Below are 56677 nucleotides of genomic sequence, written 5' to 3'. Positions count from 1 at the left end.
GCGCAGGTTTTCAGCCAGTTTGTCGGCGTCGAACGACACCTTGCCGATACCAGCGTGAACCACACCGGCTTTTTCGGCTTTGAACTGGACTTCACCACCTTTGGCAGCTTTCACGGCATTGGCCACGTCCACGGTCACCGTGCCGACTTTCGGGTTCGGCATCAGGTTGCGCGGGCCAAGGATTTTGCCCAGACGGCCGACCAGCGGCATCATGTCCGGGGTCGCGATGCAGCGATCGAATTCGATCTTGCCCGACTGGATGGTCTCCATCAGGTCTTCCGCACCAACGATATCCGCACCAGCTTCCTTGGCTTCGTCAGCCTTCGGACCACGGGCGAACACAGCGACGCGAACGTCCTTGCCGGTCCCTGCGGGCAGGGTGACAACGCCACGGACCATCTGGTCGGCGTGGCGCGGATCGACGCCCAGGTTCAGCGCGATCTCGACGGTTTCGTCGAACTTGGCCGAGGCAGCGCCTTTGACCAGGTTGACCGCATCTTCAACGCTCAGGTTCGACTTGCCGTCAAAGGCGGCGCGGGCCGTAGCTTTCTTTTTCGAAATCTTTGCCATGGCTTAGCCTTTCACCTCGATACCGATCGACTTGGCCGAGCCCATGATGATTTTCATGGCCTGATCAACGTCATTCGCCGACAGGTCAGCCATTTTGGCTTCGGCAATCTCGCGAACCTGTTTGACGGTCACGGAACCGGCAACCGCACGGCCCGGCTTTTCCGACCCTTTGGCGCGGTTACGCTTGCCGACCGGCTTCAGGCCAGCGGCCTTTTTCAACAGGAACGAGGCAGGCGCCGTCTTCGTGTCGAAGGTGAAGGATTTATCGGCGTAATAGGTGATCACGACCGGAACAGGCGAACCCTGTTCCATTTCCTGCGTCTTGGCGTTGAACGCCTTGCAGAATTCCATGATGTTGATACCGCGCTGACCCAGTGCGGGGCCAACGGGGGGCGACGGGTTCGCCTGACCCGCCTTGATTTGCAGCTTAAGCTGCCCGACGACTTTCTTGGCCATCTGGCCTTCTCCTTATCATCACGCCCCGCCCGTCATTGGGCTTCATGGGGCAGACTTAGCGGTGCGGCCCGATCCCAAAGGACCGGCACCTCCCGCGACCCATCACGCGGACTTGGCGACCTGCGTGAATTCCAGTTCGACCGGCGTGGGCCGGCCAAAGATCGAGACGGTGACCTTGATCCGGGCCGACACTTCGTCAACCTCTTCGACCATGCCCGAGAAGCCCTCGAACGGGCCGTCGGTCACATTCACCTTTTCGCCGATATCGAAGCGGATCAGGTTGCGTGGCGCTGCGGCCTCGCCCGAACCGCCACGGTTCAGCATCGCATTCACTTCATCGTCGCGCATCGGCATCGGCTTGCCCTGCGCGCCCAGAAACCCGGTGACCCGGTTGATCGAGTTCACCAGATGGTAGGTCCGGTCCGACATCTCCATCCGCACCAGCACATAGCCGGGCATGAAACGACGCTCGGAAGTCACCTTCTTGCCGCGGCGGATCTCGATCACTTCCTCGGTCGGGACCAGCACCTCGTCGATCTGGTCTTCCAGACCTTTTTCGGCGACGGCCTGACGAATCGCCTCGGCGACCTTCTTTTCGAAGTTCGACAGGACGCTGACAGAATACCAACGCTTTGCCATGTTTCCGATCGACCCCTGTTCGTCCTGAGAGAATCACACGTCTTGCATGCAACCCTCGGAAATTCAAATGCGTCCGGGCAAATTGAAATCGGCGCGCATGCGCAGTGGATGCACGCCGTTCGCCGGACAGTCAGGCGCGAATAACGCCCCCTGCTCGCGAATGCAAGCCCCGATCAGCCGCTGATCAGGCGCAGGCCTTCGGTGATTCCAAAGCGGATCGCCAGATCCACGAGGAAAAAGAACACGCTGAACAGCGCGGCAAGAATGAACACCATGATCGTCGTCGTGATCACTTCGCGGCGCGTCGGCCAGACGATCTTGGCGCCCTCGGCGCGGACCTGATTGATGAACTGGACGGGATTGGCCACGGGCGGCTCCTTCAGAATTGCCTTGCCCATCTATCCCGCAGGTCAGTGCATTTCAACCCTGCCCCGCGTGTCGGCGGCAATGAAAGCGTCGTGAGGGGCCGTTTACATCATTCCATATTGTGAAATGATTTATGTATTATTGTCGATTATTTTTCCTGTCTCGTCATATTTTTCGATTTTTCACTTGCAATAGCTGATGAATTTGCACGTCATGCAGCAGGAAGCGACAAAATCTGCGTCCATATGGTGGATGCAGATCGGGGAAGAGGAGCCCCGCTGTCGCGAGGAGGAATGAATGCAGCTTACCGACACGCCCCCCGAAGGCGAAATCGCCCTTGGCGGAATTGAATCCATGGCCGAGCCGAAGCGGGCCGAACCCTGGATGCGGCCTGTCGAGATCGCCGCCGCCACATTGCTGATGGTGATGATCATCGTCGTTCTGGCGAATGTGTTCTTCCGCTACGTGCTGGCCAAGCCGCTGATCTGGGGGGATGAGGTCGCCTCGATCAGCTTCATCTGGATGGCGATGCTGGGCGCGGCGCTGGCCGTGGATCGGCACGAACATATGAAGCTGACCGTCTTTCTGCCGCTGCTGCCCGAGAGGGTGGCGAAAGTGGCCGAAATCGCCGGGCAGGTTCTGGTCTGCCTGCTGCTGCTGCGGTTGCTGCCGGTGGCGGTCGAATATGCTTATGAGGAAAGTTTCGTCGTCTCGCCGGCGCTGCAATTGCCGATGTCGTGGCGGGCCTCGGCGCTGCCAATCGGAATCGGGCTGATGACGCTGCTGTCGGTGGTCTCGCTTCTGAGGACGCGAGAGTGGCGTATCATCGGCAGTGTGCTGATCGTGGCCGCCGCGCTAATCGCCTTGTGCTGGTTCGCCAAGCCCGCGCTGCTGGGCATCGGCAACTGGAACCTGCCGATCTGGCTGGGGCTGCTGGTCGCCGTGCTGCTGTGTATCGGGGTGCCGATTGCGTTCTGCTTTGCGCTTGGGACGCTGGCCTATCTGACCTTTGCCAGCCATGCGCCGATCTTCGTGATGATGGGGCGGATCGATGAGGGGATGTCCTCGCTGATCCTGCTGTCAGTGCCGGTCTTTGTGCTGCTGGGCTGCATTCTGGATGCGACCGGCATGGGCAAGGCTATCGTCAACTTCCTTGCCTCGATGCTGGGCCATGTGAAGGCGGGGATGTCTTATGTACTCTTGGGCTCGATGTTCCTCGTCTCGGGGATTTCGGGGTCGAAAGTGTCGGACATGGCCACCGTCGCCCCGGCGCTGTTCCCCGAGATGCGCCGCCGGGGTCATTCCCCGTCCGAGATGACCGCTTTGCTGGCCACCGGGGCCGCGATGGCCGATACGGTGCCCCCGTCGATCGTGCTGATCGTGCTGGGCTCGGTCGCCGGGGTGTCGATTGCCGGGTTGTTCACATCGGGCTTTGCCATCGCCTTCGTGCTGCTGGTGGTGCTGGCGGTTCTTGCGCGCTGGAAGGCGCGGAACGAGGATATGTCGGGCGTGCGCGTCGCCAGCGCTCAGTTCATCCTGAAGGCGATGCTGATCGCCACGCCCGCGCTGGTCCTGCCCTTCATGATCCGCAGCCTTGTCGGCGGCGGCGTCGCCACCGCGACCGAGGTGTCCACCATCGCCGTCGTCTATGCCTTCTTCATCGGCATCGTCCTTTATGGCGGGATTCCGGTGCGCCGGATGGGCACGATGCTGGTCGAGACCGCCGCCATGTCCGGGGCGATCCTGCTGATCCTTGGTGCGGCCAGCGCCATGGCTTGGGCGCTGACGCAATCGGGCTTTGCTCGTGATCTGATGAATATCGTCACCGGCCTGCCGGGCGGCTGGATCGTGTTCATGCTGGCCTCGATCCTGATCTTCCTGATCCTGGGTTGCGTGCTGGAGGGGCTGCCTGCCATCGTTCTGCTGGCCCCGATCATGTTCCCGATCGCGCGCGGCCTTGGCATTCATGACATCCATTATGCCATGGTCATCGTTACCGCGATGAATATCGGGCTGATGGCCCCGCCCATCGGCATCGGCTTCTACATCGCCTGCAAGATCGCCAATGTTCCGGCCGATCAGGTGATGCGCAAGATCTGGTCCTATCTGGCGGCGCTGCTGATCGGGCTGTTGCTGATCGCCGCCGTGCCGTGGTTCTCGACCGCTTTGCTTTGACAACTGAACCTTCTGGGGAGGAGGAAACCCATGACGATCAAACGCCGCACGATCCTGCTGGGCGCAGCCGCCGGGGCGCTTGCCGCGCCGTTCATCCGGCCACGCGCCGCGATGGCTGCCGAATTCAACTACAAGATCGCCAATAACCAGCCGCTGGAGCATCCAAGCAATATCCGGCTGGCCGAGGCGGTGAAGGCAATCCTTGATGAGACCGGAGGCGCGGTCGATATCCAGATCTTCCCGTCGAACCAGCTTGGCGCGGATACCGATGTGCTGGGCCAGCTGCGCTCGGGCGGGGTGGAGTTCTTCCAGCTTTCGCCGATCATCCTGTCAACGCTGGTGCCCAATGCCTCAATCAACGGCGTGGGCTTTGCCTTCCCGGATTACGACACGGTCTGGGCGGCGATGGACGGCGATCTTGGCGCCTATGAGCGCGGCCAGATCGAGAATGCCGGTTTGGTGGTGATGGAAAAGATCTGGGACAACGGTTTCCGCCAGACCACATCTTCGTCAAAGCCCATCGTGACCCCCGCCGATTACGAGGGCTTCAAGATCCGCGTCCCGGTCAGCCCGCTTTGGACCTCGCTGTTCACGGCCTTCGGCGCGGCCCCGGCATCGATCAACTTCGCCGAGGTTTATACCGCTTTGCAGACCGGCATCGTTGACGGGCAGGAAAACCCGCTGGCGATCATGAAGGTCGCGAAGATGTGGGAGGTGCAGAAATATCTGTCGATGACCAACCACATGTGGGACGGCTTCTGGCTGCTGGGCAACCGTCGCGCATGGCAGGCTTTGCCCGAGAACCATCAGGAAGTGGTCGCCCGTCATTTCAACGAAGGCGCGATGAACCAGCGCAAAGATGTGATGGAGCTGAACGCCAGTCTGCGCAGCGATCTGGAAAGCGAGGGCTTCGTCTTCAACGATGTGGACCCCAAGCCCTTCGAGGACAAGCTGCGCGAACAGGGCTTCTATGCCGAATGGAAGAAGACCTATGGCGACGAGGCCTGGGCCATTCTGGAAGCTGCGGTCGGCAGGTCGCTGGCGTGATGTCAAAGGCGGTCGCCCTTCAGTCCGAATTGCCCGGAAGGTTGGGCGTCCGCCCGGAATCAAGGTGCGGAATGCGCATCCGGTCGAGACTCTTCCCTTTGACCTCGCCCCATGAAGCAGAGGGCAGTGCCCGTCCGCGGTCGGGCACCGCAACGATTCCGACAAAGTGCTTTATGGTGCCTTCCCGCCGTCCAGGTCTGGCCCGCAAGACGGCAACAAAGTGCCCGTCCGGGGGGCGGACGGGCACTGCCCGGCGGTGCCTTGCAGGCACCTTTGTTCCGGGCAGGCGCCCTGTCTTCGAGGTGCATCATGCCTGCCCCCGCTAACGGCTCGCAAGCGGTCAACCGCGCCCTTGCGCTGCTGTCGCTGGTCGGACGCGGCGGCAGCGCGGGGCTTGGGCTTGCGCAACTGGCCGACTCGGCTGGCCTTGCCCGCCCGACCGCGCGCCGCCTGCTGCTGGCGCTGTCCTCGGCGCGCATGGTCGAACAGGACCGCCAGACCCGCCGCTATCACCTTGGCCCCGAAGCCTATCTGCTGGCCACCTTCGCCACCGACCGCCACGGCCTCTTGAACCACGCCCGCGAATCCATGCTGCGGCTGGCGCGCGAGACGGCGGATACGATCCTGCTGACCATCCCGCAGGACGACCACACCCTTTGTATAGAGCGGATCGAGGGCGATTTCCCGGTCCGCACCCATGCCCTGATGCGCGGCGACCGCAAGCCCGCAGGGGTCGGTGCGGGCGCGCTGGCGATCCTTGCCGTCCTGCCCCGCGCCGAAGCCGACCGTCTGCTGACCCGCGCCGCAGCGCAGATCGGCGATCTTGCCCCGGCCATCGCCGAGGATCTGGCCGCCGCCCGCAACAGCGGTCATGCGCTGAACCCCGGTCGGGTCATCGCCGGATCATGGGGGCTTGGCGTCGCTATCCTGTGGCCCGATGGCCGCCCGGCAGGCGCGCTGTCCATCGCCGCCATCGAAAACCGCATGCGCCCGGAGCGGCAGGCCGAACTGGTCGCCCTGCTGAACCGCGAAGCCCGTTTGATCGAGGCGCGGCTGACCGCGCTTGACACCCAACCCGAACCGCGAAGGAGCACCGCATGACCGATCCCCTTATCGTCGGCTGGGCGCATACGAAATTCGGCAAGTCCGACGCGCCCGACACCATGGCCCTGATGGCCGAGGTCGCCCTGCCCGCGCTGGATCATGCGGGCCTTACCCCGGATGCCGTCGATGGCATCTTCACCGGCGTCTATAATAACGGCTTCTCGCGGCAGGATTTTCAGGGCGCGCTGGTCGCGATGGGCACGCCGGAACTGGCGGGCGTCCCCTTCATGCGGACCGAGAATGCCTGCGCCACCGGCTCTGCCGCGCTTTACGCCGCCGCCGATTTCATCGCCTCGGGGCGCGGTCATGTGGCGCTGGTCATCGGCGCCGAAAAGATGAGCGCGACACCCGGCGATCAGGTCGGCGATATTCTTCTGTCGGCCAGCTATGTGCCGGAAGAAGGTGATATTCCCGGCGGCTTCGCGGGCGTCTTTGGCCGGATCACCGAAAGCTATTTTCAGCGCCACGGCGACCGCTCGGAAGAGCTGGCGATGATCGCGGCCAAGAACCACGAAAACGGCATGCGCAACCCCTATGCCCATATGCAGAAGCCGTTCGATCTGGCCTTCTGCAACACCATCTCGGACAAGAACCCCCGCGTTGCCGGGCCGCTGCGGCGGACCGATTGTTCGCTGGTCTCGGACGGAGCGGCGGCGATCGTGCTGGCCTCGGCCGAGGTGGCGGCGGATTTGCAGCGCGCCATCGCCTTTCGCGCACGGGCGCAGGCGGGCGATCTGCTGGCGCTGTCCCGCCGCGATCCGATTGCCTTCGAGGGGCCGCACCGGGCATGGGCGGCAGCACTGGATCAGGCGGGGCTTCAGATCATGGACCTGTCGCTGGTCGAGACGCATGATTGTTTCACCACCGCCGAGATGATCGAATACGAGGCGATGGGCCTTGCCCCGCGTGGTCAGGGCTGGCGGGCGATCCGCGATGGCGTGACCCGCTTTGACGGCGCGCTGCCGGTCAACCCCTCGGGCGGGCTGAAATCGCGCGGCCATCCGATTGGCGCGACCGGCGTCTCGCAGCATGTGATGGTGGCAATGCAGCTTGCCGGGGATGCGGGCGCGATGCAGGTGGCAGATGCGCGGCTGGGCGGTGTCTTCAACATGGGCGGGGCGGCGGTCGCCAGCTATTGCTCGATCCTGGAGCGGGTGAAATGAGCGATCCCGCCGGCGGGCAAAGCCCGGTCTCGACCCGCGTGATGAACCTGGCCACGCTGCTGTCGCAATCGGCGCGGCGCGATCCTGACGGGATTGCGTTGGTCATGGGCGAGACGCGCTGGACATGGGCCGAGTTCGAGGCCCGCACCAATGCGCTGGCCCATGCCTTGCAGACCCGTTTCGGGCTGGCGAAGGGCGCCCGGGTGATGTGCCAGTCGCAGAATTGTCTGGAGATGATGCAGGCGATGTTTGCCGTCTGGCGCGCGGGCGGTGTCTGGGTGCCCGCCAATTTCCGCCAGACGCCCGAGGAAGTCGCCTATCTGACCAAGGCATCGGGCGCGCGGCTGATGCTGTGCAACGCGGCCTTTCCCGATCACGCGGCGGCGGTTCCCGGCACGACCATGATCGCGATCGGCGAGGCTGGTTTCGGGCCGTCGCTGCAAGCGATCACCGAAGATCATATGGGCCAGCGCCCCGAAGTCGCGGCGGTTGATCGCGACGATCCGTGCTGGTTTTTCTTCACCTCGGGCACGACCGGGCGGCCCAAGGCTTCGGTTCTGACCCACGGTCAGATGGCCTTCGTGGTGACGAACCATCTTGCCGATCTGATGCCGGGGCTGACCGGGGCGGATGCCTCGCTGGTGGTGGCGCCTTTGTCGCATGGCGCAGGCGTGCATCAACTGACCCAGATCGCGCGGGGGGTAAAGACGGTGCTGCTGCCGTCCGAGCGCTTCGATGTGGCGCAGGTCTGGGAACTGGTGCGGGAGTGGCGGGTCTCGACCATGTTCACCGTGCCGACGATCCTGAAGATGCTGGTCGAACATCCCTCGACCGCCGATGCCGATACCTCGTCCTTGCGCTACGTGATCTATGCAGGCGCGCCGATGTATCGGGTGGATCAGCAGAAGGCGTTGAACACGCTTGGAAAGGTTCTGGTCCAGTATTTCGGCTTGGGCGAAGTGACCGGCAACATCACCGTCCTGCCCGCCCATCTGCACCAGACCGAAGACGGCCCCACCACCCGCATCGGCACCTGCGGCCATCCCCGCACCGGCATCGAGATACAGGTGCAGGACGAAACAGGCCAAGAGCTTCCGCCCGGTCAGACCGGCGAGATCTGTGTCATCGGCCCCGCCGTTTTCGCAGGCTATTACCAGAACCCGGCGGCCAATGCGAAATCCTTCCGCAACGGCTGGTTCCGCACCGGCGATCTGGGCCACATGGATGAGGCCGGGTTTCTGTATATCACCGGGCGCGAATCCGACATGTTCATCTCGGGCGGCTCGAACGTCTATCCGCGCGAGATCGAAGAGAAGATCCTGACCCATCCGGCGATCTCCGAAGTCGCGGTGCTGGGCGTTCCCGACCCGATGTGGGGCGAGGTCGGCTGGGCGATCTGCGTCGCCAGCGCCCCGGTGACCGAGGAAGATCTGATGGCTTTCATCGGCCCGAAACTGTCGCGCTACAAGCTGCCGAAACGGTTCCTGTTCTGGGACAGCCTGCCGAAATCCGCCTATGGCAAGATCACCAAGAAGATGATCCGCGAGGAACTGGACGCGCGCGGCCTGCTGGAACAGGCTCCGGCGTGAGGCAAAGGATGATCCATCCCGGCCCCCGTACGGCTGATCGCGTGCAATCGCGCCGCGCCACATTGCGCCCGGTCGCGGGCGTGCTGCCTGCCGGGCAGACGGTGATGCAAGCGGTCGGCGATCTTTTCGCGACACATGGTTGCAAGGGCGGCGTGGTCTGGCTGAACGGCGTGACCTGCGACCCGATCCGCTACGTCCTGCCCGCGCCTTCAACCGACGGCCTGCATGCAGCATGGTATTCCGACACGCATGCCCCCGCCGGGCGCTGGACGATCCACAGCGCAACCGCCTCGGTCGGGCTGAAGGACGGCGCGCCGTTCCTGCATTGCCACGGCATCTGGTCGGATGGCGGCACCCCGCAGATGGGCCATCTGCTGCCGTTCGACTCGATCATTGCCACGGATATCCGCGTCACCGGACTGGGTGCCGCCTCGACATGGTTCGAGGCGCTGCCGGATACTGAGACCGCCTTCACGCTATTCACCCCCGAGGGCGGTGACGACGGCCCTGCCCTCTTCGCGCGGCTGTTGCCGGGTGAGGACGTCGTGACCGCCATCGAGACACTGGCCGCCCGCCACGGCATCGGCAATGCCCGCCTGCACGCGGTCGGCAGCATCGACCATATCCACTTCGCCAACGGCCAGCGCGTCCATTGCCACGCGACCGAATTGCGCTTCGACGGCGCCACCCTTGCCGACGGCACGGCCACCATTCCCATCGAGGTCGTCGATATCGACGGCCTCATCCATCGCGGCACACTTACGCGGGGGGCAAACCCTGTGGGTGTGACGCTGGAACTCATCATCGAACCGACAGAGGACAAGACATGAGCAAGGTTGCCATCGTCACCGGAGGCGCCCGTGGCATCGGGCTGGCCGCGACCGAGATTTTTCTGGAACAGGGTTGGCGCGTGGCCGTCGTGGATCGCGATGCCGAGGAACTGCACCGCGCGCTGGACCGCATTCAGGGCGTCCTGCCGATCGAGGCGGATATTTCGGATCCGCAAAGCGTCGATGGCGTGATCCGCAAGGTGGTCGAGCAGTTCGGCCATGTCGATGCGCTGGTCAACAATGCCGGGGTGGCGCTGTTTTCACCCGCAAGCCAGACCAGTTTCGAGGCCTGGCGCGAGGTGATGGGCACCAATCTGGACGGGGTGTTTCTTTGCACGCAGGCGGCGGTGCCGGAACTGGCGAAGACGCGCGGCAGCATCGTCAATATCGCCTCGATCTCGGGGCTGCGGGCCTCGACGCTGCGGGTGGCCTATGGCACCTCAAAGGCAGCGGTGATCCACCTGACCAAGCAATTCGCGGCAGAGTTGGGGGAATTGGGCATCCGGGTGAATTGCGTGGCCCCCGGCCCGGTCAGGACCAAACTGGCGATGGCCGTCCATGCCCCCGAAATCATCGCCGCCTATTACGATGCGATCCCGCTGAACCGCTATGGCGAAGCGCGCGAGATTGCCGAGGCGATCGTGTTCCTCTGCTCGGACAAGGCCAGCTTTGTAAGCGGACAGACACTGGCCGTCGATGGCGGTTTCGATGCAACCGGCGTTGGATTGCCCGCGCTGCGGCGGGTGAACGAAGAGGCTTAGGTCCGAGCCTCAACCGCCCGCCATATGATTGCTGGGGCGGTAATGGTGGTCGAGGCGAAACTGACAGTAAACCTTTCGCGTCGCGTGGTGGCAAAGCGTCTTCCGTCCTTGCGGCGACGGAAGGCCAACCCCAAACTAGGCCGCCGCATGAGGCCGGTTCGCGGCTCGGCACCACGGCCGAAGCCTCCGATCATCCGGGCCAGCCCTAGGACCGATACGAGGCGGCCCTTCATTATCACCATTCGGTCGGGCGAGGTCAGCAACTTGGCCCTTGAGGGGCGATAGCTGGTGGTTTCGCCTTCAAGGTTCGTCATCCGCTCTCACGAGCGCTTGGGAATAATCTCCCTTCCAGTCCGTAAACCCTGTGAGGCGCCCAAGAAGGGTCGCCCGTCACAAGGAGACGAACATGAAACAATTTCGTGTGTTACCGCTCGCCACGCTGATCGGCGCGCTTGCCCTTCCCGCCATGGCCTCTGCCGACGATCCGTTCGACCGGCTCTTCCGCAGCGTTCTGACCGGCAATTTCGACCGCCAAGGCTGGGCCGGGCACCGCGCCCACCGGAATGACGACGATGATGACGGTCGCCGTCGCGGCACCAGTTTCTCTCGCAACGACGACGATGATGATGGCCGTCGCGGCGGTCGTCGCGGCACCAACTTCTCGCGCGACGATGATGACGATGACGGACGTCGCGGCGGTGGTCGCCGTGCCGGAGGACGTGACGACGACGACGATAACGGTCGCGGCAGGGGTGGTCGCGGTGGCGGCGGTGGCCGCAACGACAATGACGACGACGACTGATCCAGCCTGACCGGACCACAAAACACAGCACCGGATCGCGCCCCTTCCCCACCCGGACCGGGCGCGCTCCTTTCTCCATAAGCGGTCCCGCCCAGCGCCCACCCTACGCAAGCGGCGTATGCGCTGTGCGACCCAATCCCCGGCATTTGCCAACCGGGCGCATCCCTGCGGTTTCTTCGTTGCATAAGTACCGATAGCAACACCCGCCATGTTGCGCATCGCCCGCCGGGGCATTCAGCCGATCGGCCTGCGCCCCATCACCCTCAGCGTCAGATTGCGCATCGCGCGCATGAGCGGATAAAACAGCGCCGCCCGCCGGGGCGAGCGCATCAGCGCCAGCATCACCCCGCCCTTCTGTGACAGAACCGACAGAATCCGCACCGCCTCGGCCCCGTGATAGAGCCTGTCGCCATGGCGTACCGCCATCCCCTCGTCGAAATCCAGCCCCTGAGCCCGCAGCTCGGCAACCCTCGGATCGCCCGAGCGCGCGTCGATCAACTCGACCGGCCCGACATTTTCCCGCAGCCGCAGCAGCCCGACATAATGGCTGCAGAACGGACATTCGCCGTCGTAATAGATCTCCATCGCCATCACGCACCCTTTCCGGGATTTATTCGATCATCCGGGGAATAACGCAGCCGGTCCAGCGTAATTCCATCACAAACCCGGATATGCAAGGATTTGCGTGATGGCCACCATGACCACTTTGTCCCGCCTCGAAGACCGCCTGTCGCGCCCCGTCGCGGCATATTCGCTGGCGGTTTTCCGCATCCTCTTCGGCGCGCTTCTGGTGTGGGATTGCTGGCGGTTCATCCACTACGACCGCATCTGGCGCTACTGGGTCCAACCGGATTTCCACTTCTCTTATCCCGGCTTTGGCTGGGTCGCTGCTCTGCCCGAGCCGTGGATCCATCTCGCATGGCTCACCATGGGTCTTGCCGCGCTTTTCGTGATGCTGGGCCTGTTCTATCGCGTCGCGATCCTGACGCTGACCCTGCTTTTCACCTATTTTTTCCTGATCGACGCGGCGGAGTATCTGAACCATTTCTATCTGGTCCTGCTTTACGCTGCCCTGCTCTGCGCGCTTCCTGCCGCTCAGGTCTGGTCCCTCGACGCCCGCCGGAAACCCCGGCCCGCCACGGTCCCCTATGCCGCCGTCTTCGCCCTTCGGGTTCAGACCGAGATCGTGCTGCTTTATGCGGGTCTCGTGAAAATCACCCCCGACTGGCTGCGCGGTGAACCCCTTGGCCTCTGGCTCCGCGACCGCATGGAGGACACATGGCTGGAGCCAGTCTTCCAGCAGGACTGGCTGATCATCGCCGCCTGCTGGGCTGTGATCGCGCTGCATGTGCTGGGCGCACCGCTGCTGATGATCGCGCGAACCCGGCTGCCCGTCTTCCTGATCTACTGCTTCTTCCACAGCGCCAACGCTTATTTCTTCAACATTGGCATCTTTCCGTGGCTGACCATCGCCGCCTCGACAATCTTCTTCGCCCCCGACTGGCCAAACCGCTTTGCCGCCCGCATCGCCGGGACCAGCGCCCCGACCCTTACGCCCCTTACGCCACTGCCCCCTCGCCACCTGCCACGACTGGTGCTTGGCGTACTGGCGTTATGGATTGCGGTGCAGATCGTCCTGCCTGTGCGCGGTGTGATCTTCGACAGCGAAACCCGCTGGAGCGGTGACGGGCACCGCTTCTCTTGGCGGATGCGGATTTACGACCGGCAGGCCGAGGGCGTTTTTATCGTCACGGACCGGGACAGCGGCGAGGAATGGATCGTCGATCCCTACGAGATGCTGACCACCCGCCAAGCCGACAAGATGCTGGTCCGCGCCGACATGGTTCATCAGTTCGCCAATCATCTGGGCGTACTTTGGCGGACCCGTGGCCGGGACGTGGCCGTCAGAGCCGAAATCTGCAAATCGCTTAATGGCCGCCCGTGCCAGTCATTCATCGACCCGAACACCGATCTGACACAGGTTCGCGTGAACCGCTTCACCGCAGATGACTGGGTCTTGCCGATGACGCGAGCTCATTGGGGCGTCAGCGACAATCGGGTTCAGATCGCAGCGGATTGAGGCAGGCGGACAGTCGGAAAACCAGACCCATAAGTTCAGTCGCAACAATTTTGTGCGATGGGCAAATCTACGCTTAGTTTTTAGGCGTTCCGCTTCCTCGTCACAGGCAGTCGCAAAGAGCACGCCTCAATGAACAGGCGAATGATATCCTTTAGTCACAACTACAGCATATGCAGGGGAAATAGGATGTGAAGCGCCGTCCCGGCCAATCTTCGGTCGCCGCGGGCAGAGCAGATATCACATGTCGTTGAGGCCGGCGGACCTGCGCCGAAGGTGCCAGATGAGGAATTGACCGTTGCGGAGCATGGAGATAGTCGTCCACGAACAGCAGAATTTGACGCCTGACAGTTACCATCGGGCTACCTCCCACTCGTTCAATGCTGTTGGATCAGGCTCTTTTGACCCGGTCTTCAGTTTCACCAATACGGTCCGTTTAAGCCGTTGCGACACGGCATCAAAGTCCATGCTCAGTTGTCGGTTCAGCGTGTTGAAAATGGAAAAAACACACGGTAAGCGTGCAACCGAATCCCTCGCCGGCGCTTTCCCGATCATTGCGCGGCGGGATAAATCCAAAGGGACATTCGCATGAACTTCCTCTTTCTGACCAACCCCGGCGTTGACATGGGGCGACCAGATTTTCGGCTCGGAACCTATAAGACCTACCTGTTCCCCCTCCGCGACCGGATCATGGCAGATGTCAAAAAGGCTGTTTGCCGCTTCATGGCAGGCGACAATGTCCGCAATATCATGGCACGAGATCCGGAGTTCCTGAAGCGCGGCTTCGATGAATTCGTCTCTTTCCCGACCATGAGCGTCTTCGAAGACCGCGTCTTCGGTGAAAGTGCCGTGTCGGACGTTTACAACGGCACGCTGAGCGAGGCCGATGAGGCGCGGTTGAGGCAGGCTTATCTTGATGCGCTGGACGGTTTCGTCCCGGACACAATCGTTTGCTGGGAGTTCCCCACCACCACCTTGCGCGCGATCTTCCCGGACGCGGTCGTGATCGACCTGATGCCCGGCACGTTCATGCGGCCGCCATACGGCAAGATGGTCGCCTTCGATCCAGCGGGGATCTACAAGGATTCCGCGCTCAAAGTGCTTTTGGGCGGTGAGATCCGGCCGACCCTTGACGAGGTGGATACCTGGCGCACGGTCTCGAACGAGTTTGCCGGATTCTTCGACAGGATCGAGGCACGCCGCAAGGTCTTGGATCTTGTTGGTTCGACAAAGAAATTCAAGCAGTATGCGCTGCTGCCGCTGCAGGTCGGCTCTTATTTCGGGTATCGCGATAACTGCTCATTCACGTCGCAATACGACCTGCTGCATGCCGTCATGAGAAAGACGCCCCCGACGACAGGGGTCATCGTTACGCAATACATCAGCAATTTCTTTGCCGACAATGTCTTGAACAAGGACAACGTCGAGTTTCTGAAAACTGCTTATCCGAACCTGCTTTATTCGCCGACGCTGAACAGCCTCGACAATATTTCCCAGTTCATCGCCCCCTGGGCCGACGAAACGATCTCGATTTCCAGCACCGTTGCGCTGCAGGCGCATTTCTTCGGTCGCAAGGTGTCGTCGCCCTCCACGTCGCATCTGCCTTATGTGGAGCGGTCAATCGATCTTCTGGGCGCCCAGGACAGCGCCGCGTTGGTCATGTCGCGGTATTCTTTGCCATGGACCAATATCGTCAGCACACCGAAATATTTCGTTGAGCTGGTGGAGCATTTCAGAGCCTATAAAAAGGAAGGCTTGCTTGAAGCCTATCGCAATTGGCCCCTGCAACCGGACAGCCGGATCTACTTTGCCGAAGCCAATTTCGAACGCGCCCAAGAGATGCTTTCTCGCACCGAGGACCCAACGGAGCGTGTCGCGAACGCGAAAGTCAGAAGCATGCTGTCGGCGATTGAAACCGCCGATGTCGTCTCGTTCGACGTTTTCGACACCCTCTTGCAGCGCCGCGTGTTCCACCCCTCGGATGTGTTCTTACTGACGCCGCAAGAGCGGTTCGTGAATATCGGCGGGCAGAATGATCGTCACCTGACGCCGGCGATCTACAGCTCTCTGCGGCAGTCCACCGAACGCGCTGTGCGTCTGGAACGCGACGAAATCTGGCAAGATGATCTGTCGGTCACCGAAGAGATCACCACCGAAGAAATCTTTGCGCGGCTGGCCAATATTCTGACGCTGGATGAAAGCGTCGATACCGACCTGATGGCGCAGAACCTGATGAACCTCGAACAGGACGTCGAGTCGGCATTGCTTGAACCGACTGTGCTTGGCAGTTTCTTGTTCAAACATGCGAAAAAGCTGAAAAAGCCGATCATTATTGTTTCGGATTTCTGCCACAGCACCAACTTTGTTGACCAGCGGCTGAGAGCGGCTGGATATGAAGGCTACACGCTCTTTGTGTCGTCCGAGCATGGTCACAAGAAGCATTCGGGCAACCTGTTCCCGCATGTCGAAAAGCTGATGGACATCAAGGGAAAGCGGATCGTTCATTTCGGCGACAATCTTCATGGCGATATCGAGGGCGCGAAAAAGCAGGGCTGGCAGCCGGTTCTGATTGAACTGCCCAAGGTCCAGTTGCAGAACCTGTTGACCGCGCGAGGCGTGGATTTTGGTTCGTTCGCAAGCTCTCTCGCCTTCCGCACGGCGCTTAATCTGTTCGCGAACAGGTTCGTCAGCGCCGATCTGACACCGAAACTGAACAACCGGGTTCCGTCGCTGATCCAAAGTCGGCAAGAGCTTGGACACCTGGTCCTGGGACCGCTGATCACAGCGTTTGCGCGCTGGATCAAGGAACAGGCCCAACAGGCCGGGGCAAAGCAGATCCTGCTTTTCGCACGCGACTGTATCCTGCCCTATAAGGTGCTCAAGGTGATGGAGCGGCAGGGCCTGTTGGACGGGATTTCCTGCTTCTACGTCCCGGCTTCGCGCATGGCGACCAAGGCGCTTGATCTGCTGCATCCGCTTGACGTGTTCAAGGTCAACATCACCGGATTCGCGGGCTCCGCAACGGTCGGCGAACTGCTGTGGCGCCGGTTCATGCTTCAGGCGGAACAGATCGACGAAAGCGTCTGGCGAGAGGCTGGCATCCGGGACAAGGAACAGCAGATTCGTCAGGTATCGCTCGCCGCGATTTACCGGCTTGTATATCTGCACGTCTCGCAAAACTGGGAGACTGTTTCGGCCGATATTCTCAGCCGGCGTTCGGCCTATGCCGCTCACCTTGAAAAACTTGGTATCGACACGACCCAGCCCTCCGCTTTGGTGGATATCGGCTACATGGGCACGATCACCAAGATCGTCAGCACCTTCTTTACCGCGCCGGTCCTGCCGCTATTCATGGTCACCTATCCCGACGAGGTTGGCGACGATCCGGTTGAAAACGGCCGCGCTTTCCTTGACGAGCGCATGGCACCAACCCGGCACGACACGTTCCGCAGGTTCAACCTCATCATTGAGACCCTGTTGAATGAACCGGTCGGTAGTGTGGCTGTCGTGAACAACACCATCAGCCCCACGACAGACGTCATTCTTCAGGCAGCGCCGTCCGAAGCTCATGTGACGACCATCTCTCGGGTCCATCGCGGCGTCGTCCGCTTTGCCGAGGACTGGTATGGAACGTTCCGCGGGGCGATCAAAGAACCCCGCTTCGAAACGAACAAGCTGCTGGAATTGTTGGGTCACATTCTGGCAACCCCGACGGTGGAAGAGGCGACGCTTCTTGTCGATCTGGAATTCGACAACGATTTCGCAGGTCACAAACCTCGGCTGTTCATCCCCAAAGGCCGCGCCTCCGGCAACGCTCTTTGGAAAGAGGGCGGCGCAGCGCTGGCCCATCCTCTGTCGCCGCTCATGCAGCGGAGGCAGTTGATCGCAGAGGGAGCCTTCTGCTCGCACGATTATGACGCGGCTTTTGATGTCAACGATGACTTCGTCGGTCGTGTCCTGTTTGGGGCACGCCAACGCAAACTGGCGCTCATCAACGGCGTTTCATATAATCATTGCTGGATTCACGAGGACGTTTCGGCGTTTCAGGCGAGTTCCGATGTGCTCGAAGTGCGTCCGATGACGTTGACCTTCATTTATGAAGGCCATGTTGACGTGAGCAAGTTCGAGGTGATGCAGAACGGCGTCAAACTCGACTACAAGATCGACAGGCTGGACAGTCGTATCCATTCGCTCTGCTTCGACGCACGCCCCGCTTTCCCGGTGGTTATCTATCAGCCGTCCTTCCGGCTGTCGCGACATCCCGACAAGGACTCGCAGCGCTATTACTGGCGTTTCATTTCCCTTGATTTTGCCGCGACGGAATCGAACGCACGCATTGTGAATGAGCCTGCTGTCAAGAAAAAGGCAGCCGCGCCAAAAGCGGCGCCCACTCCACCACAGCCGCAGCCGCAGCCGCAGCCTACTCCGGCGCCCGTTGCTGCATCTGCTCCGGCGGCCGCAAAAAGCCAGCCTGCTGCGAAACCACAGCCTGCCAAGGCCAAGGCGGTAGCTGGAGAGGCTCCTCCGAAGATGCCCGCCGCGAAAGTCGCGACCAAACCGGCCGAACCCGTGCAACAGACTGCCGGTGTTCGACGGGTTGCAAAGTGGCTGAAGGGGCTATGACCTGAGGCGAGATTAATCCGGAAACATCCTCTCCATGTCGATGTCACATCTGATGACATCGACATGAAGAAGGCGCGGCAAACCACTGGTTTTCTGCGACTCAAGGAAGGTCAGGAACATTGGCAAACAAAGCTACGTTGGCAAGAGGCGCTTCGGTAGAGATCGAAGGGCAGGTCGTTTCTCCACTAACATCTGCTTTCGTGGGAAAGGTCTTCGTCGGAGCATTCTCGTATTTCGGGGATGACTGCGTCATCGGAAGCTGCCGGATTGGGCGCTTCTGCTCCTTTGCCAGTTCGGTCAAGGTTGGCTTGGGGGAACATCCGGTTGATACGCTGTCGTCACATCCGATCTTCTACGGTGCGTCGAACGGCTTTCGGATACCCGACAAGATCGGAGTCGCCCGAGATTTCAGCGCGGCGCGACATACCCCACCGATCATCGGACACGATGTCTGGATCGGCGCGAACGCGGTCATCACGCGGGGCGTCAAAGTCGGCACCGGAGCCGTGATCGGAGCGGGCGCGATCGTCACGAAAGATGTTCCGCCCTACGCCATCGTCGGCGGTGTTCCCGCGAAACTACTGCGCATGCGGTTTGATGAGGAAACCGTTGCGAAGCTGCTTGCTTCGGAATGGTGGGACCTTCCTCTCGAAGCCTTTGTCGGGATGCCGATCAACGATATCGAAAGCACTTTGGACCAAATAAATGCGCTTCGCGCCGAGGGGATTGAGCGCGCCGTTTATCAGAAGCAGGTCACTCGACCGTGACACGCCGGATTTTTGCCAGGTGAGGTTTTAGGTCTCGTTTTTACCCTCGAGCAGATCGCGGAGGGTCCACCCTGGCTGTTCGGTCCGTTCTTTTGACGCTGCGATCCTCTCGCCGCAACGGAAAGAGGTGCTACGCGACAGGTTCGTCATAGCGCGCGATGTCCACGAAATCCGTCAAAGCAGCAATTATGAGATCAGCCCAAGGGCTGGTCATAATCGCTCGCGGCGTTGCGGGCGCGAACTGGGTATCGACCCGAAAGCTGTGGCGAAAGCGTCATCCGGTCCAGTCGATGCCGAAACTGAAAATCTAATTTCATCGCGCCGCAATGAAGCCAGACTTCATCGCAGAATTACGGCCTCTGGACGCGGTCTGCTCAAACAATTATCTATGATCTCATGCAGAACGCCCCCGCCGAACCCCTTGCCCTGCGGATCAGCCGCGAACTCGCGCAGCGCATCGTGTCGGGCACGCTGGCGCCGGGCGCGCGACTGCGGCAGGACCATATCGCCGCCGAATTCGGCGCCAGCCATGTCCCCGTCCGCGAGGCCTTCCGGCAGCTTGAATCGCAAGGCCTCGCCGTCAGCGAACCACGCCGGGGCGTCCGCGTCGCCAGTTTCTCGCTGGCCGAGTTGCAAGAGGTCTGCGAAATGCGCGCCGTTCTTGAAACCCTTGCTTTGCGCAAGGCGGCGCCGCATCTGACCCGCGCGATCCTCGATCAGGCGGAAGAGGCGACCCGGGCCGGGGACCGCGCCAAGGATGTGCAAAGCTGGGACGAAGCCAACCGGCATTTCCACCGCCTGATCCTGACCCCCTGCGGCATGCCGCGCCTGCTGAAGGCCATCGACGATCTACAGGTCGCCAGCGCGCGGTTCCTGTTCTCGGGCTGGCGGGCGGAATGGGAAGCGCCAACCGACCGCGACCACCGCGCCATCCTTGCCGCGCTGCGCTCGGGCCAGACCGAGACCGCAGCCGCCGTGCTTGCCCGCCATGTCCAATGGACCGGCAAGAACCCCCGCAAAGCGGGCTGATCCCTCACAAAATCGCCGATTTCTAACCTCTCTTGCCCCTTCGGGCAATCTATGTCCTATTTTTAGTGATTGATTCTATAAATAATCTATAATTCAGAAGGGACGAGATCATGACGACACTCACGAACGCGGCCTATGGCCCGCTTGACCTTCAGAACCGTCCGCTTGCGTTGCAGGTCGCGGCGGTGCTGTTGGGGACTGTGCTGCTGACGCTTTCCTCGCAGATCGCGGTGCCTATGGTGCCCGTGCCGATCACCATGCAGACCTATGCGGTCACGCTGATTGGTGCGCTTTATGGCTGGCGACTGGGCGGGGTGACGCTGCTGGTCTGGCTGGCCGAAGGCGCGGCGGGTCTGCCGGTCTTCTCGATGGGCCGCTCCGGGCTGGAGACTTTCATCGGACCGTCGGGCGGCTACCTGGTGGCCTTCCCGCTGGCGGCGGCCTTGTCGGGCTGGCTGGTCGAGCGTGGCTGGAACGGCAGCAGACTGGTGCTGGCTTTCGCTGCCATGCTAGCGGGGAATGTGCTGTGCCTGATCATCGGCGCGGCATGGCTGGCAACGCTGGTCGGCGCAAAAGCGGCGATCGTTCAGGGCGTGTTGCCGTTCATCGTCGGCGCGGTCCTGAAATCGGGGCTGGCGGCCATGACGCTGCGGCTGGTCGGACGGCGCCGGGCCCGGCAAGTCTGAACGACGATACGCCTGCGCGCCCACCATCTGCTGTGCCTGCTGACCTTCACGGGCAAAGGCTACAATCCGTTCTTTGTGGCGCGGTTCGCGGTGATCGCAAGGCGTATCCACCGGGGCGCCGAGGTCGAGATCGTCAGCGGTCCCGACGATATCTGCGCCCCGATGCTGACCGACCCGCAGGCGCATTGCCGCAATGCAAGCGTCTGCCAACGCGACGATCAGGCGGCACAAGACGTCGGCGCGCTGCTGGGCCGGGCGATCCGGCCCGGCGACAGGTTTCCGCTTGAGGCAGCGAGTATCGCCCGGATGCGAGCGGGCTTCGTCAATTCGCAGATCCGTGCCGCTTGTTCCGGCTGCGATTGGGCGGAGCTGTGCAGCGATATTGCCGGGGCTCGCTATGCAGGGACGATCTTGCCTGTGTGATTGATCACGAAAACATGGGGCTGTGCCCAGCCAAGAGGGCACAGCCGACTTTGTTGCAGAACTTAGCCTCGTTCAGATGCCGGGGAGCATGCCTCGGGCGGGCGCTTCATGCTCACCCAAACCCTACGACCGATACACCTCGATCGTCGGCAGTGAGGTCAGCGACGCCCCCAGCAATTGCAACGCCGGCAGCGATACCTGCGACCCCGTTCCGCTGCCCTCCAGCGGGATCAGATCCACCTTCGCCGATTTGCCGTTCGCCGGGTTCACGATCCGCCCGATGCCACGCTCTTTCACCAGCGGGGTCTTGATCCAGAAGCCCCCCTCGCTTGGATTGCCAAGCGAAGCAATGGTCGTGCCCAGCTTCGTCTCGGACGCCTCGCTGGGCCGGGCCGCCGCCGCACGTTGCTCGGCAGTCGTTGTATCAAGCTGCGCCGCCGTGGCCCGCGCTGCCGCCCGAGGCGCGGGTGCGCGGGTGATCGCCGTCACCGCCGCCACCTGTTCAGCATTGAGGCTGGTCGTCGGCGCCTCGGGTTCCGCGTCCGCAGCGGCAGGGCGCTGGCTGGTCATGCTGCCGGGCGTGCAGGCGGGCAGAAGCGCCATCATGACGACAAGCCCCAGACCAGCCCCGACGAAGGTCAGATTGTTGCGCATGTCTTTCCCCTGATTTCCGCATTCCGGGGCAGACTAAACCGTCCTTTGCGGCAAGGTCCATTGGCAGTCGCGTGAACAGCGCGCAATCGGCGGATGCTTGTGCCCCTGCCCGCCGAGGCTTACATTAACGGGATGAATGACGCAGCCGCCGCTCCGCTTATCGATCCTTTCGCAAGGCCGATCACCTATCTTCGGGTATCGGTCACGGATCGTTGCGATTTTCGCTGCGTCTATTGCATGGCCGAACATATGCAGTTTCTGCCCAAGGCCGAACTGCTGACGCTGGAAGAGCTTGACCGCCTCTGTTCCGCCTTCGTCGGCCTTGGCGTCAGAAAGCTGCGCATCACCGGCGGCGAGCCCTTGGTCCGGCGCAATATCATGGGCTTCTTCCGGCAGATGTCGCGACACCTCGGCTCGGGTCTGGATGAGTTGACCGTGACCACCAATGGCAGCCAGCTTGCCCGTTTCGCGACCGAACTGGTCGATTGCGGCGTCCGGCGGATCAACGTGTCGCTGGACACGCTGGATGCCGACAAATTCGCCGCCATCACCCGTTGGGGCCGCCTGCCGCAGGTGCTGGAAGGGGTGGCCGCGGCACAGCGCGCGGGCCTGCGGGTCAAGATCAACGCCGTCGCGTTGAAGGGCGTGAACGACAGCGAGTTGTTCGATCTGGTCCGTTGGTGCGGGGACGAGGGGCACGATCTGACCTTCATCGAGGTCATGCCGATGGGCGATCTGGGGAACGAGGATCGTCTGGACCAATATTGGCCACTCAGCGACCTGCGCCGCCAACTGGCCGAACGTTTTACCCTGATCGACCTTGCCGAACGGACCGGAGGCCCGGCGCGTTACGTCCGCCTGCACGAGACCGGCCAGAAGATCGGCTTCATCACGCCGCTGACGCATAATTTCTGCGAAAGCTGCAACCGCGTGCGCGTGACCTGCACCGGCGAGCTTTACATGTGCCTTGGGCAAGAGGATCGCGCCGACCTGCGCGCGCCGCTTCGCGCCTCGGATGACGATGCGGCGCTGGTCGCGGCCATCCGCCACGCGATCACGCTGAAACCCAAGGGCCACGATTTCGACTATTCGCGCCAGACGGTCGCCGGGCAGATGACCCGGCATATGAGCCATACCGGCGGCTGACCATATCAGAGCAGAGGGCATTGCCCGACCGCGGGTGGGCAATGCGACGCTCATTCCGGACACTTTATCGTGCCACCCCGCCTTCGCTATCTGTAATGCGAAACCTCACCGAATTGCCCGCCCGTTCGGGCGGTCGGGCAATGCCCGGCGTCGCCTGAAGGCGACTTGATTCCGGGCGGGCACTTCGAACAAACGACCGTAGGGTGCGTGCTTCGCACGCACCGAAGCCTCACAAACTACTCCGCCGCCGTCTGCGACGCAGCCTCTTCCGCCTCGATCTTCTCGGCGCGTTCCTCTACCAGCCCGACGATATGATCGACCATCTGATCGTTGGTCATCTTGTGGCTTTGCTTGCCCGCCATATAGACCATGCCGCTGCCCGCGCCGCCGCCGGTGAAGCCGATATCGGTCATCAGCGCCTCGCCCGGTCCGTTCACCACGCAACCGATGATCGACAGGCTCATCGGCGTCTTGATATGCTCCAGCCGCTTTTCCAGCTTCTCGACCGTCTTGATCACGTCGAAACCCTGCCGCGCGCAGGACGGGCACGAGATGATCTGAACGCCGCGCGTCCGCAGCCCCAGAGATTTCAGGATCTCATAGCCGACCTTCACCTCTTCCACCGGATCGGCAGAGAGGCTGACCCGGATCGTATCGCCGATCCCCATCCACAACAGATTGCCCAGCCCGACCGCCGACTTCACCGTGCCGCCGACGAAGCCGCCTGCCTCGGTGATGCCCAGATGGATCGGCGCATCCGTCGCCTCGGCCAGCTTCTGATAGGCCGCCGCCGCCAGAAACACATCCGATGCCTTCACGCTGATCTTGAATTCGTGGAAATCGTTATCCTCAAGGATCTTGATGTGATCCAGCCCGCTTTCCACCATCGCATCCGGGCAAGGCTCGCCGTATTTCTCCAGCAGATGCCGCTCCAGCGAGCCAGCATTCACCCCGATCCGGATCGAGCAGCCATAATCGCGTGCAGCCTTGATCACTTCCTTCACCCGGTCGGCGCTGCCGATATTGCCGGGATTGATCCGCAGACAGGCCGCGCCTGCCTCGGCCGCCTCGATGGCGCGCTTGTAGTGGAAATGGATGTCGGCCACGATCGGCACCGGGCTTTCGCGGCAGATTTCCTTCAGCGCCCGTGTCGTCTCCTGATCAGGGGCGCTGATCCGCACGATATCGGCACCCGCTTCCGCCGCCCGGATCACCTGATCCAGCGTTGCCTTGACATCATGACCGTTCGAATTGGTCATGGTCTGGACCGAAATCGGCGCGTCGCCCCCAACGGGCACGCGACCGACCATGATCTGACGTGATTTCCGCCGCTCGATATTGCGCCACGGACGGATCGGGTTCAGCGACATCTTTGCCTCCGAGAGTTCCCCCACGAAATAAGCCATCCGCGCGAAATCGGCAACCGCATCGCCGATGCGGGAACGGGGCTGTGATCGGCGCATCCGCGCCAGACCCGTCCTCAACCCGCATCCGCGCCAATCAGCACTGCAGCGTCACGCATCCCTCGACCTTCCAAGGGGCGGTCTCCTGCTGCCAATCGACGTCCAGCCGCACGCCCTGGAACAGCGGCAACACATCTTCGATCCCCTCGGGCGGACCCATCAGCGCAAACCGCCCAAGCCGTACCGGCCCAAAGCCCGGATCGGCGCGGAAATTCAGCTTCAGCACGCCCCACAGATCGGGCAGATCCGAAATCAGATTGCGCAGCGCCAGCTTGCTTTCATCGGGAACCGACTCGGCAGGCAGTTGATCCACCGCGGCCAACGCCTGCTTCAACGCCATCTCCATCTGCAATTCCGGCGCCTGTTCCTCTTCCCGAACGATCACCGCCATCGCCAGCATCGGCAGCGCATACGCCTGAAACAATCCGTAAGAGCGGATCTCGGCATCCAGTTCCGTCACCGCAAAACCGCTAAGCGACATCTGCATCGTCGCCAGCGAGGATAGATCGACATCCTTAACAACGCCCGAGACCCGCACCATATTCCCATGCGGCATCTCGATTCCGGCTTGGTGGAGCTGCAACTCTTTGGCCGCCTGATCCCAGCCAATATCCAGCACCAAGGTCGCCATGCTCATCCGTGATTGCGCCTCAAGCGCATAATCGAAATACGAGTCGTCTGTATACAAAACCTGTCGCATCCCTGTGACCTGCAGCTTCAGCCGCTCGGGCATAAGCGTGATCCCGGTCAAAGCATGGTTCCGCGCCTCAGGATCGGGTAACGCCAGCGCCTTCAGATAGGCCGCGGCCCAGCGAAGCCCGTCGCCCTCGATCCTGATCCGCGATGCAACGACACTGCTCCCATAGGGCTGCCCGGTCTTCATGACCAGATCGCGATAAATGCAGACACCGTCCTCCAGCGCCTCGAAGGTCACCGAGACCCCTTCATCGCTCCCCGCAAAGCTGCTTTGCATCAGTTCGACAGGGGCACGGCAATCGGCCTCGGTCAGCGGATCGCTATCGGCAAGGACGGGAGTGGCAAGGCTTAGCAGGAGAGCAGAGACAGAGGTGGAAAGCGTTTTCAGCATCATGGGCCTGTAATCGATCATGGAAATGTCGGCCCCAACCTGCCACGATCCAGCACCCTTGGCGAGAACCCTTGAACCGATTGGTTAAACTCTCGTCCGCCGAATCCTGCGTCTTGCAAGCAAGAAAGACAGGACCAGCCACAGGCCGAACGCCGCGACGACAGCGATGCCGCCCCAGATGATCGGCAATCTGCTGCGCGGTGCCTCGATTCGTTCGATCTTGGTCTCGGCGCGCTCGCGTTCCCATCCGGTCAGCACCTGATACCCATCCCTCGCCGCGATGATCCGCCAATCCTCGAAAAGCTGCGGCTGCGCGTCGAGACGACAATTGGCATCCGGTCGGCAGCGCGTCATCGGACCGGGCCAGACCGCGTAAACCGTGGGCTTTGGCATCAGAGACCGCAGCAAATCCGGTTCTGCCAGCGTAAGAGGGGTCTCACCTCCAAGAAGGCTTGGAAGCATTTCGACCGGGATCATATCGATGTCGCGCAGCAGGCCCTGCGCGGTCGGATCGGGCAAATTCCGCGCCATGTCGCTCAGCTTCTGGCGCATCCTGTCGGCATGCTGCGCCGTCCAGGACCCGTCGCCATCAAGCGCCTTCTCTAACGCCTCCGCCTCACCCGGAAGCAAAAGTCGCGGCAGATCCTCGCCCTGAACCTGCACCCGCACGGCTTCGAATGCCGCGCCCGAAATCAACTGCACCTCACCCGGTTCGATCTGCAGATCCCGAAATCCCCGCCGCGCCAGCCCCTCGACATCCAGAAGCTGCGCCGTCGCCTGCCCCATCAGATCCCGCCGCATCGCCTCGACCTTGTCCTGCGATATGTCCTGCATGGCCCACAGGACCCACGCAAACAGCCCCGCCAGGATCATGGAAACGATCCCGAAAGCCAGCATCGGTTGCTGAGCCCGGATCAGCGGCAACCGCGCCTCTGTCTCGCTGGCGATCGACAGATCATCCAACGCGACCACCACCGTCCCTAGATCGGGGAAAACGCTGTCGATCCGCTCAAACACATTCTCTCGCCGGGCGCTGAACCTGATCACCTCGTCCGAGGCCCCTTCAAGCCGCAGAAGTCCGGCCCTGCAGCGAAGTCCATAGCGGTTTTCGCCGAACCGCTTGATGATTTCCTTTTCCCAATGTTTGGGAATATCGACGGGGCGGCCATTGATAGCGAAGATGTTCTGCAAACCTGCGGTCGGATGCGACATCACCTCAAGACGAGTATCAAAGAACGCGATCCGAGGCTCTGTCGGCAGCCTCAGTCTGTGAGAGACGCGCACAAAAGCCAGCAGCGACCGGCCCCAAGCCTTTATCAAGAGAAAATACAAAAACAGCACCGCCGGAACGAATATGGCCGCCATGGCCACAAAGCTGCCATCCGGCGGCCAGCTAAAAGTCATCTTTAACAGATATAAAATGAAGCCAGCGGCCAGCAGAAACGGCGACAGCATCAGCGACAGCGACAGCCAGCACAGAATCAGACTGACGAGCCGCACCCGCCCGCCAAATCGCCGCAGAAAGCGAGTTTCGCCGCCAGTCGCCGGTCGCCCGCCCAGATACCCTGAGGCATAAGAAATCTGCGCCGTATCCTCGAACTTTCGTTGCAGCGGCTGCATCTTCTCGCTCATGCAACGATTTCCTTACCCGACCGTTCGCAAGCGGTGTACGCCCTGTGCACATCCGGTGTCTGCGCGGTGCACGCTTTGTGCAGGCGAAACCTCAGCATTTGCTGGCCCAAACCGCGTTGGCATTCCGTTGTTGCGAAAACACCCGATGCAACGCCCCCGGCCCGGTCATGGCTGTTCGGTTAACGCCTGTAACACCACGTCCAGACAGTCGCGCGGCAGCATGACCAGCATCTTGCCCTCGATCCGCAACCGGACAGGCCCGGTCGCGACATTCGATGTCCCTACCCTGCCGCCGGGCGCAAATTCGATCCCGTCGATGGGCCAGTTCAGCCCCTCGCTCTGCCCCCGCGCAGGTCCCATTGGAAACAGAGACACCCTGACACCCGCTGTCAGCGGAAGCCGCAACTCCTCCGGCGCGACAAAGACAATATCGTTTGAAGCCAACAGGATAACGCGCGGAAACCCGTCCTGCACCATGGTCGTCAGCGCGGCCAGCGTATGATCCAGCCGCAATCCGGCAAAGCCCACCGCGATGACAAAAGGCGCCTCGATCCGGCTCAGGCATTTGGCAAAATCGGTGCTGTCCTGCTCGGCCACTTCGACGACCCGATCCGCAGGCATCGCCCGCCGCGCCGCGTCGCCGATACTATCCATATCGCCGATGACCCAATCGGGCCGATGCCCCAGTTCCAGCGCCTGATCCGCCCCGCTGTCAGCCGCAACCAGCAACGGCGCCGCTGTCAAAGCATCGCGCAATTCCCCGGCCAGAACCGCCCCGCCGCCGATCACGGTCACCCCCTGATCGGACCTGACCAAAGGCGCGCTCATTCCTCGCGCCCGATCCCCTTAAACACCTGTTTCAACGGGAAAATCCACAGGATACCAAGGCCCACATAGACCAGCACTTCGATATAAATCGGCTGCCGCCCCCACCGCGCGTCCATCCAATTCATCAGCGTGACCGCGACGACGATGTAAAGCGGCAGCCCGATGCAAAGGATCAGGATCGACAATCGCTTCCGCGTCTTCAGGTCCATATCTTCTTCCCCCGCTTCAACTTTACCGCACCTTCGGCAAGCGACGTTATCCGAGCCTGCCAGCGCGACAGATTACGTTCGACCCCACCCCGCCGCACCATCCCGAAATAGGCCATGCGGATTGGTCGAAAGCCAACGAACCCAAGCACCTGCCGGCGATATCTCCAACCGATTGGATCGAAATAGGCCAGCCGAAGATAGGGTGGCGGCGTATCCATTGTCACCAGCACATCGGCCGAGCGACCCTTCAGCAGCCGGTCCCAAAACGGATCGTTCTGATGATACCGAAACGCCCGGCGCGGCAAAAGAATCCGGTCCCAGAAGCCCTTCATCCCCGCAGGCTCGGCCCCCCACCACAGCGGAAAGGCCAGCACCAGATGATCGCATGCCTCGATCTTGGCCAAGGCGTCTTCCAAGGCGGGCTCAAGCGGGGGCACATTTTCATAGCCGCGCGACAGATCCGGGTTGAAATCCAGATCCCGTATCGCCAGCCGGTCAATACTGGTGCCTGCAGGCAACGCCTGTTGGTAATGATCCAGCAGATGCGCCGAAAGACGGCCTTGGTCGGGATGTCCGTCAATCAGCAGAACCCGCATCCCCTTGGCCTCAATCGGCGAAGGGGTCGGTTACAAGAATGGTGTCGTCCCGTTCCGGGCTGGTTGACAGCAGCGCCACCGGGCATTGGATCAGTTCCTCGACCCGGCGAACGTATTTCACCGCCTCGGCAGGCAGATCGGCCCAGCTTCGCGCTCCAGCGGTCGATTGCTGCCAGCCGTCCATTTCCTCATAGATGGGCGTCACCTTGTCCTGCAATGCAGCCGCGGTGGGCAGATAATCATAACGCTGGCCGTCAATCTCATAACCCACGCAAATCTTAAGCGTTTCAAAACCGTCCAGCACGTCCAGCTTGGTCAGCGCGATGCCGTTCACGCCGCTGATCGCACAGGTCTGGCGCACCAGAACCGCATCGAACCAGCCGCAACGGCGCTTGCGTCCGGTGACGGTGCCGAATTCATGCCCACGCTCGCCCAGACGCTGACCGTCGGCGTCGTGAAGCTCGGTCGGGAACGGGCCTTCGCCGACGCGGGTGGTGTAGGCCTTGACGATTCCCAGAACGAAATCAATCGCCCCCGGTCCCATACCGGTGCCGGATGCCGCCATGCCCGACATCGTGGTGGAGGAGGTCACATAGGGATAGGTGCCGAAATCGATGTCCAGCAGGCTGCCCTGCGCGCCCTCGAACAGGATGCGCTTTCCGGCCTTGCGGGCGTCGGCCATGATCTTCCAGACCGGCTGCGCATAGGGCAGCAGCTTCGGCGCGACTTCCAAAAGTTTCGCCTTCAGGTCGGCCCGGTCGATCGGCTCGGCGCCAAGACCCTTCCGCAGCGCGTCGTGATGGGCCAGAAGCCGGTCAAGCCGGTCGTCCAGCGTCTTCTCATCGCCCAGATCGGCGACGCGAATGGTGCGGCGGCCCACCTTGTCCTCATAGGCCGGGCCGATGCCACGGCCGGTCGTTCCGATCTTGGCCTTGCCTGCAGCTTCCTCGCGCAGCTTGTCCAGATCCTGATGCAGCGGCAGGATCAGCGGCGTATTTTCAGCGATCATCAGGTTCTCGGTCGAGATCTTGACGCCCTGACCGGACAGCTTGTCGATCTCGGAGAACAGCGCCCACGGGTCCAGAACGACACCGTTGCCGATGATCGCCAACTTGTTTTCCCGCACGATCCCCGAGGGCAGCAGCGACAGTTTGAACACGGTATTGCCGATGACCAGCGTGTGACCGGCGTTATGCCCGCCCTGAAACCGCGCGATCACATCGGCGCGCTCGCTGAGCCAATCGACGATCTTGCCTTTGCCCTCGTCGCCCCACTGCGCGCCGACAACCACCACATTGGCCATGAGCCGGTCCTTCCGTTGCCCGAAAAATCTCCGCGAAGGGGTCTACCGCATGAGCCTGCCGGGGGAAAGCGGATTTCCTTTGGCAGAAGCCGCAGGTCGTGGAATCCTGCAAACAAATCACCCCAGAGACGGAAAGGAATGCTCCATGTGCCACGCCTGCGTCATCGAAAATGTCCGCAGCTCCATGCTGTCACGCCGCGCGCTGTTCACCGGTGCAGCCGCCACGGGTGCCGCCGCCATCGCGCTTGGCGCACTGTCGGCCCGCCCGGCGCTGGCACAGGCCACCGGCCGCGTGATCGACCTGACCCATGCGTGGGACGGCGATTTCCCGACCTTCGACGGCTTGCCCGGCATCACCTATGAACCCGACAAGACCATCGAGGCCGATGGCTATCAGCTATGGAAGCTGACCCTTTTCGAACATTCCGGCACCCATATCGACGCGCCGATGCATTTCTCGGCAGACGGGATCTCTGTCGATGAAATCCCGGTCGAGCAGCTTATCTGTCCGCTCTGCGTCATCGACATTTCCGCAAAGGCGGCCGAGGACGCCAATGCCACGCTGGACCCCGAGGATATCGAGGCCTTCATCGCCGCCAATGGTGACATTCCGGCGGGCGCGCTGGTCGCGATGCATTCGGGCTGGGCGGCGAAGGTCGCAGATACCACCTATCGCACCAACGAGGCGGGCGATTTCGCCTTTCCCGGCTTTTCCAAGGCCGCGACGGATATGCTGGCGGGGATGGAGGTTGCGGGAATCGGCGTCGATACGCTGTCGCTGGACCCCGGCAATTCTCCCGATTTCGGGGTGCATAATTCATGGCTGCCGGGCGGCCGCTACGGGATCGAGAACCTTGCCGGGCTGGATCAGGTGCCAGCGACCGGGGCCACGGTCTTTGTCGGCGCGCCAAAGCACAAACGCGGGACCGGCGGGCCGGGGCGGATCATCGCGGTGGCATAGGGGCGCTGCCCTTCGACCTTAATCTTCCGCCACGCCCTCGCGCCAATATGCGACGATGTTGTGTCCGCCCTTTTCGATCCGAAGGTTGTCGCGGACATGGCGGCGCAGGGCGCGGAAGGCGGCATATTCGCAACCGATCCAGACGAAGGGTTGCCGGGCGGTTTGCGGCACGGCAATCTTTGCAACTGTATGCGTCAGCCCTTCGGCGCGCAGGATATGGCTGACCTGCATTCCCGCAGGGGCGTCGACTGTCTGCCGCTCGGCCTCGTCGCAGGTCTCGATCACGACATGCCCCGTCGCATCAGGGGGCAAAAGCGCAAGCATCCGGGCAATCGCGGGCAAGGCGGTTTCATCGCCCGCGATCAGATACCAATCCTGGTCGAGCGGGATCGAGCCGCCGCCGGGGCCGATCATGCCGATCACGTCACCGATACCGGCCTCGGCTGCGAAGGCGCTGCCCGGCCCGGTCGCCTCCTCGTGCAGAACGAAATCAACGTCCAGCCAGCCCGCCACAGGATCGATTTCGCGGATCGTATAGCGACGCAGTTTCGGCCGGTCGATGTGATCCGGCCAGCTTTCCCGGCCGCTGGAGGAAACGCCCGGCGCAATCAGCGATTTCTGCGAAGGGGGAAAGGCAAGCCGCACGTGAATGTTCTGCAGTCCTGCGAACGGGATCAGATCATCCGCCCGGAACCTGATCCGGCGCATTCTGGGGGTCAGGTCGTGCAACGCCTCGACCCGCAATTCCCGCCAGTTCGGCGGCACCGTCAGATCGGTTGCATCGCCGGTCCAACGCAGCGCCTCGGCATCGGGGGCGAATTCAGCCAGATGACCGGCCAGAATGCTGCGCAGTTGAAACAGCCGCGCCACATCGGGGGCGATGGCCTGCATGCGGATGCGCGCACCGTCGAGATCAATCAGGGCACGGCCAAAGGGAAAGCCCAGCCGAAAGCTGCCCGACGTGATTTCCAAACGCGCGCCGTGCCCGGCCAGATGCTCGCACATCGCCTCGACCGCAAGGCCGGCATCCTCGGACAAGATCAGGTCGGCTATCGAACGAAGCTCGTTTGCGGACGGAGGGATCGTCGGGGGTCGGACTGTCACAGCATCGCTCCGTCGGTGATGATTTGCAGGCTGCCGCGCGAGCAGCGCTCGACACGGGCGTCGATCCGCCAGACGCGGCGCAGGATCTCGGGGGTCAGCACGTCTTCGGGCGTGCCGAAAGCCTCCAGCCGCCCGCGTCCCAGAACCGCGATCCGGTCGGACCATTGCGCGGCAAAGGCCAGATCGTGCAGGACCAGCAGGACGATATGCCCCTCATCCGCAAGGGCGCGGATATGACCAAGGATCAGGTGTCGCCGGGCCAGATCGAGGGCGCTTGTCGGCTCGTCCAGCAGCAGGATGACGGGGTTGCGGGCAACGGCGACGGCAAGGCTGACCGCCTGACGCTGACCACCCGACAGCACCCGCATCGGTCGGTTCGCCAGATCGGCGACGCCGAAGCGGTCAAGCACCTGCATCGCGCGCTGATCCAGCGGTGCATCGCCGGTCCGGGCAAGGGCTGTCATCACGCAATCCAGCACCGTCAGCCCGATCCGCCCGATGGCCGTCTGCGGCATATAGCCGACCCGCCCGGACCGTGCCGCCGCCGTCAGCCGGGTCAGATCCTCGTCGCCCAGCATGATCCGCCCCTCGGTCTCAATTTGCCCGGCAATCGCTTTCAAAAGGCTGGTCTTACCCGCTGCGTTCGGGCCAAGGATGGTGGTGATGCTGCCGGGCGGCAAAGGTGGCAGGCTAAGCCCCTCGATCACCCTTGCCCGCGGATAGCCGCAGGACAGGTCGCGGATGATCAGATCGCCGCTCACAGCCCGCCTCGTTTCATGACGACGATGAAAAAGACCGGCAGTCCGACCAAGGCGGTCACGATGCCGACCGGCAGGATGATCCCGGTCACCAGAAGCCCGCTGACCAGCCCCGCCGCACAAAGGATCAGCGCCCCGACCAGCGCGCTTCCCAAAAGCAGCGGTCGCTGCTCTTCGCCCAGACACAGCCGGGCGATATGCGGCGCGATCAGGCCGACAAAGCCGACGATGCCGATGAAGGCGACCGCCGTCCCCGCCAGAAGGCTGATCCTGATCAGCGAAAACAGCCTGACCCGGGCGACGGAAACGCCCATTGCCTCGGCCCGGTCCGCGCCCAGCCGCAACGCCTGAAGCGACCGGGCAGAGGCCAGCGACCACGGCAGGGCCACCGCCAGCACGACGGCCAGCACCTTGTTCGTCGTGGCATCGGCGCGGGTCAGGCTGCCCATCATCCAGAAGATCAGCGCTTGCAGCGCATCGGCGCTGGCCATGTATTGCACCAGCGACAGCAGCGCCGAGGCGGTCAGCCCGACACCGATCCCGAACAGGACCAGCATATCCGTGCCCGCCCCTCGCAACGAAATCAGCGCCTGCACCAGCATCAGTGCCGCGAAGGAGAAAAGGAACGCATTCAACGGCACCGCAAAGGCGCCGATCCCCGGCACCGCCACGCCCAAGACGATCGCCACCGCCGCCCCAAGCGCCGCCGAGGATGAAACGCCCAAAGTATAAGGCTCGGCCAGCGGGTTCTCCATCACCGTTTGCAGCTCGGCCCCGGCAAGGCCAAGCGCCGCCCCGGCAAGCAGGCCAAGGACCGCCATCGGCAGGCGCAGTTGCAGCAGGATGAATTCGGCAGCGCGACCGATATCGCGGCCCAGAAGCAGGTCAACCGCTTTGCCCGGCGGCAGATCGGACGGACCGATCAGCAGCGACAGCAACAGCATCCCGACGCAGGCCAGCGCCAGCAGGATCAGCGCCCCGCGACTGCGGCGGCGGGCGCGGCGGTGTTCGATCAGCGCGGTATCGGATGCGGTCATTCCGTCTCCGGCAGGTCGGTCCAAAGGGCACCGTTCAGGGTGATCGGCATGAACCGCGCATTGATCTCTGCCAGCGTCGCGGCAGGGTCAAGCTGGTCCGCGATCTCGGGATGGATCCAGCCCGCGAACAGTTCGACCGCCAGAACGTCCAGCGGTGTGATGGTCAGCAGATGCAGCAGCCCATGCGCCCGCTCGTCCTGAACCGCGCGCAGCTCTGCCCGCGCCGAGCCGTCGATGACTGCCTGCAAGGACCGCGCCGCATCCTCCGGCGCGATGTCGAGCCCCATGACCAGCCCGCCCGAACGCGCCAGATGCGGACCGCCCGTCGCAATCATCACCTGCGGGTCTGCGGCGAGCAGATATTCCGGCGCAAGCTGCCCGGCATAACCCGTCACCATCTCCGAGCCGACGATCTCGCCACCCGCGAATTCGACCAGTTGCCCCAGCCGGTTGTCGCGCCCCGGCACCCAGCAACAATCCGGTGTCGCATGACCATCGACCAGCACGGCGGGACGCATGCCGACCCCCGCGACCAGTTCGGCGATACGGGCGTAGTGGTCGCGGACAAAGCCGGTATAGTCCCGCGCCCGATCGCCCGCGCCGATTGCATCGCCCAGAAGCTCGACCGCGAAGCTGATCTGCTCGGCCGGGGGCAGATCGGCCGTTTCCGGGCCTTCCAGATAGATCAGCGGAATATCGGCTGCGGTCAGCCGTGCCTCGACCTGTTGCCATGCGGGGTCGAAAACGCGGATCACCGCCAGATCGGGTTCCAGCGCGACGACCGCCTCGACTGCATAGTCGGACGGCGTGGCCGAGCCCGCCTCAGGGATCGCGGCAAGGTCAGGAAAGCGGGCGGCCAGAGCGTCGCGGATGCCGGGGTCCAGACGATGCGGGCTGCCCCAGGCGGCGACCGGGGTGACCGGATCGGGGGTGATCAGCGCCAGCGACAGGATCAGATCGGCCTCGCTCAGCGCCAGATGCCGGGCGGGTTCCGGCAGGACCACCTGACGACCCGCCGCATCGGTCAGGCGCAGTTCGGCCAGACCGGCAGCGGGAACAAGGATCAGCGCCGCAACAAGTGCGGCGCTGGCGCGCAGAGGGGACGCGCGTCTTTGGCAAAGTGGGGTCACCATGTATAGCCGAAGCTCGCCTCGATGGACCGGCCCTCGCCATAGTTGCAGCTACCGCCGGTCAGGTTAAGGCATTGCGCCACGAACCTTTTGTCAAAGACATTGGCAGCATTCAATTGCAGCACGGCCCCCTCGACCCGCCATGGCGATTCCGCCAGATCGTAGCGGATGCCCAGATCGACCAGCCCGCGACCGGGGATTTCAAGTTCGGGCAGATAGGTCGGCGCGCTTTGATAAGAGGATGTCCCGCGCAAACCGGCGCTTAGCGACAGGCCCGGCGTGAAGGCATCGTTATACTGCACCCACAGCCCGCCCTGATGACGCGGCAGGCGCAGCATGTCCTGCCCGACCACCCGGCTGTCATTCGAGGACAACACCTCGCTATCCGTATAGGCATAGGCAGCGATCACGTTGATCTGCGGGGTCAGCGCGAATTTCGCCTCAAGCTCCAGCCCGCGTGCCCGCTGTTCGCCGTCCTGAACCGAGAACCGCGCGTTGGCCGGATCCGGGTCGGGGGTGAGGACGTTATCCTCGGTGCTGGTGAACAGCGTGGCGGTGAAGAGATTCTCGGTTTCCGGCTGCTGGTATTTCACGCCCAGTTCGAACTGCCGGGCGCTGCGTGCCTCGAACGGATCGCCCGCGGCATTGGTGCCCAGCGTCGGGTTGAACGAGGTCGAATAGGCGGCATAGGGCATGACGCCGTTCTGGAACTGATAGGCGACACCGATCCGACCGGTCAGGGCGTTGTCGTCCGTCTGGGTCAGTTGATCCCCCGCAAGCCGGTTGATCGTGTCGATCTCAGAGCGGTCATAGCGCAGGCCCAGCGTGGTGATCCACGCCCCGGCGCGGATCTGGTCCTGCGCATAAAGCCCAAGCTGCTTGCGCGTTTGCAGCACCGAGGTCGTGTAGGCGGGCGGCACCACGCCATCCAACCCATATTGCGGATCGGTGAAATCAAGCCCCGGCACGACGCCCGGTGCCGAGTTGCCGAATTTCCCGGAAAAGCGCGACCAGTTGTAATCCACCCCGATCAGCAGCGTATGTTCCGCCGCGCCGGTCGAGAACCGCGCCTCGGCCTGACTGTCCACCGCAAGGTTGCGCAGTTCGTCGTCCGAGGCGGCGGTGACCCGGTTCATCTCCGCACCCGGCGTGCCGGGAAAATCGCCGGGCCATGCGAAGGCCGGGTTCACCAGCACAAGGAACATATCCTGCGCCGAACGGGCGTAGCGAAGGTTCTGGCGCAACGTCCAGACCGTATCCAGCCGGTGTTCAAGCTCGTATCCAACGGCAGCGAAATCGCGGTTGAAATCGGTCGCGGCGGGATCGCCAAGGAACAGATCGCGCGGGATATCTCCTGCCGGGTTCGGCAAAAGCGTGCCGTGCGCCGGGTAGAAGCGCGGGCTGAAATCATCGCGGTCGCGCCGGTAATGGGCATAGGCGGTGATGGTGGTGCGGTCGTCCGGCGTCCATGTAAGGCTGGGCGCGAAGGTCAGATGGCGACTGCGCTCTTGATCCACCTGACTGCCCATATTGTGATAGAGGCCGGTCAGCCGGTATGCCAGATCGCTGCGACCCGCGACCGGGCCGGTCAGGTCGATGCCGGTCTGCAACCCGCCATAGGACGAGGTTTTCACGTTCACCGACCGGCTTGCCTGCCATTCCGGCCGTTTCGAGACCAGATTGACCAGCCCGCCGGGAACGGTCTGACCATAGAGAACCGAGGCCGGGCCCTTGATCAGCTCGACCCGTTCAAGCGTATAGGGATCGATGGCCGGATTGGCATAGGACGAAGGATCGCTAGGCAATTGCAGCCCGTCCTGCCACATGCCCGAGGCGGCCTGCCCGCGCACCCAATACCAGTCGTAGCGGATGTCGTAGCCATTCGATTCCGACAGGATGCCGGGCGCATAGCGCAACGCCTCGGTCACCAGATCGGCGGATTGCGCCTCGAACTGGGCACGGGGGACGACGCTAATCGCCTGCGGCACTTCCGCCACCGGCGTTGCGGTCTTGGTGCCGGTTGTCGCGGCCTCGGGGAAAAGCTGGTCGCCGCGGCGTGTGTCGCCCTCGGCGTTCAGAGTGATCGTCTGCAGGACCGTCGGCGCACCATCCTGTGCCGCTCCGTCCTGTGCCATCGCAGGCTGCGCCAGCAGCGTTGTGATCGCCGTCGTCAGAAGAAGAGCCGCTGCCCTCGCCACAATCCGATCCGCCATGCCAGATACCCTACGTTAATAATCAGGATTGAGGCCTGCATAGCGCTACGTTAGGCTTGCGCCAATGCGCCGGGTTTTGAGCATATGCAAAAGACCTTTGCGCAACTGCAATTCACAAGGAAACAGCCTTTGCCGCAGACCAGCCGCCCCGAGGACAGTTCCGCCCGACGGATCACCGTGGGCGAAATCTCGGCGCGTCGCGGGGTGCAACTGAACGTAGATGCTGACGTGACCGAGGCGTCGCCGCTGATTTCTGGGCAGATCATCCAGCGGATGTTGCCCGACGGTCTGCAGATCCATGGCGGCGACACGGTCGAAGAGCAGGCATTCCGGGTGGAGTCCAGCATCTCGGACGGGCTGTCCTGCATCTTCTTCCTGCGCGGCAATGTCGATGTCGCCATCGGCGGCAAGGATTTCAGCTTCCGCGCCGATGGTGGCGGCAGGATCGCGGGCTCGGCCCTGCTCAGCGGCAGCGAAGAAAGCTTCCGGCGGCAATCGGACGCGCGCCAGCGGGTGACGCATCTGGTGGTCGGGGCCAGCAGCGATTGGCTGGAACGTCATGCGCCGGGCTGGTCTGCCGGTGCCGCCGATCTGTCTGCCCGTCAGGGGCTGAGATCGATGGAATGGGCAGTCTCACACCGGATCAGCAAACTGATCGCGGCGATCTTGCAGCCACCCCAATCCGCGCTGCCCCTCGTCAATCTCCATGCCGAAGCGCATGCGATCGAGATCATCGCCGAAGCGATCACCGTGCTGTCGGGCACCGAGGCCGTTACGACGCGCATCAGCGACCGCCACCTTGCTGCACTGAAGCGCGCCAAAGATTTCATCGCCGCCCATGCCGCATCCGATGATCTCAGCGTCGAGACGATCGCCCGTCACGCGGGCGTCAGCGTCAGCGGCCTGCAGACCCTGTTCCGCCAATGCGAAGGCAACGGCGTCTTCACCCATGTCCGCAATCTGCGTCTTGATCTGGTCCGTGCCCGACTGCAATCGGGCGAGATCGACATCGCGCAGGCAAGCGGTCTCGCGGGCTATAGCAGCGCCGCGAATTTCTCGACCGCGTTTCGCAGGCGTTTCGGACATCCCCCACGCCACATCCGGCAACGGCGGCACTGACGAGGCTGCCCGGCCCCTTCACTAAAACACGTCTTGCCGACAGATCGCCCCTATTTTCATGTGGCGAAACATAAGTTCCAGCATGAACATCGACGCCGAAGAGTTTGAGACAGCTCCGAAAAATGTGACCCAGTTAGAGAAGGTCGTGACTGGAGTTTTAATCACCGGCTCGCAGGATTTTCGGCTGGAAGAGGTCGTCGCCAACCTTGAGGAATACGAATACCTCTTAAACCTGCAGCATTTGGAGATTGCGGGGCTACGCGAGTCGCCGAGAAGTAGTGCATCGACCGCGCCCGACTGCCCTGATCAGGGAGCGATCCCTGCGACTTGCATGGCCGCGAACAGGTCTTCCTGCGAATGGCCCACGGATTTGAAAAGCGTACGCTCGGTTTCGGTTTCGCGACCTTGCACCGCGCCTTGCGTCAACTGGGTCAGATCGCCCACGATCTGGGACGGGTCGAACAATCCTGCTGCAATCGGCTGCGCCAGATCGCCCGCCAGCAGCGCGCCTTCCCGCCCATCGACGAAGACCCTGGCCTGCAGCAAAGCGTGGTCGTCGCTTTCGCGCATGTCGGATTTGAACGCGCCGATCAGGTCCAGATGGCTGCCCGGCTGCAGCCACTCGCCGCGAATGAACGGCTCGGTCGAGGCGGTCATGCAACTGACCACATCCGCCGCCCGACATCCGGCCTCCAAATCCGTGCAGGGTATTGTAGGCAGACCGGCCTCGGTCAGTTTGCGCGCGACTGCCACCGCCTTGTCGGCATTGCGCCCCCAGACCGAGATGGTTTGATAATCCCGAACCGCTGCATGAGCTTGGGCCGCTGCCGTTGCCAGTTGCCCGGTGCCGCAGATCAGCAAATGCCGCACGTCCCGCCGCGCCAGATAATCCGCCGCAAGGGCCGATGCCGCCGCCGTTCGCCGCTCGGTCAGGGCATCGCCGTCCATCGTCGCCACCAGCCTGCCATCGCCGCCGTCGAACATCAGATATCCGGCGTTGATCGTGGCCTTCCCCACCGCAGCATTCCACGGAAAGAAGGTCACTACCTTCACCCCCATGGCCCGACCCGCCTGCCATGCAGGCATGATCAGCAGTGAAACCTGCTGGCCATCGGGTTGCTCGATGGTCAAAACCTGCCGCGCCGGGGCCTCTGCACGGGCGGCAGCAAAACCTTGGCGCAATGTCTCGATCAGCGCTGGCCAGTCCAGCCGCGCCTCGACCTCTGCATGATCGAATGTCTGCATCCCTGCCCCTCCCGTTGGCCGCACTTCCTCGCGCTGACAGCAGACTGCCGCCACAGGCGTCGCAAGGCAACCTTCGGCCAGACGCAGCCTCAGCGGCTACGGCGCATGGCGGTCTTCAGTTCCGACAGGCGATAGGCGCCGCTGACAAAGCAGAGCGCGAAATAGATCGCTGCCCCACCAAAGACCAGAATCGCAAGGCCGGGAATGCGGCCGATGGCAAGGTCGGACAGCCAAGCCTTCATGAACCACAGCGCCACCGCCATCAGCGCCGAGGCCAGAAAAATCCGGGGCGCGGCGCGGCGCAGGCGGGTATCGGCGCGGGCGGCTTGACCCATATTGCGGGTGCCCCACCAGAGTTGCAGCACCATGATCCACGCGGCGACCGTTGTGCCCAAAGCGGCGGCGATGAAGCCCAGCGAGAACATCAACCCGACCGCGACTACCGCATTCACCACCATCGAAATCACGGCGTAACGGAACGGCGTCCGCGTATCCTCGCGCGCGAAATAGAGCGGTTGCAGGATTTTCTGCAGCACAAAAGCGGGCAGACCGAAAGCATAGACGATCAGCGCCTGCGCGGTCATGGCGGTGGCGTGGGCGGTGAATTCGCCGCGCTGGAACAGGGCCGCGACCATCGGCTGGGCGATCACCGCGATGGCGAAGGCGGCAGGCAGGGTCAGAAACAGGCCGAATTCGGTGGCGCGGCTATAGGCAGACTGGCCGCCCGCGTCGTCTCCTGCCTGCAAACGGCGTGCAAGCTCTGGCAGCAGGACCACCGCAACGGCGGCGCCGACCATGCCCAGCGGCAATTGATAGAGCCGGTCGGAATAGTAAAGCCAGGTCACTCCGCCTTCGAATTGCGAGCCGACCTGACGACCGACCAGCAGGTTCACCTGCACCACGCCTCCGGCGAAGGCGGCCGGCAGGGCGATGGCCAGCAGGCGGCGCATGTCGGGGGTCATGCGCGGGCGACGGGGCCAGAGGCTCCAGCCGGTGCGGCGTGCGTCCCACCAGACCAGCCCAAGTTGCGCCAGACCAGTAACCGGCGTGGCCCATGCCAGCGTCAGCCCCAGATCCCATCCCTGCCAGCGGCCCAGATACATCGCCGCGATGAAAAGCAGGTTCAGCAGCACCGGCGCCGCTGCCGCAGCGGTGAAGCGGCCATTTGCGTTCAGCACGCCAGAAATCATCGATGCCAGCGAGATCAGCAGAATATAGGGAAAGGTGATCCGGCTATAGAGCACGGCCATATCGAAACGCTCGTCGCCATGAAAGCCCGAGGCCATCAGCCAGACCATCACCGGCATGAAGATCATCGCGACCGCTGACAGGATCAGTAGAACCGCGAACAGGCCCGAAAATGCCTCGGACGCAAATCGCTGCGCCTCGGCCCGGTTTTCAAGCTTCTTCGAAAACAGCGGCACGAAGGCGGTGTTGAATGCGCCCTCGGCGAAGAAGCGGCGGAACATGTTCGGCAGGCTTAACGCGACGACAAATGCCTGTGCCATCGGCCCCGTGCCCAGCCATGCCGCCATCAGAATGTCGCGGACAAAGCCGGTCACCCGAGACACCAGAGTCCAGCTTCCTACCGAGAGAAACCCCCGGATCAGTCTCGATTGCATCTTCTAAGCCTCTGCCCGTTTCGCCCCGTCAGCAATCGCCTGCCGCAACTTTTTCTCAAGCGCGTCGCGTTTGGCCTCGCTGTGCAATTTCAGCCCGAACATGTCCTTTACATAGAAGCTGTCAACCACCTGCGCGCCAAAGGTGGCAATCACTGCCGACACGATCTGGATATGGTTGGCCGCCAAGGTCCGGGTCAGGTCATAGAGCAGGCCCGGACGGTCGCGGGTATCGACCTCGATGATCGTATAGATATCGCTGCCTTCGTTGTCGAAGGTGACATGAGTGGGAAAGCGAAACTCGCGGTTGCGCTTTTTCGGCTTGTCGCGGGTGGCGAATGCCTCGCGCGCCACGATCTCGCCGCCAAGGGTGCGCAGGATGGTCTGGCGCAGGCGGGGCAGGCGATCCTCGGAAAAGGGGTGGCCTTCGCTGTCCTGCACCCAGAAGACCGCCGTGGCATAGCCGTCGCGCGTCGTATAGGTGCGGGCATCGACCACGTTCGCCCCGGTCAGCGTCAGCGCCCCCGCAAGCCGCGAGAAGATGCCCGGATGGTCGGCCAGAACAAAGGCCGCGCGCGTGGCATCGCGGTCATGGTCGGCCTGAAGATCGATGCGGATATCGTCATGGCCGATACCGCGCAGCAGTTCGGCAAAGACCCCCTGCGTCGCGGTCGGGAGGCCCGGCCAGAAATTGTCGTAGTGACGCGCCATCTCGGCCCGCAACTCTTTCGCGTCCCAGCCTTTGGCGACCAGCAGGTGACGCAAAGCGCGCTTTGCCTCGTTCTGCCGCTTGTCGCGGTTCAGTTCTTCCAGCCCGCTTTCCAGCGCCATGGCGGTTTCTTTGTGCAACCGGCGCAGCAGATCAGCCTTCCAGTTGTTCCACGTCCCCGGCCCGACCCCGCGAATGTCGCAGACCGTCAGCACCAGAAGCAGGTCCAGCCGCTTCCGTGTCTTTACCGCCTTGGCAAAGTCGCGCAGCGTCCGCGGGTCGGAAATGTCACGCTTCTGCGCCACATCGGACATCAGCAGATGGTTCCTGACCAGCCATTCGACCGTCTCGATCTCATCCTGCGCAAAGCCGAACCGCGTCGCCACCCGCCGCGCCAGACGGGCACCCAAGATCGAGTGATCCTCGGGGCGGCCCTTGCCGATATCGTGCAGAAGCGTCGCCAGATAAAGGACGCGGCGGTTGATGCCGTCATCGATGATGGAACTGGACAGCGGTAGATCAGCCGGATGTTCGCCGCGTTCAATCTCGGCCAGTGCCGTGACACATTGGATCGAGTGCTCGTCCACCGTGTAATGATGATAGAGGTTGAACTGCATCATCGCCACGACCGGCTCGAATTCCGGGATGAAGGCGCTCAGCACGCCAAGCTCATTCATCCGGCGCAGCGAGCGTTCGGGATTACCGTGTTTCAGCAGCAGATCCATGAAGATCCGCACTGCTTCGGGGTCAGATCGGACGTGATCGTCGATCAAATCCAGATTGGACGCGACAAGGCGCATGGCGTCGGAATGGATCAGGATGCCGGTGCGCAACGCCTCTTCGAAAAGGCGCAGGATGTTCAGCGGGTCTTTCAGAAACTCGGCGTCATTTTCGATCGCCAGACGGCCATGCAGTTCGGTGAACCCGTCCTTCAGCTTGCGCCGTCTGCGGAAAATGCGGCCAAGAAAGGGCGCGCTGCGGACATGGCGCGCCTCTAGCGCAGTCAGGAAGACGCGGGTCAACTCGCCGACGCGGGTGGCATGGCGGAAATAAGTCTGCATGAAATATTCGACGCCGCGCCGGGCAGAGCTGTCCTTGTAGCCCATCCGCCGCGCCACCTCGACCTGCATGTCGAAGGACAGGACATCGACCGGACGGCCCGCGATCAGATGCAGATGGCAGCGCACCGCCCAAAGGAAATCTTCGGCCTGCCAGAAGGCCAGATGCTCCTCGCGCGTGAAGAATCCCAGATCGACCAACTCGACCGCGCGATCTACGCGGTGGATATATTTGGCGATCCAGTAGAGCGTCTGCAGATCGCGCAAGCCACCCTTGCCCTCTTTCACGTTCGGCTCCAGCACGTAGCGCTGACCGCCCTGCCGCTGGTGTCGCAGGCGACGCTCTTCCAGCTTGGCCTCGATGAATTCGGGGACAGATTTCGAGAAAAGCTCGGTCCACAGCCGCTCGCGCAGTTCTTCGGCCAAGGGGGCATGGCCGGTCACGATGCGATGTTCGACAAGGGCGGTGCGGATGGTCATGTCCTGCGCGCCAAGGCGCAGGCATTCATCGACGCTGCGGATCGAGTGCCCGATTTTCAGCTTCAGATCCCACAGCATGTAAAGCATCGATTCGACGACGCTTTCGATCCAGGGGGTGACTTTCCACGGGGTCAGGAACAGCAGATCGACATCGGATTGCGGAGCCATCTCGGCCCGGCCATAGCCGCCGACGGCCAACACGGCCAGCCGCTCGTTCTCGGACAGGGATTTTTGCGGATGCAGATGCTTCACCGCGACATGGTGAATGGCGGTAACGATGCCATCGGTCAACGTGGCAATGGCGCGGACGGTTTCGCGGGCGGCACGGGGATGGCTGGCGAAGCTGGCATCGATATCGGCCATGGCGCTGATCCGCGCCTCGGTCAGCAATTCGACGGTGCGGGCGCGAATCGCGCGCGGCTCGGTCACGCCGGACAGTGCCTGATCCAGCGTCACCAGATAGGTTTGAGGGTCGAAGATGGCATGCGCCCCGGGCAATGCCGGGGCGCCTTGGTTCACGAGGTTACGGGTATCGTCAGGCAAGATCAGTAACCTGCCCCACCAAATCCGCGCGGCGCCGGGTCAAGGATGACCAACTGATTGCCACGAAGCGTAGCCACGGCCAGCGCCCGTTGCGAGGTGCCGTCCGGACGCAGCCGGAACACGCCGCCGACACCGGCAAAACCCGCGCGCTGCGTCAGCCCGGTCGTCGTCAGCGCATTGCGGTTACCCGCCCGAACCAGCGAGGCGATTGCCGCCACGCCATCATAGGCAAGGCCCGCCAGTTCATGCGGCTGCTCGCCATGGGCGGCGCGGTAGCGGGCGTCGAACTGCGACTTCAGACCCTGATCGGGAAGCGCGAACCAACCGTTCTGAAGCTGCTGCATCGACATCCGGGCAGAGGGCTGGTCCCAACGGGTCAGGCCCATGAACTGCGTGACCTGCGAATTGACCCCTGCCTCGTTCAGCTTTTGCGTCAGATAGGGCAGCACGGCCTGATTGTTTGCCGTCATGAAGACGGCATCGATCCCGCCCGCTTGCGCGGCACTGACAATCTGCGGCGCGGCAGCATCAATCCCCGAGACCGAGACCGGGTGATCGGTGCGGCCCGCAAGACGCGCACCATTGCGCGAAATTGCCGTCTGGATGGCGCGAGCGCCAATCTGACCGGCCACGTCATTCTCGGCCACCAGATAGACGTTGCGCTTGCCGTTCCTGACGCCGTAGCTGACCAGCCGGTCGGCGACATTGGCGAAGCTGTTGCCAAGGATGAACACGTTTCCGCCCGCAATCTCGGCGTTGTTCGAGAAGGACAACACGTTGATATTGCGCTGCTGCATGGCATTGCCGACGGCGTTGGCACCTTCGGCGAACAGCGGGCCAAGGATGATCTGCGCACCGGCATCGGCGGCGGCATTGGCCTGCGCCACCGCCTGCTCGGTCGAGGTGCCGGTGTCGTAGATGCGCAGATCGATGGTCGCGCCCTGCGCATCGGACGCGGCCATGCGGGCGGCGTTTTTCAGGCTGCGCGACAGCCATTCGAGATCCTGCGAGCCGCTGCCACCGGGCGCCAGCAAGGCGACCCGAACGGGCTGCCCCGGCTCGATCAGCGGGCCGGTAGAGCCGCCGGTGACTTGCTGCGTGCCGCCGACCGGATCGCAGGCGGCGATGACAAAGGCGGACAGGATCGCGGCGGCCCGGCCAATCGCGCGGCGCAATCCCGCGGAGGGCCGGGTTGTAGCGGATGCAAACATATGAAACTTCCCTGCTGTAATGACATTTTATCAGCGATCGGTCGCAGCCTATGTGCAACGATGCGGATTCGCAATCTGCCGGAAATGGCGGGGAGGCCAGGATGAGCGATGATCACGGCGAAGCGGCAGGACCGCGCAAGCTGGCAGCCCATATCGGCGATGGCAGGCTGGATCCCGGCCTCTATCTTGTCGCGACCCCGATCGGCACGGCGCGCGACATCACGCTGCGCGCGCTCGACGTGCTGAACACCGCCGACATGTTGGCGGCCGAGGATACCCGCGTGTTGCGGCATCTTCTGGACATTCACGGCGTGCCACTGCGCGGACGCAGGATTCTTTCCTATCACGACCACAACGCCGACCGCGCCCGCCCTGCTTTGATGGCGGCGCTAGCCGAGGGCGGCAGTGTCGCCTATGCCTCGGACGCTGGCACGCCGCTGGTGGCGGATCCCGGCTTTCGGCTGGCGCGCGAAGCGGTGGAAGAGGGATATCGCGTCCACGCCGTTCCGGGCGCCTCGGCCCCTCTTGCCGCACTGACCGTTTCAGGCCTGCCAAGCGACCGATTCCTGTTTCTGGGCTTCCCCCCTGCTGCCAAGGGCGCGCGGGCAAGCTGGCTGAGGCAGTGGACCGAGATCGACGCGACCATCATCATGTTCGAAAGCCCAAGGCGCGTTAATCAAACATTGGAAGAGTTGTGCGACATTGATGCGAATCGATTTACAGTAATAGCACGGGAACTGACAAAGAAATTCGAAGAGGTGATTCGGGGAAAGGTCGTCGATCTGGTCGCCGATCCCCGTATCGCTAACCTGAAGGGCGAAGTTGTCCTGCTGTTGGATCGTGCCGGTCCAAGGCAGATGGATGAAGAAGGTATCCGGCTTCAGTTGCAGACGCGTCTGGACCGGATGAGCGTGAAGGATGCCGCGCGCGAAGTCGCCGAGGAATTCGGCCTGCCGCGGCGGGATGTATATCAGCTTGCCCTCGATCTTTCGCGGGGGTGATGGCCTGTTCGGTCAGAGGTGCAGATGGTCGCGGTTCAGGAATTGTTGCAGCTCGATTTTGGGCAGGCGCGGAAAGTGTGTCCGCCCCCGATCGACCGGGCACGGCAAGAACGCGGGCGGCTTGCCTATCTATCGGGACAATTCGCGGAAGACAGTGTTGCGCGGTTCCTGCAGCAGAGCGGTTTGACCGTGATCGAAAGGCGTTGGCGTGGGGCCGCGGGTGAGATCGATATGATCTGCCGCGCGGGTTCTTGTGTGGTGTTCGTGGAAGTGAAGCGGGCTGCGACCCATGCAGAGGCTGCGTTGCGGCTAAGCGCGGCGCAGCAAGGGCGCATCTGTCTTGCCGCGCAGGAATATTGTGGCAGGCTTCCCGGTGGTCAGTCGACAGAGATGCGCTTCGATCTGCTGACCGTAGATGCGCTTGGCCGGATCGAGCATCTGGAGAATGCGTTTGGCGGCGCTTTCTGCTGACTCTTGCATCCGCGCTTTTGACGGGTGACAAGCGGTCATCCCGGTCAGGAGAAGCAGATGAGCCTGAATGTCGCCTTGCAGATGGACCCGATCGAAGATGTTTCGATCAACGCCGACAGCACCTTTCGGATCGGGCTGGAGGCGCAGGTGCGCGGCCACAGGCTGTTCCAATACACGGTCGATCAGCTTCGCTATGACGAAGGGCGCGTTCTTGCGCGTGGTCGGTCAGTCGAGTTGCGGCGGGAACAGGGAAATCATGTGACCTTCGGCGAATGGGCCGAGGTTGATCTGTCCGATTTCGATGTAGTCTGGCTGCGCCAGGATCCGCCGTTCGACATGGCCTATGTTACATCGACGCATCTTCTGGACCGAATCCATCCGCAGACTCTGGTCGTCAACGATCCGTTCTGGGTCCGGAACTGTCCCGAAAAACTGATGGTTCTGGATTTTCCCGATCTGACGCCGCCGACCATGATTGCCCGCGATCCCGCCGCGTTCCGCGCCTTCCGGGCGCGGCATGGAGAGATCATCGTGAAGCCGCTTTACGGCAATGGCGGCGCGGGTGTGTTTCATCTGAAGCCGGGCGATTCCAACCTGTCCGCGCTGCTGGAAACCTTCGCCGGGATCAATCGTGAACCGATGATCGCGCAGAAATACCTGCCAGCCATCGTCAAGGGCGACAAACGGATCATTCTGGTCGATGGCGAACCCGTTGGGGCGATCAACCGCGTCCCGCAAGAGGGTGAGGCGCGGTCGAACATGCATGTCGGCGGGCGGGCCGAGAAGGTCGGGTTGACCGATCGCGAGCGTGAGATCTGTGCCCGGCTTGCTCCGGTGCTGAAGGAGAAGGGGCTGATCTTCACCGGAATCGACGTGATCGATGGCTGGCTGACCGAGATCAACGTCACCTCGCCCACCGGGATTCAGGAGCTTGAGCGGTTCGACGGGATCAATGCCGCCGAGGCGATCTGGATCGCGATCGAGAAGCGGTTGGCTGAGCGGCGCGGCTAGGCGTCATTACAAACCCGCCGTCAACGCAGTCGCGTAAATGCAGAAAGGGCGTCGCGGATCGGCGACACCCTGAACTGACGGATTGGTTTGCGTCTGCCCTGTTACCGCATGCGGGACGGGCAATGGCCGCGCAGAGGCAAGATTACTTGATCTTGCCTTCTTTGTATTCGACATGCTGACGCACGACCGGATCGTATTTACGAGCGGTCATTTTTTCGGTCATGGTGCGGGCATTCTTCTTGGTCACGTAGAAGTGGCCGGTGCCGGCGGTCGAGTTCAGCCGGATCTTGATCGTGGTCGGCTTCGCCATGGTTATCGCTCCTGCTGCGGGGCAAGTCGCTTAACCCGTATCAGGCCGCAAACCCCGTGGAATTCGTTTGGAAGCCCGCCTTTTAGTGCCGCCAGCGGCGAAGTCAACCGGGAATCACCCGATAATGCGGGCCATCTGCGCGGAGGGCCTGTAAGCCGGATTCTGTCACCCTGAATTGCTTCAAGGCGGATGACCATTCCTCTGGCCCGGCCGTTGCCGACCGGATCTAGCTGCCTACCCGGACCTGCTGGGGCAAGGCGGCCCTGCGAATTGCTTCGCGCGCGGTCCCTATTCGGCATTGCTCCCGGTGGGGCTTGCCATGCGGGCGCTGTTGCCAGCCCCCCGGTGGGCTCTTACCCCACCGTTTCACCCTTACCCCGGCAGACCGGGGCGGTCTGTTCTCTGTGGCGCTTTCCCTGGGGTTGCCCCCGCCGGGCGTTACCCGGCACCGTCGCCTCATGGAGTCCGGACTTTCCTCGCGGCATTGCATTACTGCCTTGCCACGCGGTCATCCGGCCCTCCGCGCCCGCCCGATATGGCGGCAGGCAGCGGGCGCGTCAATAGAGTGTGGGACAAGGGCTACTTCGCCGGGTCTCAGCCGGGATTGCTTTCCAGCACACTGCGCAATTGCTGCGGGAAGAGTTGAAGGATCAGCGTCTCGGTCACGGCCTGATCCTCGTGCGAGACATAGACACGCAGATCAATCGGGTTGTTCCGTTCATCCTCGGTCAGATCGCCGAAGTCGATATCGAACATTGCCCGCCAGTAATCCTGGCTTTCGACCGGATAAACGGCATCATTGAAGGTGATGCCCTTCGACGTGTTCACGTTCAGCGTGACACCATCCTCGCGCCCAAGACCTTTCAGCGCGGCTGCGTCGAAATCGCAGACGACCTTCACCACTTCTTCGGGGCGGGGCTGGCCCGGCACGCCACCTGCCCCCAGCCGGATGCCGATGAAACGACCCGTCGTGACCGGCTCGGGGCTGTCCTCAAGCCATGTCAGACGGTAGTCGAGTTCGAAGTCCTTGCCCGCGGTCGCCGGATCGGCGGGTTGCCAGAAGGCCACGATATTGTCGTGAATCTCGTCATCTGTGCGCAATTCGGTCAGCACGACCGCACCGTCACCCCAATCGCCCTGCGGCGCGACCCATGCACTGGCCCGGCGTTCGTAGAAGACGCCGTCATCCTGATACTGGTCGAAATCGCGTTCACGCTGCATCAGCCCGAACCCCTTGACCGAGGGCGAAGCGAAGCTGTTCACCATCGTGTAGGGCGGGTTGTTCAGCGGCCGCCAGATGCTTTCACCATTGCCGCTCAGGATCTGCAGCCCGTCCGAATCGTGGATCTCGGGGCGCCAGTCGGGCGCGATATGGGGGTTGGTCTTGCCATACCAATACATCGAGGTCAGCGGCGCAAAGCCGATCCGCTGAACATCGGCGCGGGTAAAGACACGGGCGGTCACGTCCTGAATGACGCCGTTGTCGCGATGCGAGACGATCCGATAGGCGCCGGTCACGCTGGCGCTTTCCATCAGCGCATAGGCGGTCATGTCGCCATTCTCGCCCGGTTCCAGCCAGAAGCGCGAGAAGCGCGGAAACTCTTCCGGGCCTTCGGGCAGCGCGGTGTCGATGGCAAGGCCGCGCACCGACAGGCCGAATTGCCCGGTATACCCCGAGGTGCGCCAATAGGACGCGCCGAGGAAGGCCATCCAGTCAAGCTGGGTTTCCGGGTCCAGCACGCGGAAGCCCGCAAAGCCCTTGGTATGGGTCAGTTGATGCGCCGGATTGTCATCCGGGATGTCGAAGAGATCCAGATCGAAGGGAACCTCGGTCGCCTGTCCGTTCTCGACCTGAAAGATCCGCACCGGCTCTTTGAAATAACGACCGGGGAAGAACATCTGCACCTGCGAAGACCCCTCACGGTCGCGCCAGAGGGTGTTTTCCTTCTTGAAGGTGATCGAGTTGTGGCGGTCGTAATCGACCTCTTCCAGCACTGCCGCATCGGGGATCTCGGCCGGCTGGAACGGCTGCGATGCCAGTTCGCGGGCCAGATCGGTCAGAATATCGAACGAGAAAGGCTCCGCCGAGGCCGGGTCGGCGGATTGTGCCAGCGCCAGCTTCGGCAGCAGGAAAAAGGCACCGCTGCCAAGTGCGGTCTGCAAGAGGGCGCGGCGGTGAAGCTGGTGGTTTTGCATGAAATTCCCGTTCCGGTTCAGAGGTTGCGGCCTATACGTGATGACCATGTTGGCGCTGACAAGGGCTGGCAAGGCGATTGGCCGATCCTTGCCGATAGTCACCCGGCAAATGAACGATTCTTTGCCTTTTTCATGACGTTTCAGTTGTTTCGGATCGCATCCGCCGCGTTTTCGAGGCAAATGAGGCGGCTGCCCGACGGTCATCCTCGGTTTCCGGGCCATAGGCCCACGGCCTGCAGCGCAGCCGGAATGCCGCCAGCCGGGTTTCGGGATCGGCAGCCGGATAGCCGATCTGGTCAAGGCTTTCCGTGATCGGCAGGTCATCCCCATCAGAGGGGGCAAGCGCCAGCCCCTCGCGCGCCAGCCGTGCCCAGTCGAAATGCGGGCCGGGGTCGATCTTGCGGCCGGGGGCCATGTCGGAATGGCCGATCACCGCTTCGGGGCCGATATGCCAGCGAACCATGATCTGCCGCAGAAGATCGGTCAGCGCATCCATCTGCCGGGCGGTGAAGGGGCGGTCACCAGGATTGGCGATCTCGATACCGATGCTGCGGGAATTGATGTCCTCGCGCCCCTGCCAACTGCCTGCGCCTGCATGCCATGCGCGCATCTCTTCAGGGACCAGCGCCTCGGCCCCGCCCTGCTCATCGATCAGCCAATGGGCGCTGACCTCGGCTGTCGGATCGCAGAGGCGCGTGCGGGCAGAGGCAGCATCGGCCATGCCGGTATAGTGCAAAACGATCAGTTCAGGGGTCTGGCCGCGCCGGTCGGCAAAGTTGGGGCTTGGGAAATCAGGCATCAGAGCAAGGCGCCTTTGACTGTGAAGCGCTCGCCCAAGATCGAAGTGTCTGAAGCACACCGCCCGACATTGCCCACCCAACAGGGCGAGCAATGCCCCAAGCTCTGATTGTCGATCGGTCTTTCGCTCAAGGCCGTTGATGCGGCGGCATCAGCAACATCGAATCCGGCACGATCTGTGTCGGCGCGTTCGGACCGGCTGCCGGGCGGCGCACAGGCACGACCGTCGCGGCGGGCCGTGCGGCTGGCGTGACGGTCGCGGCAGGTTGTGCCGGTTGCGTCACCACGCGCTTTCTGACGCCCATCGTCGCGGGCACCGGAACCGGCGACCGCCCGGCGATCTGCTCGGGCGTGAAGGACTGGGACGGCAGCGCCACCGGTATCGTCACCGGCGATTCCGTGTTGCTGACCAGCGCCTGTTCGCGCGTCGCCCGATATTCGCCGTAAGGCGTGGGCGCGAACTGATAGTTCGGGTTCCAGCCCATATGCTCGCCACAGCCGGCAAGCGCCAGCACCGAAATCACCAACCAGCCGCGCATCCTGCCTCCATCACTTCACTGTCAAGCGGACCCTACCACCAGCGACCGGGCTTGGCTACAAACCCCGCTGCCTTCTCAAGAACCAGCGCCTGATTGAGCAGATTTCCCTCATCAAAGGGTCGCCCGAACAATTGCAGGCCCAGCGGCAGGCCGTTCTTGTCCTGCCCCACCGGCACCGAAATCCCCGGCAATCCGACAAGGTTCAGCGTCACCGTGAACACGTCGTTCAGATACATCTGCACCGGATCGGCATTGTCCGACGCACCAAGCGCAAAAGCCGCGGACGGCGTGGTCGGCGCCAGAATCGCATCGACCCCATCGGCAAAGGCGCATTCGAAATCGCGCTTGATCAGCGTGCGGACCTTGCGGGCGCGGTTGTAATAGGCGTCATAGAAACCCGCCGACAGCACATAGGTGCCGATCATCACCCGGCGCTGCACCTCGGGGCCAAAGCCTTCGGCGCGGGTCTTTTCATACATCTCGACGATGCCATCCCCCTGCCCCAGCTTCGCCCGGCGGCCATAGCGGACGCCGTCGTAACGGGCGAGGTTCGAGGACGCCTCGGCAGGGGCGATCACGTAATAGGCGGGCAGCGCGTATTTAGTATGCGGCAGGCTGATATCGACGATCTCGGCCCCGGCATCGCGCAGCATATCGGCGCCCTTCTGCCACAGAGCCGCGATTTCCTCGGGCAGGCCGTCGATCCGGTATTCGCGCGGAATGCCGATCTTCTTGCCGCGAATATCGCCGGTCAGCAGAGATTCGTAATCCGGTACCGGCTTGTCGGCGCTGGTCGAATCCTGCGGATCGACCGAGGCCATCGCGCCCAGCATGATCGCCGCATCGCGCACCGTCTTGGTCATCGGCCCGGCCTGATCAAGGCTCGACGCATAAGCGATCACCCCCCACCGGCTGACCCGCCCATAGCTGGGCTTCAGCCCGACCGTCCCGGTAAAGGCCGCAGGCTGACGGATCGAGCCGCCGGTATCGGTCCCGGTCGCCGCCAGGCACAGATCGGCAGCCACGGCAGCAGCCGACCCGCCCGATGATCCGCCCGGCGTCAGATCGCGCCCGTCAGCCGCCTTCCAAGGGTTGATCGCCGGGCCATAGACGCTGTTCTCATTCGCCGAACCCATGGCGAATTCGTCCTGATTAAGCTTGCCCAGCATCACCGCGCCCGCGTTCCACAGGTTCTGGGTCACGGTCGATTCATATTCGGGCCGGAAGCCATCCAGAATCCGGCTGGCCGCCTGCGAGGGCACGCCCTTCACGCAGAACACATCCTTGATGCCGACCGGAATCCCGGTCATCGGCGCGGCATCGCCCGCCTTGATCCGCTGATCGGCGGCCTTCGCCATCCCCCGCGCCATGTCGGGCGTGTGGTGGACAAAGGCATTCAGCTTGCCCGAGGCGTCGATGGCGGTCAGACAGGCCTCGGTCAGGTCGGCAGAGGTGGTCTCGCCTTTGGCCAGCGCATCGCGGGCCTCGGCAATGGTCAGTCGGTTCAGATCGCTCATTCCACCACCTTCGGCACGGCAAAGAAGCCTTCACGCGCGTCGGGCGCATTGGCCAGAATTTTCTCGGGCATGCCGCCCGTGGTCACGACATCCTCGCGCCGCTTCAGCCGCATCGGAACCACGCCAGTCATCGGCTCGACTCCGTCGACATCGACCTCGTTCAGTTGCTCCATGAATGCCAGAATGCCGCTGAGATCGCGGGCCAAAGCGGGCAGCGCGGAATCATCGACTGCGATTCTGGCCAGATGGGCGACTTTGCGGGCCTCGTCTTCGGTGATCGACATGGAGTTTCCTTTCGTTCCGCGCGGGTCTACAACCCCTGACGCGCCCCTGCAAGAAGCGCTGCCCGTGCGAGGCTAAAGCGGCTGAAATCCCGGCCCCGGTGCGGGCTTTGGATTTTTTCTGCGGCAGGCCAAAATTCCCCTTGCGACTTTCTGCGGCTTTCCCTAAACACCGCTCCACGCCGTCGGGAACACTGGCAGCGTCGCCTTGATGGCCCGTTCGTCTATCGGTTAGGACGCTAGGTTTTCAACCTAGAAAGAGGGGTTCGACTCCCCTACGGGCTGCCATTTCTTTCGCTAAATTGCTATTATTTCTTACTTTAACGCCCATTAGCGTCCAGCAAAGCACAGAGGTTGGACATGGTTTGCAGTTTGGCGAACCTGCTACCTGCCCATTTCGAGGGGTTCTCCTTCTTCGTGTCGGTGTCGGCCTTTTTGGTATCCCTGTGTGCCGGATAGGAAGCGATTTCCCAGTTCGATGCTCCAGCATCAGCAAGTCGAGTCGGGGCTCGCTAATGTTTGTGATAGTGTAGTGCGTGGAGGATTATGGTGTAGCGCGTGGTATGCAGCAGCGGTCCCGTGAACCTCAATATCGAATCCAGCGACGAAACTGACATAATCGTGGATACGGTGCCCGAGCGCGCGACCTACAACGACAAGGGCAAACTGGACGAGGTATTCACCACAGGCAGCGCGCATCTGGAACGGCTCAGCAAGAAGAACTGGTTCCTGTCCTGTGAGCGGGCCGACGGATCATCGCTGGCAGTGTGGTTCGAGGGTATGATAACCATGACCGAGGAACGGCCTGCGCCTGATCGCGCCCTTGCACAGAAAGACAGCACAAGATGAAATTTACTGGCAAAGACCTGATCGACCTCGGTATTCAGCCCGGCCAATATTTCTCTGCAATGCTTGACGAGGCCAACGCAACTGGCGTGCTAGACCGATCCACGCTGGAAAAACATCTACCGACACCCGCTCTTATGCTGATTGATGGTCGCAGTTTCAGCCTTCTAGCTGATGCAACAGATGACGATGAACAGGCCAATCTTGATGCCGTCAGCACCACCATGCAGGAATTGATCCGCACGCCAGTCGTTCGGGGGGCTGCAGCAATGCCAGATGCTTGTCCGGCTGGACCTGTCGGCACCATTCCTGTCGGTGGCGTCATTTCGTCGGAGGCCATTCATCCGGGCATGCACTCTGCGGATATATGCTGTTCGGTCGCGATCTCTATATTCCCCGGAAAATCACCAGCAGAAGTTTTGGATACGGTTCACAGCGCCACCCACTTCGGTCCGGGCGGCCGAAAAGACATGCCTATGCCAGCCGAGATTGCCGCACTTGTTGATGGGAATCCCTTGACGCGGCCATTGTTCGATATCGCCAACCATCACTTCGGCACGCAAGGAGACGGTAACCATTTCGCATTCGTCGGAACGCTGAAAAGCACGGGTGAGACTGCCCTAGTCACACACCATGGCTCTCGTGGATTTGGGGCAAAGCTCTACAAGTCTGGAATGCGTATTGCGGAGAACTACCGGCGCAAACTATCCCCGGACACACTGAAAGGGAACGCTTGGATTCCTGCCGATACCCTAGACGGTGAGGACTACTGGGAAGCTTTGCAAATCATCCGGGCGTGGACGAAGGCCAATCATGCTGCAATTCACGATGCGGTCGGGACTCCCTCAGATCGGTTCTGGAATGAGCATAACTTTGTGTTCCGAAAGTCCGACGGACTATTCTATCACGGCAAGGGTGCAACCCCGGCTTTTGATGGTTGGGCTGATGACGCGACCGAACTGACGCTGATCCCGCTGAACATGGCTCAGCCCGTGCTTATCGTTCGTGGCAGAAACAATCCCGCCGCACTTGGTTTTTCGCCGCATGGGGCAGGTCGAAATTTTTCACGGTCGGAACACCGCCGCAGAGGGATGGGCGACCTGATAGCCGAAACAGCGGGGATCGATGCTAGATTTTTCTCCGGGATACCTGATCCAACTGAATTGCCTTCTGGCTATAAAAACGCCGACGAAGTTCGCAGGCAGATCGAGAGATATGATCTAGCCGAGGTTGTGGATGAGGTCTTGCCGTACGGCTGCATTATGGCTGGAGACTGGGAGCAAGAAGCACCATGGCGAAAGAAGGACAGCGCCTAGAACTCGCGGTTGAGCGAGGCAGTCAATGAATCTCGCAGCGCGTTCAGAGCCTCATCGCGATCATCCGACGTCCCGTGTCCTTGTGTCATCATCTTCATCGACACGGGCAATAGGCGCGGCTCAGCTGGTCAAGGTCGCGAACATGCGCCCGCGCCACTTGAGTGTTGGTTACCCTCCTACGCCGCTCCTTGAGACAAAGACCGGTCAGACATGCTCGCGGCTATCGTTATCCTATGAGGAGGCGAGACATTTCGCGCTAGTCGCGGCAAGGAGGCCAGGAGCCATAAAGGGCTGTCCAATATCATAGCTGACGCGGCTCGGGATGCGGGGCTTTCGTCTTGGACGACACACGGCCTCAGAAAATCGAGGCTGATAGCGATTGCCGAATCTGGCGGGACCGCTCACGCGATCATGACATCGGGCGGTCACAAAACGCTGCAAGAGGTCGAGGAGTACACCAGAGCCGCCGAAATGATGCGGCTGGTTTCAGGGTCAGAACATACGCGGAACGATGTATCACCGATTGGCCCTGATATAATTTCAGGATAAAATCGCGTTAAATCAAATCAGGAAAATAGAAATGGCGCACCCGAAGGGATTCGAACCCCTGGCCTCTGCCTTCGGAGGGCAGCGCTCTATCCAGCTGAGCTACGGGTGCCTGCGCGTTGCATAGCCGTAGCAGGGGGGCGGTGCAACGGGAAAACGCCTTACGCGGGCCTTGTTTGGTTCGCGTAAGATAAGGGTAAAAGGGCGCTATCAGAACCCGAACGAGAACTTGCGGACGATGCCGACGCGCAGCGAAGGCTGATACTTGTCCTGCACGACCGGCGAATCCGCGGCGTCGCCGATCAGCTTGCCATACTGAACCTCACCCAGCAGGGCGATGGTGTCGGTGACGGCATAGCGTGCCTCGAAGCTGATGGCCGCGCTGGTGAAGCCACCGCCGATGTCATAAGCGGGGCGGCCCGCCCGCGCCTCTTCCGGTGTGACGCCGAAATAGGTGCTGGTGTAGTCGCCGTTGCCGTAGCCCAACTCGACCCCGGACCACAACGTCACGCGGTCGCTCAGTTCGGTGCGGTATTTCGCGCCAAGCTCGCCGGTCAGGCCTTCATGGCCGTCAAAGCCGCGGCGGACGGTGCCGAAGGCGGTCAGCGGGCCTGCGCCGTAGCTGACCTTCAG

General features: G+C 62.4%; 51 protein-coding genes, 2 tRNA genes, 1 other RNA gene and 1 pseudogene (2 of these 55 running past the window's edge). 24 read left to right on the top strand and 31 right to left on the bottom strand.

Annotated features, from left to right (window positions below; genetic code table 11):
- The 4 genes from rplA to secE form a co-directional block, all read right to left on the bottom strand.
- On the bottom strand, positions 1 to 570 hold the 5' portion of the coding sequence (gene rplA / locus JJJ17_RS04345) for a 50S ribosomal protein L1 (protein WP_200684035.1). Its footprint begins 129 nt before the window's first position; 570 of the gene's 699 nt are visible here — the first part of the coding sequence; its start codon is at positions 568 to 570; its stop codon lies beyond the left edge, outside the window.
- Between the two features lie 3 nt (positions 571 to 573).
- Positions 574 to 1026, bottom strand: coding sequence for a 50S ribosomal protein L11 (rplK, locus tag JJJ17_RS04340; RefSeq protein WP_200684033.1), 453 nt, complete (start codon positions 1024 to 1026; stop codon positions 574 to 576).
- A 102-nt stretch (positions 1027 to 1128) separates the two neighbouring features.
- Positions 1129 to 1665: a transcription termination/antitermination protein NusG gene (gene nusG / locus JJJ17_RS04335; protein ID WP_200684031.1), complete on the bottom strand. Its 537-nt coding sequence runs from the start codon at positions 1663 to 1665 to the stop codon at positions 1129 to 1131.
- Between the two features lie 173 nt (positions 1666 to 1838).
- Entirely contained in the window at positions 1839 to 2063 is a 225-nt protein-coding gene (secE, locus tag JJJ17_RS04330) for a preprotein translocase subunit SecE (protein WP_200684029.1), read from the bottom strand.
- Positions 2064 to 2328: 265 nt separating this feature from the next.
- Between secE and JJJ17_RS04325 the strand changes: the two genes are divergently transcribed.
- From JJJ17_RS04325 to JJJ17_RS04290, 8 genes are all read left to right on the top strand, one after another.
- Positions 2329 to 4206, top strand: a complete 1878-nt coding sequence (locus tag JJJ17_RS04325) for a TRAP transporter large permease (protein WP_200684027.1) — start codon at positions 2329 to 2331, stop codon at positions 4204 to 4206.
- A gap of 30 nt (positions 4207 to 4236) precedes the next feature.
- On the top strand, positions 4237 to 5253 hold the full coding sequence (locus JJJ17_RS04320) for a TRAP transporter substrate-binding protein (protein WP_200684025.1): 1017 nt from the start codon (positions 4237 to 4239) through the stop codon (positions 5251 to 5253).
- A gap of 309 nt (positions 5254 to 5562) precedes the next feature.
- The gene (locus JJJ17_RS04315; protein ID WP_200684023.1) at positions 5563 to 6354 is read left to right on the top strand and encodes an IclR family transcriptional regulator; all 792 of its coding nucleotides are present in this window, start codon (positions 5563 to 5565) and stop codon (positions 6352 to 6354) included.
- Complete coding sequence (locus tag JJJ17_RS04310) at positions 6351 to 7520, top strand: acetyl-CoA acetyltransferase (RefSeq protein WP_200684021.1); 1170 nt, start codon at positions 6351 to 6353, stop codon at positions 7518 to 7520. Before JJJ17_RS04315 ends, JJJ17_RS04310 begins: the two co-directional genes overlap by 4 nt.
- The gene (locus JJJ17_RS04305) at positions 7517 to 9109 is read left to right on the top strand and encodes an acyl-CoA synthetase (protein ID WP_200684019.1); all 1593 of its coding nucleotides are present in this window, start codon (positions 7517 to 7519) and stop codon (positions 9107 to 9109) included. The genes JJJ17_RS04310 and JJJ17_RS04305 overlap by 4 nt, the downstream gene beginning before the upstream one ends.
- 8 nt (positions 9110 to 9117) lie before the next feature.
- Positions 9118 to 9939: a PCC domain-containing protein gene (locus JJJ17_RS04300; RefSeq protein WP_200684017.1), complete on the top strand. Its 822-nt coding sequence runs from the start codon at positions 9118 to 9120 to the stop codon at positions 9937 to 9939.
- The gene (locus JJJ17_RS04295; protein ID WP_200684015.1) at positions 9936 to 10700 is read left to right on the top strand and encodes an SDR family NAD(P)-dependent oxidoreductase; all 765 of its coding nucleotides are present in this window, start codon (positions 9936 to 9938) and stop codon (positions 10698 to 10700) included. Before JJJ17_RS04300 ends, JJJ17_RS04295 begins: the two co-directional genes overlap by 4 nt.
- A gap of 406 nt (positions 10701 to 11106) precedes the next feature.
- Positions 11107 to 11502 carry a hypothetical protein gene (locus JJJ17_RS04290; RefSeq protein WP_200684014.1) on the top strand — a complete coding sequence of 132 codons (396 nt, stop codon included), beginning with the start codon at positions 11107 to 11109 and terminating at the stop codon, positions 11500 to 11502.
- A gap of 234 nt (positions 11503 to 11736) precedes the next feature.
- Here JJJ17_RS04290 and JJJ17_RS04285 read toward each other — a convergent pair whose 3' ends face one another.
- Entirely contained in the window at positions 11737 to 12093 is a 357-nt protein-coding gene (locus JJJ17_RS04285) for a thiol-disulfide oxidoreductase DCC family protein (RefSeq protein WP_200684013.1), read from the bottom strand.
- Positions 12094 to 12190: 97 nt separating this feature from the next.
- Between JJJ17_RS04285 and JJJ17_RS04280 the strand changes: the two genes are divergently transcribed.
- The 6 genes from JJJ17_RS04280 (at position 12191) to JJJ17_RS04255 (ending at position 21107) form a co-directional block, all read left to right on the top strand.
- Complete coding sequence (locus JJJ17_RS04280) at positions 12191 to 13582, top strand: HTTM domain-containing protein (protein WP_200684012.1); 1392 nt, start codon at positions 12191 to 12193, stop codon at positions 13580 to 13582.
- Between the two features lie 585 nt (positions 13583 to 14167).
- Positions 14168 to 18202, top strand: a complete 4035-nt coding sequence (locus JJJ17_RS04275; protein ID WP_200684011.1) for a hypothetical protein — start codon at positions 14168 to 14170, stop codon at positions 18200 to 18202.
- A 308-nt stretch (positions 18203 to 18510) separates the two neighbouring features.
- A complete protein-coding gene (locus JJJ17_RS04270) occupies positions 18511 to 18969 on the top strand; it encodes a CatB-related O-acetyltransferase (RefSeq protein ID WP_234463862.1) in 459 nt (152 codons plus the stop codon).
- A 396-nt stretch (positions 18970 to 19365) separates the two neighbouring features.
- Entirely contained in the window at positions 19366 to 19998 is a 633-nt protein-coding gene (locus JJJ17_RS04265) for a GntR family transcriptional regulator (RefSeq protein ID WP_200684009.1), read from the top strand.
- A gap of 110 nt (positions 19999 to 20108) precedes the next feature.
- Positions 20109 to 20684, top strand: coding sequence for a biotin transporter BioY (locus tag JJJ17_RS04260; RefSeq protein WP_200684008.1), 576 nt, complete (start codon positions 20109 to 20111; stop codon positions 20682 to 20684).
- A 6-nt stretch (positions 20685 to 20690) separates the two neighbouring features.
- Positions 20691 to 21107 (top strand): DUF1284 domain-containing protein, encoded by a 417-nt coding sequence (locus tag JJJ17_RS04255; protein WP_325168775.1) that lies wholly within the window; start codon positions 20691 to 20693, stop codon positions 21105 to 21107.
- A 123-nt stretch (positions 21108 to 21230) separates the two neighbouring features.
- Here the strand turns inward: JJJ17_RS04255 and JJJ17_RS04250 are convergent, their stop codons facing one another.
- Entirely contained in the window at positions 21231 to 21761 is a 531-nt protein-coding gene (locus tag JJJ17_RS04250; protein WP_234463861.1) for a hypothetical protein, read from the bottom strand.
- Positions 21762 to 21854: 93 nt separating this feature from the next.
- On the opposite strand from JJJ17_RS04250, the gene moaA reads away from it, so the two are divergent.
- Entirely contained in the window at positions 21855 to 22907 is a 1053-nt protein-coding gene (gene moaA / locus JJJ17_RS04245; protein WP_407673323.1) for a GTP 3',8-cyclase MoaA, read from the top strand.
- 236 nt (positions 22908 to 23143) lie between these two features.
- Here the strand turns inward: moaA and ispG are convergent, their stop codons facing one another.
- From ispG to JJJ17_RS04210, 7 genes are all read right to left on the bottom strand, one after another.
- A complete protein-coding gene (ispG, locus tag JJJ17_RS04240) occupies positions 23144 to 24277 on the bottom strand; it encodes a flavodoxin-dependent (E)-4-hydroxy-3-methylbut-2-enyl-diphosphate synthase (protein ID WP_200684800.1) in 1134 nt (377 codons plus the stop codon).
- Between the two features lie 130 nt (positions 24278 to 24407).
- Positions 24408 to 25478, bottom strand: a complete 1071-nt coding sequence (locus tag JJJ17_RS04235) for a hypothetical protein (protein ID WP_200684007.1) — start codon at positions 25476 to 25478, stop codon at positions 24408 to 24410.
- A 63-nt stretch (positions 25479 to 25541) separates the two neighbouring features.
- Complete coding sequence (locus tag JJJ17_RS04230; RefSeq protein ID WP_200684005.1) at positions 25542 to 27089, bottom strand: hypothetical protein; 1548 nt, start codon at positions 27087 to 27089, stop codon at positions 25542 to 25544.
- 165 nt (positions 27090 to 27254) lie between these two features.
- Positions 27255 to 27917 carry a thiamine diphosphokinase gene (locus tag JJJ17_RS04225; protein ID WP_200684004.1) on the bottom strand — a complete coding sequence of 221 codons (663 nt, stop codon included), beginning with the start codon at positions 27915 to 27917 and terminating at the stop codon, positions 27255 to 27257.
- Positions 27914 to 28126, bottom strand: coding sequence for a DUF2842 domain-containing protein (locus JJJ17_RS04220; protein WP_200684003.1), 213 nt, complete (start codon positions 28124 to 28126; stop codon positions 27914 to 27916). The genes JJJ17_RS04225 and JJJ17_RS04220 overlap by 4 nt, the downstream gene beginning before the upstream one ends.
- Positions 28117 to 28722, bottom strand: coding sequence for an NAD(P)H-dependent oxidoreductase (locus tag JJJ17_RS04215; RefSeq protein ID WP_200684002.1), 606 nt, complete (start codon positions 28720 to 28722; stop codon positions 28117 to 28119). Before JJJ17_RS04215 ends, JJJ17_RS04220 begins: the two co-directional genes overlap by 10 nt.
- A 10-nt stretch (positions 28723 to 28732) precedes the next feature.
- Positions 28733 to 30025 carry an adenylosuccinate synthase gene (locus JJJ17_RS04210; protein ID WP_200684001.1) on the bottom strand — a complete coding sequence of 431 codons (1293 nt, stop codon included), beginning with the start codon at positions 30023 to 30025 and terminating at the stop codon, positions 28733 to 28735.
- Positions 30026 to 30170: 145 nt separating this feature from the next.
- Between JJJ17_RS04210 and JJJ17_RS04205 the strand changes: the two genes are divergently transcribed.
- Positions 30171 to 30986: a cyclase family protein gene (locus tag JJJ17_RS04205; RefSeq protein ID WP_200684000.1), complete on the top strand. Its 816-nt coding sequence runs from the start codon at positions 30171 to 30173 to the stop codon at positions 30984 to 30986.
- A gap of 18 nt (positions 30987 to 31004) precedes the next feature.
- Here JJJ17_RS04205 and JJJ17_RS04200 read toward each other — a convergent pair whose 3' ends face one another.
- The 5 genes from JJJ17_RS04200 to JJJ17_RS04180 are packed head-to-tail and all read right to left on the bottom strand — an operon-like array spanning position 31005 to position 37228.
- Positions 31005 to 32090 (bottom strand): DUF2218 domain-containing protein, encoded by a 1086-nt coding sequence (locus JJJ17_RS04200; RefSeq protein ID WP_200683999.1) that lies wholly within the window; start codon positions 32088 to 32090, stop codon positions 31005 to 31007.
- Positions 32087 to 32851, bottom strand: a complete 765-nt coding sequence (locus JJJ17_RS04195) for an ABC transporter ATP-binding protein (protein WP_325168761.1) — start codon at positions 32849 to 32851, stop codon at positions 32087 to 32089. The genes JJJ17_RS04200 and JJJ17_RS04195 overlap by 4 nt, the downstream gene beginning before the upstream one ends.
- Positions 32848 to 33885 (bottom strand): FecCD family ABC transporter permease, encoded by a 1038-nt coding sequence (locus JJJ17_RS04190; protein WP_200683997.1) that lies wholly within the window; start codon positions 33883 to 33885, stop codon positions 32848 to 32850. Before JJJ17_RS04190 ends, JJJ17_RS04195 begins: the two co-directional genes overlap by 4 nt.
- Complete coding sequence (locus tag JJJ17_RS04185; protein ID WP_200683995.1) at positions 33882 to 35018, bottom strand: ABC transporter substrate-binding protein; 1137 nt, start codon at positions 35016 to 35018, stop codon at positions 33882 to 33884. The genes JJJ17_RS04190 and JJJ17_RS04185 overlap by 4 nt, the downstream gene beginning before the upstream one ends.
- Complete coding sequence (locus JJJ17_RS04180) at positions 35012 to 37228, bottom strand: TonB-dependent siderophore receptor (RefSeq protein ID WP_200683993.1); 2217 nt, start codon at positions 37226 to 37228, stop codon at positions 35012 to 35014. Before JJJ17_RS04180 ends, JJJ17_RS04185 begins: the two co-directional genes overlap by 7 nt.
- Positions 37229 to 37357: 129 nt before the next feature.
- On the opposite strand from JJJ17_RS04180, the gene JJJ17_RS04175 reads away from it, so the two are divergent.
- The gene (locus tag JJJ17_RS04175) at positions 37358 to 38347 is read left to right on the top strand and encodes a helix-turn-helix transcriptional regulator (protein ID WP_200683992.1); all 990 of its coding nucleotides are present in this window, start codon (positions 37358 to 37360) and stop codon (positions 38345 to 38347) included.
- A 306-nt stretch (positions 38348 to 38653) separates the two neighbouring features.
- Here the strand turns inward: JJJ17_RS04175 and lhpI are convergent, their stop codons facing one another.
- The 4 genes from lhpI to JJJ17_RS04155 all read right to left on the bottom strand — a co-directional run bounded on the left by lhpI (position 38654) and on the right by JJJ17_RS04155 (position 45212).
- Entirely contained in the window at positions 38654 to 39592 is a 939-nt protein-coding gene (gene lhpI / locus JJJ17_RS04170) for a bifunctional Delta(1)-pyrroline-2-carboxylate/Delta(1)-piperideine-2-carboxylate reductase (RefSeq protein WP_200683990.1), read from the bottom strand.
- Positions 39593 to 39681: 89 nt separating this feature from the next.
- The gene (gene murJ, locus JJJ17_RS04165; protein WP_200683988.1) at positions 39682 to 41214 is read right to left on the bottom strand and encodes a murein biosynthesis integral membrane protein MurJ; all 1533 of its coding nucleotides are present in this window, start codon (positions 41212 to 41214) and stop codon (positions 39682 to 39684) included.
- 3 nt (positions 41215 to 41217) lie between these two features.
- Complete coding sequence (locus JJJ17_RS04160; RefSeq protein ID WP_200684795.1) at positions 41218 to 43977, bottom strand: [protein-PII] uridylyltransferase; 2760 nt, start codon at positions 43975 to 43977, stop codon at positions 41218 to 41220.
- A gap of 26 nt (positions 43978 to 44003) precedes the next feature.
- A complete protein-coding gene (locus tag JJJ17_RS04155) occupies positions 44004 to 45212 on the bottom strand; it encodes a penicillin-binding protein activator (RefSeq protein ID WP_200683986.1) in 1209 nt (402 codons plus the stop codon).
- A 101-nt stretch (positions 45213 to 45313) separates the two neighbouring features.
- On the opposite strand from JJJ17_RS04155, the gene rsmI reads away from it, so the two are divergent.
- Genes rsmI through gshB form a run of 3 tightly spaced genes read left to right on the top strand, consistent with a single transcriptional unit; the run spans position 45314 to position 47695 of the window.
- Positions 45314 to 46213 carry a 16S rRNA (cytidine(1402)-2'-O)-methyltransferase gene (gene rsmI, locus JJJ17_RS04150; RefSeq protein WP_200683984.1) on the top strand — a complete coding sequence of 300 codons (900 nt, stop codon included), beginning with the start codon at positions 45314 to 45316 and terminating at the stop codon, positions 46211 to 46213.
- 24 nt (positions 46214 to 46237) lie between these two features.
- A complete protein-coding gene (locus tag JJJ17_RS04145; protein WP_200683982.1) occupies positions 46238 to 46684 on the top strand; it encodes a YraN family protein in 447 nt (148 codons plus the stop codon).
- Between the two features lie 57 nt (positions 46685 to 46741).
- On the top strand, positions 46742 to 47695 hold the full coding sequence (gshB, locus tag JJJ17_RS04140) for a glutathione synthase (protein ID WP_200683980.1): 954 nt from the start codon (positions 46742 to 46744) through the stop codon (positions 47693 to 47695).
- Positions 47696 to 47837: 142 nt separating this feature from the next.
- Here the strand turns inward: gshB and rpmG are convergent, their stop codons facing one another.
- From rpmG to gatC, 7 genes are all read right to left on the bottom strand, one after another.
- Positions 47838 to 48005 (bottom strand): 50S ribosomal protein L33, encoded by a 168-nt coding sequence (rpmG, locus tag JJJ17_RS04135; RefSeq protein ID WP_200683978.1) that lies wholly within the window; start codon positions 48003 to 48005, stop codon positions 47838 to 47840.
- Positions 48006 to 48140: 135 nt separating this feature from the next.
- An RNA gene (gene rnpB, locus JJJ17_RS04130) (RNase P RNA component class A) lies at positions 48141 to 48529 on the bottom strand.
- A gap of 70 nt (positions 48530 to 48599) precedes the next feature.
- Positions 48600 to 50201: a glucan biosynthesis protein gene (locus JJJ17_RS04125; RefSeq protein WP_200683976.1), complete on the bottom strand. Its 1602-nt coding sequence runs from the start codon at positions 50199 to 50201 to the stop codon at positions 48600 to 48602.
- A 130-nt stretch (positions 50202 to 50331) separates the two neighbouring features.
- Complete coding sequence (locus JJJ17_RS04120; protein ID WP_200683974.1) at positions 50332 to 51000, bottom strand: N-acetylmuramoyl-L-alanine amidase; 669 nt, start codon at positions 50998 to 51000, stop codon at positions 50332 to 50334.
- Positions 51001 to 51127: 127 nt separating this feature from the next.
- Positions 51128 to 51538, bottom strand: coding sequence for a hypothetical protein (locus JJJ17_RS04115; RefSeq protein WP_200683972.1), 411 nt, complete (start codon positions 51536 to 51538; stop codon positions 51128 to 51130).
- Between the two features lie 32 nt (positions 51539 to 51570).
- On the bottom strand, positions 51571 to 53055 hold the full coding sequence (gene gatA / locus JJJ17_RS04110) for an Asp-tRNA(Asn)/Glu-tRNA(Gln) amidotransferase subunit GatA (protein ID WP_200683971.1): 1485 nt from the start codon (positions 53053 to 53055) through the stop codon (positions 51571 to 51573).
- Positions 53052 to 53339 carry an Asp-tRNA(Asn)/Glu-tRNA(Gln) amidotransferase subunit GatC gene (gene gatC, locus JJJ17_RS04105; protein WP_200683970.1) on the bottom strand — a complete coding sequence of 96 codons (288 nt, stop codon included), beginning with the start codon at positions 53337 to 53339 and terminating at the stop codon, positions 53052 to 53054. Before gatC ends, gatA begins: the two co-directional genes overlap by 4 nt.
- 210 nt (positions 53340 to 53549) lie before the next feature.
- Between gatC and JJJ17_RS04100 the strand changes: the two genes are divergently transcribed.
- The 4 genes and pseudogenes from JJJ17_RS04100 to JJJ17_RS20680 form a co-directional block, all read left to right on the top strand.
- Positions 53550 to 53624: transfer RNA gene (locus JJJ17_RS04100), tRNA-Glu, on the top strand.
- 291 nt (positions 53625 to 53915) lie between these two features.
- The gene (locus JJJ17_RS04095) at positions 53916 to 54185 is read left to right on the top strand and encodes a hypothetical protein (RefSeq protein WP_200683969.1); all 270 of its coding nucleotides are present in this window, start codon (positions 53916 to 53918) and stop codon (positions 54183 to 54185) included.
- The gene (locus tag JJJ17_RS04090) at positions 54182 to 55498 is read left to right on the top strand and encodes an RtcB family protein (RefSeq protein ID WP_200683968.1); all 1317 of its coding nucleotides are present in this window, start codon (positions 54182 to 54184) and stop codon (positions 55496 to 55498) included. Before JJJ17_RS04095 ends, JJJ17_RS04090 begins: the two co-directional genes overlap by 4 nt.
- A gap of 285 nt (positions 55499 to 55783) precedes the next feature.
- Positions 55784 to 56047: pseudogene (locus tag JJJ17_RS20680) on the top strand (tyrosine-type recombinase/integrase); the annotation flags it as partial.
- Between the two features lie 32 nt (positions 56048 to 56079).
- Here JJJ17_RS20680 and JJJ17_RS04080 read toward each other — a convergent pair.
- A tRNA-Arg gene (locus JJJ17_RS04080) sits at positions 56080 to 56156 on the bottom strand.
- Between the two features lie 98 nt (positions 56157 to 56254).
- Positions 56255 to 56677, bottom strand: partial view of a MipA/OmpV family protein gene (locus JJJ17_RS04075; RefSeq protein WP_200683967.1) — the 3' portion only. Its footprint extends 321 nt past the window's final position; only the last 423 of its 744 coding nucleotides appear in the window; the start codon falls outside the window, past its right edge — the gene reads right to left on this strand; its stop codon occupies positions 56255 to 56257.

The organism is Paracoccus caeni (assembly GCF_016629665.1).
GTDB lineage: Bacteria > Pseudomonadota > Alphaproteobacteria > Rhodobacterales > Rhodobacteraceae > Paracoccus > Paracoccus caeni.
This window is presented reverse-complemented; position numbering and strand designations above follow the sequence as displayed.

What these genes read in the sequence shown, in the direction of transcription:
- rplK (WP_200684033.1), bottom strand. Translation starts at nt 1,026, where the DNA reads ATGGCCAAGAAAGTCGTCGGGCAGCTTAAGCTGCAAATCAAGGCGGGT.
- nusG (WP_200684031.1), bottom strand. Translation starts at nt 1,665, where the DNA reads ATGGCAAAGCGTTGGTATTCTGTCAGCGTCCTGTCGAACTTCGAAAAG.
- secE (WP_200684029.1), bottom strand. Translation starts at nt 2,063, where the DNA reads ATGGGCAAGGCAATTCTGAAGGAGCCGCCCGTGGCCAATCCCGTCCAG.
- JJJ17_RS04325 (WP_200684027.1), top strand. Translation starts at nt 2,329, where the DNA reads ATGCAGCTTACCGACACGCCCCCCGAAGGCGAAATCGCCCTTGGCGGA.
- JJJ17_RS04320 (WP_200684025.1), top strand. Translation starts at nt 4,237, where the DNA reads ATGACGATCAAACGCCGCACGATCCTGCTGGGCGCAGCCGCCGGGGCG.
- JJJ17_RS04315 (WP_200684023.1), top strand. Translation starts at nt 5,563, where the DNA reads ATGCCTGCCCCCGCTAACGGCTCGCAAGCGGTCAACCGCGCCCTTGCG.
- JJJ17_RS04310 (WP_200684021.1), top strand. Translation starts at nt 6,351, where the DNA reads ATGACCGATCCCCTTATCGTCGGCTGGGCGCATACGAAATTCGGCAAG.
- JJJ17_RS04305 (WP_200684019.1), top strand. Translation starts at nt 7,517, where the DNA reads ATGAGCGATCCCGCCGGCGGGCAAAGCCCGGTCTCGACCCGCGTGATG.
- JJJ17_RS04300 (WP_200684017.1), top strand. Translation starts at nt 9,118, where the DNA reads ATGATCCATCCCGGCCCCCGTACGGCTGATCGCGTGCAATCGCGCCGC.
- JJJ17_RS04295 (WP_200684015.1), top strand. Translation starts at nt 9,936, where the DNA reads ATGAGCAAGGTTGCCATCGTCACCGGAGGCGCCCGTGGCATCGGGCTG.
- JJJ17_RS04290 (WP_200684014.1), top strand. Translation starts at nt 11,107, where the DNA reads ATGAAACAATTTCGTGTGTTACCGCTCGCCACGCTGATCGGCGCGCTT.
- JJJ17_RS04285 (WP_200684013.1), bottom strand. Translation starts at nt 12,093, where the DNA reads ATGGCGATGGAGATCTATTACGACGGCGAATGTCCGTTCTGCAGCCAT.
- JJJ17_RS04280 (WP_200684012.1), top strand. Translation starts at nt 12,191, where the DNA reads ATGGCCACCATGACCACTTTGTCCCGCCTCGAAGACCGCCTGTCGCGC.
- JJJ17_RS04275 (WP_200684011.1), top strand. Translation starts at nt 14,168, where the DNA reads ATGAACTTCCTCTTTCTGACCAACCCCGGCGTTGACATGGGGCGACCA.
- JJJ17_RS04265 (WP_200684009.1), top strand. Translation starts at nt 19,366, where the DNA reads ATGCAGAACGCCCCCGCCGAACCCCTTGCCCTGCGGATCAGCCGCGAA.
- JJJ17_RS04260 (WP_200684008.1), top strand. Translation starts at nt 20,109, where the DNA reads ATGACGACACTCACGAACGCGGCCTATGGCCCGCTTGACCTTCAGAAC.
- JJJ17_RS04250 (WP_234463861.1), bottom strand. Translation starts at nt 21,761, where the DNA reads ATGCGCAACAATCTGACCTTCGTCGGGGCTGGTCTGGGGCTTGTCGTC.
- moaA (WP_407673323.1), top strand. Translation starts at nt 21,855, where the DNA reads ATGCTTGTGCCCCTGCCCGCCGAGGCTTACATTAACGGGATGAATGAC.
- ispG (WP_200684800.1), bottom strand. Translation starts at nt 24,277, where the DNA reads ATGTCGCTGAACCCGATCCGTCCGTGGCGCAATATCGAGCGGCGGAAA.
- JJJ17_RS04235 (WP_200684007.1), bottom strand. Translation starts at nt 25,478, where the DNA reads ATGATCGATTACAGGCCCATGATGCTGAAAACGCTTTCCACCTCTGTC.
- JJJ17_RS04230 (WP_200684005.1), bottom strand. Translation starts at nt 27,089, where the DNA reads ATGAGCGAGAAGATGCAGCCGCTGCAACGAAAGTTCGAGGATACGGCG.
- JJJ17_RS04225 (WP_200684004.1), bottom strand. Translation starts at nt 27,917, where the DNA reads ATGAGCGCGCCTTTGGTCAGGTCCGATCAGGGGGTGACCGTGATCGGC.
- JJJ17_RS04220 (WP_200684003.1), bottom strand. Translation starts at nt 28,126, where the DNA reads ATGGACCTGAAGACGCGGAAGCGATTGTCGATCCTGATCCTTTGCATC.
- JJJ17_RS04215 (WP_200684002.1), bottom strand. Translation starts at nt 28,722, where the DNA reads ATGCGGGTTCTGCTGATTGACGGACATCCCGACCAAGGCCGTCTTTCG.
- JJJ17_RS04210 (WP_200684001.1), bottom strand. Translation starts at nt 30,025, where the DNA reads ATGGCCAATGTGGTGGTTGTCGGCGCGCAGTGGGGCGACGAGGGCAAA.
- JJJ17_RS04205 (WP_200684000.1), top strand. Translation starts at nt 30,171, where the DNA reads ATGTGCCACGCCTGCGTCATCGAAAATGTCCGCAGCTCCATGCTGTCA.
- JJJ17_RS04190 (WP_200683997.1), bottom strand. Translation starts at nt 33,885, where the DNA reads ATGACCGCATCCGATACCGCGCTGATCGAACACCGCCGCGCCCGCCGC.
- JJJ17_RS04185 (WP_200683995.1), bottom strand. Translation starts at nt 35,018, where the DNA reads ATGGTGACCCCACTTTGCCAAAGACGCGCGTCCCCTCTGCGCGCCAGC.
- JJJ17_RS04180 (WP_200683993.1), bottom strand. Translation starts at nt 37,228, where the DNA reads ATGGCGGATCGGATTGTGGCGAGGGCAGCGGCTCTTCTTCTGACGACG.
- lhpI (WP_200683990.1), bottom strand. Translation starts at nt 39,592, where the DNA reads ATGCAGACATTCGATCATGCAGAGGTCGAGGCGCGGCTGGACTGGCCA.
- murJ (WP_200683988.1), bottom strand. Translation starts at nt 41,214, where the DNA reads ATGCAATCGAGACTGATCCGGGGGTTTCTCTCGGTAGGAAGCTGGACT.
- JJJ17_RS04155 (WP_200683986.1), bottom strand. Translation starts at nt 45,212, where the DNA reads ATGTTTGCATCCGCTACAACCCGGCCCTCCGCGGGATTGCGCCGCGCG.
- rsmI (WP_200683984.1), top strand. Translation starts at nt 45,314, where the DNA reads ATGAGCGATGATCACGGCGAAGCGGCAGGACCGCGCAAGCTGGCAGCC.
- JJJ17_RS04145 (WP_200683982.1), top strand. Translation starts at nt 46,238, where the DNA reads ATGGTCGCGGTTCAGGAATTGTTGCAGCTCGATTTTGGGCAGGCGCGG.
- gshB (WP_200683980.1), top strand. Translation starts at nt 46,742, where the DNA reads ATGAGCCTGAATGTCGCCTTGCAGATGGACCCGATCGAAGATGTTTCG.
- rpmG (WP_200683978.1), bottom strand. Translation starts at nt 48,005, where the DNA reads ATGGCGAAGCCGACCACGATCAAGATCCGGCTGAACTCGACCGCCGGC.
- JJJ17_RS04125 (WP_200683976.1), bottom strand. Translation starts at nt 50,201, where the DNA reads ATGCAAAACCACCAGCTTCACCGCCGCGCCCTCTTGCAGACCGCACTT.
- JJJ17_RS04120 (WP_200683974.1), bottom strand. Translation starts at nt 51,000, where the DNA reads ATGCCTGATTTCCCAAGCCCCAACTTTGCCGACCGGCGCGGCCAGACC.
- JJJ17_RS04115 (WP_200683972.1), bottom strand. Translation starts at nt 51,538, where the DNA reads ATGCGCGGCTGGTTGGTGATTTCGGTGCTGGCGCTTGCCGGCTGTGGC.
- gatA (WP_200683971.1), bottom strand. Translation starts at nt 53,055, where the DNA reads ATGAGCGATCTGAACCGACTGACCATTGCCGAGGCCCGCGATGCGCTG.
- gatC (WP_200683970.1), bottom strand. Translation starts at nt 53,339, where the DNA reads ATGTCGATCACCGAAGACGAGGCCCGCAAAGTCGCCCATCTGGCCAGA.
- JJJ17_RS04090 (WP_200683968.1), top strand. Translation starts at nt 54,182, where the DNA reads ATGAAATTTACTGGCAAAGACCTGATCGACCTCGGTATTCAGCCCGGC.